Annotated in this window: 56 protein-coding genes and 3 tRNA genes (1 of these 59 only partly in view); 33 read left to right on the top strand and 26 right to left on the bottom strand. The window is 69.9% G+C overall.

Annotated features, from left to right (window positions below):
• The first annotated feature begins 85 nt into the window (after window positions 1-85).
• Window positions 86-170, top strand: a tRNA-Tyr gene (locus tag AW271_RS18500).
• Window positions 171-219: 49 nt separating this feature from the next.
• Here the strand turns inward: AW271_RS18500 and AW271_RS18495 are convergent.
• Together AW271_RS18495 and AW271_RS18490 are read right to left on the bottom strand one after the other, a co-directional pair.
• On the bottom strand, window positions 220-1,038 hold the full coding sequence (locus AW271_RS18495; protein ID WP_157554343.1) for a sigma-54-dependent transcriptional regulator family protein: 819 nt from the start codon (window positions 1,036-1,038) through the stop codon (window positions 220-222).
• A gap of 124 nt (window positions 1,039-1,162) precedes the next feature.
• Window positions 1,163-2,449, bottom strand: coding sequence for a sensor histidine kinase (locus tag AW271_RS18490; RefSeq protein WP_062338393.1), 1,287 nt, complete (start codon window positions 2,447-2,449; stop codon window positions 1,163-1,165).
• 218 nt (window positions 2,450-2,667) lie between these two features.
• Here AW271_RS18490 and AW271_RS18485 point away from each other — a divergent pair, with 218 nt between their 5' ends.
• Both AW271_RS18485 and AW271_RS18480 read left to right on the top strand, forming a co-directional pair.
• Window positions 2,668-3,030, top strand: a complete 363-nt coding sequence (locus tag AW271_RS18485) for an STAS domain-containing protein (RefSeq protein ID WP_157554341.1) — start codon at window positions 2,668-2,670, stop codon at window positions 3,028-3,030.
• A 21-nt stretch (window positions 3,031-3,051) separates the two neighbouring features.
• Window positions 3,052-3,930: a phosphoribosylaminoimidazolesuccinocarboxamide synthase gene (locus AW271_RS18480; RefSeq protein ID WP_218008085.1), complete on the top strand. Its 879-nt coding sequence runs from the start codon at window positions 3,052-3,054 to the stop codon at window positions 3,928-3,930.
• 4 nt (window positions 3,931-3,934) lie between these two features.
• Here AW271_RS18480 and AW271_RS18475 read toward each other — a convergent pair whose 3' ends face one another.
• A complete protein-coding gene (locus AW271_RS18475; RefSeq protein ID WP_062338388.1) occupies window positions 3,935-4,474 on the bottom strand; it encodes a DUF302 domain-containing protein in 540 nt (179 codons plus the stop codon).
• A 133-nt stretch (window positions 4,475-4,607) separates the two neighbouring features.
• Between AW271_RS18475 and AW271_RS18470 the strand changes: the two genes are divergently transcribed.
• The 3 genes from AW271_RS18470 (at window position 4,608) to AW271_RS18460 (ending at window position 8,792) form a co-directional block, all read left to right on the top strand.
• Window positions 4,608-4,946 (top strand): VOC family protein, encoded by a 339-nt coding sequence (locus AW271_RS18470; protein WP_157554339.1) that lies wholly within the window; start codon window positions 4,608-4,610, stop codon window positions 4,944-4,946.
• Between the two features lie 55 nt (window positions 4,947-5,001).
• Complete coding sequence (locus AW271_RS18465; protein WP_062338614.1) at window positions 5,002-7,359, top strand: ATP-binding cassette domain-containing protein; 2,358 nt, start codon at window positions 5,002-5,004, stop codon at window positions 7,357-7,359.
• Window positions 7,360-7,571: 212 nt separating this feature from the next.
• The gene (locus AW271_RS18460) at window positions 7,572-8,792 is read left to right on the top strand and encodes an FG-GAP repeat domain-containing protein (protein WP_062338385.1); all 1,221 of its coding nucleotides are present in this window, start codon (window positions 7,572-7,574) and stop codon (window positions 8,790-8,792) included.
• Window positions 8,793-8,794: 2 nt separating this feature from the next.
• On the opposite strand, the gene AW271_RS18455 is transcribed toward AW271_RS18460, so the two are convergent.
• Window positions 8,795-9,130 carry a hypothetical protein gene (locus tag AW271_RS18455; RefSeq protein WP_062338383.1) on the bottom strand — a complete coding sequence of 112 codons (336 nt, stop codon included), beginning with the start codon at window positions 9,128-9,130 and terminating at the stop codon, window positions 8,795-8,797.
• Between the two features lie 60 nt (window positions 9,131-9,190).
• Between AW271_RS18455 and AW271_RS18450 the strand changes: the two genes are divergently transcribed.
• On the top strand, window positions 9,191-9,376 hold the full coding sequence (locus tag AW271_RS18450) for a hypothetical protein (protein WP_062338381.1): 186 nt from the start codon (window positions 9,191-9,193) through the stop codon (window positions 9,374-9,376).
• Between the two features lie 7 nt (window positions 9,377-9,383).
• Window positions 9,384-12,623: an ATP-binding protein gene (locus AW271_RS18445; protein WP_062338379.1), complete on the top strand. Its 3,240-nt coding sequence runs from the start codon at window positions 9,384-9,386 to the stop codon at window positions 12,621-12,623.
• On the opposite strand, the gene AW271_RS18440 is transcribed toward AW271_RS18445, so the two are convergent.
• Window positions 12,610-13,224, bottom strand: a complete 615-nt coding sequence (locus AW271_RS18440; protein ID WP_062338377.1) for a hemerythrin domain-containing protein — start codon at window positions 13,222-13,224, stop codon at window positions 12,610-12,612. The genes AW271_RS18445 and AW271_RS18440 overlap by 14 nt on opposite strands.
• A 99-nt stretch (window positions 13,225-13,323) precedes the next feature.
• Between AW271_RS18440 and AW271_RS18435 the strand changes: the two genes are divergently transcribed.
• The 10 genes from AW271_RS18435 (at window position 13,324) to AW271_RS18395 (ending at window position 18,682) form a co-directional block, all read left to right on the top strand.
• The gene (locus tag AW271_RS18435; protein WP_062338375.1) at window positions 13,324-13,503 is read left to right on the top strand and encodes a hypothetical protein; all 180 of its coding nucleotides are present in this window, start codon (window positions 13,324-13,326) and stop codon (window positions 13,501-13,503) included.
• Between the two features lie 53 nt (window positions 13,504-13,556).
• Window positions 13,557-13,994 carry a hypothetical protein gene (locus tag AW271_RS18430; RefSeq protein ID WP_062338373.1) on the top strand — a complete coding sequence of 146 codons (438 nt, stop codon included), beginning with the start codon at window positions 13,557-13,559 and terminating at the stop codon, window positions 13,992-13,994.
• 81 nt (window positions 13,995-14,075) lie between these two features.
• Window positions 14,076-14,148, top strand: a tRNA-Thr gene (locus AW271_RS18425).
• Window positions 14,149-14,341: 193 nt separating this feature from the next.
• Window positions 14,342-14,415, top strand: a tRNA-Met gene (locus tag AW271_RS18420).
• Window positions 14,416-14,490: 75 nt separating this feature from the next.
• Window positions 14,491-14,655, top strand: a complete 165-nt coding sequence (rpmG, locus tag AW271_RS38575; RefSeq protein WP_030921771.1) for a 50S ribosomal protein L33 — start codon at window positions 14,491-14,493, stop codon at window positions 14,653-14,655.
• A gap of 242 nt (window positions 14,656-14,897) precedes the next feature.
• Window positions 14,898-15,347 carry a MaoC family dehydratase N-terminal domain-containing protein gene (locus tag AW271_RS18415; protein WP_062338371.1) on the top strand — a complete coding sequence of 150 codons (450 nt, stop codon included), beginning with the start codon at window positions 14,898-14,900 and terminating at the stop codon, window positions 15,345-15,347.
• 2 nt (window positions 15,348-15,349) lie between these two features.
• A complete protein-coding gene (locus tag AW271_RS18410; RefSeq protein ID WP_062338368.1) occupies window positions 15,350-15,778 on the top strand; it encodes a MaoC family dehydratase in 429 nt (142 codons plus the stop codon).
• A 20-nt stretch (window positions 15,779-15,798) separates the two neighbouring features.
• Window positions 15,799-16,869 (top strand): glycosyltransferase family 2 protein, encoded by a 1,071-nt coding sequence (locus AW271_RS18405; RefSeq protein WP_062338366.1) that lies wholly within the window; start codon window positions 15,799-15,801, stop codon window positions 16,867-16,869.
• A gap of 10 nt (window positions 16,870-16,879) precedes the next feature.
• Entirely contained in the window at window positions 16,880-17,908 is a 1,029-nt protein-coding gene (locus tag AW271_RS18400) for a UDP-N-acetylmuramate dehydrogenase (protein ID WP_062338364.1), read from the top strand.
• A 201-nt stretch (window positions 17,909-18,109) separates the two neighbouring features.
• Window positions 18,110-18,682 (top strand): TMEM165/GDT1 family protein, encoded by a 573-nt coding sequence (locus AW271_RS18395; protein WP_062338362.1) that lies wholly within the window; start codon window positions 18,110-18,112, stop codon window positions 18,680-18,682.
• Here the strand turns inward: AW271_RS18395 and AW271_RS18390 are convergent.
• Window positions 18,675-21,521 (bottom strand): ATP-binding protein, encoded by a 2,847-nt coding sequence (locus tag AW271_RS18390; RefSeq protein WP_245653089.1) that lies wholly within the window; start codon window positions 21,519-21,521, stop codon window positions 18,675-18,677. The genes AW271_RS18395 and AW271_RS18390 overlap by 8 nt on opposite strands.
• A gap of 102 nt (window positions 21,522-21,623) precedes the next feature.
• Window positions 21,624-21,782, bottom strand: a complete 159-nt coding sequence (locus tag AW271_RS39790; RefSeq protein ID WP_157520055.1) for a hypothetical protein — start codon at window positions 21,780-21,782, stop codon at window positions 21,624-21,626.
• 279 nt (window positions 21,783-22,061) lie between these two features.
• Between AW271_RS39790 and deoC the strand changes: the two genes are divergently transcribed.
• From deoC to AW271_RS18375, 3 genes are read left to right on the top strand one after another with little or no spacing between them, the layout of a single operon-like run.
• On the top strand, window positions 22,062-22,991 hold the full coding sequence (gene deoC / locus AW271_RS18385) for a deoxyribose-phosphate aldolase (RefSeq protein WP_062338358.1): 930 nt from the start codon (window positions 22,062-22,064) through the stop codon (window positions 22,989-22,991).
• Window position 22,992: 1 nt separating this feature from the next.
• Complete coding sequence (locus tag AW271_RS18380) at window positions 22,993-24,420, top strand: aldehyde dehydrogenase family protein (protein WP_218008084.1); 1,428 nt, start codon at window positions 22,993-22,995, stop codon at window positions 24,418-24,420.
• Complete coding sequence (locus tag AW271_RS18375; protein ID WP_062338357.1) at window positions 24,417-25,280, top strand: aldehyde dehydrogenase family protein; 864 nt, start codon at window positions 24,417-24,419, stop codon at window positions 25,278-25,280. The genes AW271_RS18380 and AW271_RS18375 overlap by 4 nt, the downstream gene beginning before the upstream one ends.
• On the opposite strand, the gene AW271_RS18370 is transcribed toward AW271_RS18375, so the two are convergent.
• The 13 genes from AW271_RS18370 to AW271_RS18310 form a co-directional block, all read right to left on the bottom strand.
• The gene (locus tag AW271_RS18370; protein WP_062338352.1) at window positions 25,277-25,816 is read right to left on the bottom strand and encodes a PIN domain-containing protein; all 540 of its coding nucleotides are present in this window, start codon (window positions 25,814-25,816) and stop codon (window positions 25,277-25,279) included. The two genes, AW271_RS18375 and AW271_RS18370, sit on opposite strands and share 4 nt — an antisense overlap.
• Complete coding sequence (locus AW271_RS18365) at window positions 25,813-26,937, bottom strand: helix-turn-helix domain-containing protein (RefSeq protein WP_062338350.1); 1,125 nt, start codon at window positions 26,935-26,937, stop codon at window positions 25,813-25,815. The genes AW271_RS18370 and AW271_RS18365 overlap by 4 nt, the downstream gene beginning before the upstream one ends.
• Before the next feature lie 30 nt (window positions 26,938-26,967).
• Window positions 26,968-28,257, bottom strand: coding sequence for an amidase (locus tag AW271_RS18360; RefSeq protein WP_062338611.1), 1,290 nt, complete (start codon window positions 28,255-28,257; stop codon window positions 26,968-26,970).
• Window positions 28,258-28,314: 57 nt separating this feature from the next.
• Window positions 28,315-28,497 carry a type II toxin-antitoxin system antitoxin gene (locus AW271_RS18355; protein WP_062338348.1) on the bottom strand — a complete coding sequence of 61 codons (183 nt, stop codon included), beginning with the start codon at window positions 28,495-28,497 and terminating at the stop codon, window positions 28,315-28,317.
• Complete coding sequence (locus AW271_RS18350; RefSeq protein WP_062338347.1) at window positions 28,490-29,341, bottom strand: SPFH domain-containing protein; 852 nt, start codon at window positions 29,339-29,341, stop codon at window positions 28,490-28,492. The genes AW271_RS18355 and AW271_RS18350 overlap by 8 nt, the downstream gene beginning before the upstream one ends.
• A 31-nt stretch (window positions 29,342-29,372) precedes the next feature.
• Window positions 29,373-29,666 (bottom strand): hypothetical protein, encoded by a 294-nt coding sequence (locus AW271_RS18345; protein WP_062338345.1) that lies wholly within the window; start codon window positions 29,664-29,666, stop codon window positions 29,373-29,375.
• 65 nt (window positions 29,667-29,731) lie between these two features.
• Entirely contained in the window at window positions 29,732-30,643 is a 912-nt protein-coding gene (locus AW271_RS18340) for an SCO4651 family lipoprotein (protein WP_157554337.1), read from the bottom strand.
• Window positions 30,644-30,779: 136 nt separating this feature from the next.
• Window positions 30,780-33,122 (bottom strand): ATP-dependent helicase HrpB, encoded by a 2,343-nt coding sequence (hrpB, locus tag AW271_RS18335; RefSeq protein WP_245653088.1) that lies wholly within the window; start codon window positions 33,120-33,122, stop codon window positions 30,780-30,782.
• 10 nt (window positions 33,123-33,132) lie between these two features.
• Entirely contained in the window at window positions 33,133-34,194 is a 1,062-nt protein-coding gene (gene rho / locus AW271_RS18330; protein WP_083976804.1) for a transcription termination factor Rho, read from the bottom strand.
• Window positions 34,195-34,357: 163 nt separating this feature from the next.
• Window positions 34,358-35,185 carry a helix-turn-helix domain-containing protein gene (locus AW271_RS18325; RefSeq protein WP_157554335.1) on the bottom strand — a complete coding sequence of 276 codons (828 nt, stop codon included), beginning with the start codon at window positions 35,183-35,185 and terminating at the stop codon, window positions 34,358-34,360.
• Between the two features lie 33 nt (window positions 35,186-35,218).
• Complete coding sequence (locus AW271_RS18320; RefSeq protein WP_062338335.1) at window positions 35,219-36,583, bottom strand: sensor histidine kinase; 1,365 nt, start codon at window positions 36,581-36,583, stop codon at window positions 35,219-35,221.
• Window positions 36,584-36,648: 65 nt separating this feature from the next.
• On the bottom strand, window positions 36,649-37,227 hold the full coding sequence (locus AW271_RS18315) for an LURP-one-related family protein (RefSeq protein WP_198169149.1): 579 nt from the start codon (window positions 37,225-37,227) through the stop codon (window positions 36,649-36,651).
• A gap of 34 nt (window positions 37,228-37,261) precedes the next feature.
• Entirely contained in the window at window positions 37,262-37,852 is a 591-nt protein-coding gene (locus AW271_RS18310; RefSeq protein WP_062338333.1) for a TetR/AcrR family transcriptional regulator, read from the bottom strand.
• Between the two features lie 72 nt (window positions 37,853-37,924).
• Here AW271_RS18310 and AW271_RS18305 point away from each other — a divergent pair, with 72 nt between their 5' ends.
• Together AW271_RS18305 and AW271_RS18300 are read left to right on the top strand one after the other, a co-directional pair.
• Window positions 37,925-38,833, top strand: coding sequence for a hypothetical protein (locus AW271_RS18305; RefSeq protein ID WP_062338332.1), 909 nt, complete (start codon window positions 37,925-37,927; stop codon window positions 38,831-38,833).
• A 2-nt stretch (window positions 38,834-38,835) separates the two neighbouring features.
• Window positions 38,836-39,813 carry a lysylphosphatidylglycerol synthase transmembrane domain-containing protein gene (locus tag AW271_RS18300; RefSeq protein ID WP_062338330.1) on the top strand — a complete coding sequence of 326 codons (978 nt, stop codon included), beginning with the start codon at window positions 38,836-38,838 and terminating at the stop codon, window positions 39,811-39,813.
• Here AW271_RS18300 and AW271_RS18295 read toward each other — a convergent pair.
• Complete coding sequence (locus tag AW271_RS18295; RefSeq protein WP_245653087.1) at window positions 39,810-40,352, bottom strand: TetR/AcrR family transcriptional regulator; 543 nt, start codon at window positions 40,350-40,352, stop codon at window positions 39,810-39,812. The two genes, AW271_RS18300 and AW271_RS18295, sit on opposite strands and share 4 nt — an antisense overlap.
• 80 nt (window positions 40,353-40,432) lie before the next feature.
• Here AW271_RS18295 and AW271_RS18290 point away from each other — a divergent pair, with 80 nt between their 5' ends.
• From AW271_RS18290 to lipB, 3 genes are all read left to right on the top strand, one after another.
• Window positions 40,433-40,846: a nuclear transport factor 2 family protein gene (locus AW271_RS18290; protein ID WP_157554331.1), complete on the top strand. Its 414-nt coding sequence runs from the start codon at window positions 40,433-40,435 to the stop codon at window positions 40,844-40,846.
• An 86-nt stretch (window positions 40,847-40,932) separates the two neighbouring features.
• The gene (locus AW271_RS38570; protein WP_083976802.1) at window positions 40,933-41,127 is read left to right on the top strand and encodes a PspC domain-containing protein; all 195 of its coding nucleotides are present in this window, start codon (window positions 40,933-40,935) and stop codon (window positions 41,125-41,127) included.
• A gap of 14 nt (window positions 41,128-41,141) precedes the next feature.
• Window positions 41,142-41,777 (top strand): lipoyl(octanoyl) transferase LipB, encoded by a 636-nt coding sequence (gene lipB, locus AW271_RS18285; RefSeq protein WP_062338326.1) that lies wholly within the window; start codon window positions 41,142-41,144, stop codon window positions 41,775-41,777.
• 4 nt (window positions 41,778-41,781) lie between these two features.
• On the opposite strand, the gene AW271_RS18280 is transcribed toward lipB, so the two are convergent.
• Entirely contained in the window at window positions 41,782-43,311 is a 1,530-nt protein-coding gene (locus tag AW271_RS18280) for an amino acid permease (RefSeq protein WP_062338324.1), read from the bottom strand.
• A gap of 30 nt (window positions 43,312-43,341) precedes the next feature.
• Entirely contained in the window at window positions 43,342-44,247 is a 906-nt protein-coding gene (locus AW271_RS18275; RefSeq protein ID WP_062338322.1) for a protein kinase family protein, read from the bottom strand.
• 75 nt (window positions 44,248-44,322) lie between these two features.
• Here AW271_RS18275 and AW271_RS18270 point away from each other — a divergent pair, with 75 nt between their 5' ends.
• The gene (locus AW271_RS18270) at window positions 44,323-46,659 is read left to right on the top strand and encodes a GcvT family protein (RefSeq protein WP_169806360.1); all 2,337 of its coding nucleotides are present in this window, start codon (window positions 44,323-44,325) and stop codon (window positions 46,657-46,659) included.
• Here AW271_RS18270 and AW271_RS18265 read toward each other — a convergent pair.
• From AW271_RS18265 to AW271_RS40760, 3 genes are all read right to left on the bottom strand, one after another.
• Window positions 46,642-47,517 (bottom strand): sugar kinase, encoded by an 876-nt coding sequence (locus AW271_RS18265; protein ID WP_062338317.1) that lies wholly within the window; start codon window positions 47,515-47,517, stop codon window positions 46,642-46,644. The genes AW271_RS18270 and AW271_RS18265 overlap by 18 nt on opposite strands.
• Window positions 47,518-47,629: 112 nt before the next feature.
• The gene (locus tag AW271_RS18260; RefSeq protein WP_062338315.1) at window positions 47,630-48,058 is read right to left on the bottom strand and encodes a hypothetical protein; all 429 of its coding nucleotides are present in this window, start codon (window positions 48,056-48,058) and stop codon (window positions 47,630-47,632) included.
• A gap of 52 nt (window positions 48,059-48,110) precedes the next feature.
• The gene (locus tag AW271_RS40760) at window positions 48,111-49,304 is read right to left on the bottom strand and encodes a BtrH N-terminal domain-containing protein (protein ID WP_062338313.1); all 1,194 of its coding nucleotides are present in this window, start codon (window positions 49,302-49,304) and stop codon (window positions 48,111-48,113) included.
• A 227-nt stretch (window positions 49,305-49,531) separates the two neighbouring features.
• Here AW271_RS40760 and AW271_RS18250 point away from each other — a divergent pair, with 227 nt between their 5' ends.
• The 6 genes from AW271_RS18250 to AW271_RS18225 all read left to right on the top strand — a co-directional run.
• Window positions 49,532-49,735 carry a hypothetical protein gene (locus AW271_RS18250; protein WP_062338312.1) on the top strand — a complete coding sequence of 68 codons (204 nt, stop codon included), beginning with the start codon at window positions 49,532-49,534 and terminating at the stop codon, window positions 49,733-49,735.
• Window positions 49,736-50,338: 603 nt separating this feature from the next.
• The gene (locus tag AW271_RS18245; protein ID WP_062338311.1) at window positions 50,339-51,646 is read left to right on the top strand and encodes an ABC transporter substrate-binding protein; all 1,308 of its coding nucleotides are present in this window, start codon (window positions 50,339-50,341) and stop codon (window positions 51,644-51,646) included.
• A gap of 56 nt (window positions 51,647-51,702) precedes the next feature.
• Window positions 51,703-52,668, top strand: a complete 966-nt coding sequence (locus AW271_RS18240) for a carbohydrate ABC transporter permease (RefSeq protein WP_083976800.1) — start codon at window positions 51,703-51,705, stop codon at window positions 52,666-52,668.
• Window positions 52,665-53,489, top strand: a complete 825-nt coding sequence (locus AW271_RS18235) for a carbohydrate ABC transporter permease (RefSeq protein ID WP_062338310.1) — start codon at window positions 52,665-52,667, stop codon at window positions 53,487-53,489. The genes AW271_RS18240 and AW271_RS18235 overlap by 4 nt, the downstream gene beginning before the upstream one ends.
• A complete protein-coding gene (locus AW271_RS18230) occupies window positions 53,486-54,859 on the top strand; it encodes a GH1 family beta-glucosidase (protein WP_062338309.1) in 1,374 nt (457 codons plus the stop codon). Before AW271_RS18235 ends, AW271_RS18230 begins: the two co-directional genes overlap by 4 nt.
• Window positions 54,860-54,870: 11 nt before the next feature.
• Window positions 54,871-55,287, top strand: partial view of a LacI family DNA-binding transcriptional regulator gene (locus tag AW271_RS18225; RefSeq protein ID WP_245653086.1) — the 5' portion only. 564 nt of this gene lie beyond the right edge of the window; 417 of the gene's 981 nt are visible here — the first part of the coding sequence; it begins with the start codon at window positions 54,871-54,873; the stop codon falls past the right edge of the window.

Genomic DNA, 55,287 nt, shown 5'->3' with positions numbered 1-55,287 from the left:
ACGGACGTCTGGGACAAACCGATGTCACGTGTACGGCGTGAGTCCGCTATTCTCTTACCTGTCGCCGCCGAGAGGCGGATGACACGGCAGGTTGCCCGAGTGGCCAAAGGGAGCGGACTGTAAATCCGTCGGCTAAGCCTACCCAGGTTCGAACCCTGGACCTGCCACCAGCAGGAAGAACGGCCCCCGATCAGCACGCTGATCGGGGGCCGTTCCCGTTTACGAAACCCACGCCTGCACGGCGATCCCCCTCAAATCAGCCGGGCCGGCGACCAGTTGCGCGACGACCGTCGCCGTACGCCCGTCCGACAGGCCGATCTCCACCGTCGCCTCCCGACCCTGCGCCACCAGCCGCACCGCGGCGTCCTCCAGCGCGAGCCGGTCGCGGAACGGCAGGTCCGAGGGCACGGAGGCCGGTACCGCAGCGGGGGACCGCGAGTTGAGGAACCGCGTGAACAGGGCCCGCTCACGGCTGGCACTCAGGTCGACCAGGTTCTGCTCGACCTCCTCGATCGCCCGCCGCATCATCGGCTTCACCTGCGCGTTCATGCGTTCGCTCACCGCGGCGATGCACAGGGCCCCTTCTATCCGCCCGGTCAGAGGGTTGCGCACGGGGCTTCCTACGGCGTCGAACTGCTGGAATTCGTCCCACAGGTGCTCGCTTCCCGACACCAGGGAGGTTCGCCGTTCCACCAGCGCGGAGGCGGCGGCGTTGGTGCCGATGTCCGACTCGGCGTAGCTGAAGCCGGGAAGGACGCCGAGGCCGTCCACCGTCCTCTGCATGGACGCCTCGCCCAGGAAGCGCCGGGTCAGCGCTCCGGAGGCGTCGGTCAGGAACAGGCCCGAGGGGGTGTCGGCGATCTCGATCTGGAGGCGGTCGAAGACGGGCCGCGCCGCGCGCACCAGGATGCTGTCGAGGTCCAGGTCGTCGAGCAGGCGGGCCCTGACGGCGCCAGGAATCAGACCGGCGTCCTGACAGCGCCGCCACGAATTCAGGATCGGTGCGCGTACCGCCTGCTCCGCGGAGGTTGTGCTCAAAATCAACTCCATGATCTCGCCTGTGGCTCACGGCGATGCCAAGAGCCGTCGCAACATTTCACGTTAAATCTGAATAGTGAGAACAATCGCCATGGGTTCGGTAATGGACGGGCAAAGAAACGTTTCACACGGCCGGCAGACGGAGGACGAAGCGGGCCCCGTGCGGGACCGCGTCCTCGACGTGGAGGGTGCCGTGGTGGGCGCGGGCGATGTCGCGGGCGATGGCCAGGCCGAGGCCGGTGCCGCCGACGTCGCGGCTGCGGGCGGTGTCCAGCCGGGTGAAGGGCTGGAAGATGTGCTCGCGGTCGGTCGCGTGCACGCCCGGGCCGTCGTCGGTGACGCTGAGTTCCGCGACGTCGCCGGTGCGGCGCACCCCGACCGTGACGCTCCGGGTGGCGTGCCGCTGCGCGTTGTTCAGCAGGTTGTTCAGCACCCGGCCGATCTGAATCGGGACGGCCTCGGCCAGCACCCCGGGAGCGAGGTCGAGCCGGGCCGGGTGCGGGTCGCCGATCCGGCGGGCCATCTCGTCTTCGACGAGTTCGGCCAGGTCGACCGGTTCCAGGGCGGTGAGCGGCGTGGCCTCGTTCCGGGCCAGCGAGAGCAGGTCGGTGAGGATGGCCTGCAACCGGTCGACGTCGGTCAGCGCGTGGCTGAGCAGGTCGGCGAGGTCGGTCTCGTCGGGGTGGAGCTGGGCCTCCTCCAGCTGGACTCGCAGTCCGGCCAGCGGGGTGCGCAGTTCGTGGGAGGCGTCGGCGGTGAAGCGCCGCTGGTGGTCGAGGGAGTGCCGCAGTGACGCGGTGGCGTCCTCCAGCTTCGCGGTGATCGCGCGTTCGTGGGTGTACCGGCGGGCGTTGTCGACGCACACCGCCGCCCGGTTGACCAGTTCCTCGGCCAGGGCGAGGTCGTCCTCCTCGAACACCCTCCGGGCCTGGGAGCGGAAGAAGCTCACCACCCCGAGGGTGCTGCCGCGGGCCCGCATCGGCACCGCGATCAGGCCCGCCACCGGTTCCAGCACGGACTGCTCGGCGGCGACACAGTAGGCCTGCGGCGTGGAGGGCGGCAGCTTGATCAGGGTGCCGACCGGGTCCAGACCCGCATGTTCCTGTACGCCCGCAAGAGCGACCCGGCGCAGTCCCTCGTCGGTCGATCGGGGCTCCTCTCCGCGCAGCACCCGGTCGGACAGGTCGACGCCGACGTGGTCGGCGAATCGCGGCACGGCGATCTCGGCCAGTTCCTCGGCGGTCCTGGTCACGTCCAAAGTGGTGCCGATGTGCTCACCGGCGGCGCACAGCAGGTTGAGTCGTTCCCGCGCCTGCAGGGCCAACCGGCCGATGCCCGGCTCGCTCACGGCGAGCAGCCACCTGCCGGTCACGGGAGCCGTCCCGTCTCCGTCGTACTTCGAACTCGCCACCTGCGCGATCTCCGTCCTCTGGGATCGACGCCTCGACGAGATCTGCCGTCCGGGTCGATGTGCATTGGTCAGTAGCGCCCTCGGCCGGGCCTACCGGCCGACAATTCACGCGAGGAGCGGCAGATCTAAAGATACCAGTCACTTCCTTTCCTTCTATTCGTATCTACTCAACCTTGACAAATGACCCGTAATTTTGCCAATTTAAAAGGAATTACTCATTGTCCAGACGGAGGTTGCGGATGATCCGGGGCGAGCGGCACGACGGGTGCGCCATCGTTCACGTGACCGGGGAGTTCGGCGGCGATCGCCTGCTGGGCCTCCGGCTCCGTGACACGATCGCCGATCTGGCCCTGCCCGATCCGCCGAACGTGGTCGTCGACCTGTCGGAAGTGGTCTCCTGGGACGCGCGGGGCCTCGGCGCGATCCTCGCGACCGCGAAGCGGGTGTTCGCCGCGGGCGGCGTACTGAAGATCGCGGCGGCTCCGGACGACTTCTCGGCGTACTGCGCGCACGCGAGAATGCCGTGGACCTTCCACGAGACCGTCGAGGCGGCCGTCGCGGATTTCCGATCGGCCCGCTGAGCCCCGTCCCCACCTCACCTGATGTACTGGTGGACCTTCGAAGGCGGGTCTGAAAGGGCGAGGAACGACGTGAAGCTGATCCACTCTGGAAAAGTCCGGGACGTCTACGAAGACCGGGGCGACATCGTCCTGGTCGCCTCCGACCGGGTTTCCGTGTACGACGCCATCCTGCCGACCCCCATCCCCGACAAGGGCAAGGTGCTGACGCAGTTGTCGTTGTGGTGGTTCGAGCAGCTCCAGGACATCGTGCCGAACCACGTGATCTCCGCCACCGACGTCCCGGCCGAGTTCGAGGGCCGGGCGGTGCGCTGCAAGGCGTTGAAGATGGTCCAGGTGGAGTGCATCGCGCGTGGTTACCTGGCCGGCTTGGGCCTCAAGGAGTACGAGCGCGACCAGGCCGTGTCCGGCATCGAGCTCCCCGAGGGCCTGCTCGAAGGCTCGCGGCTGCCCGAGCCGATCTTCACGCCCACCACGAAGGCCGCGCTCGGCGCCCACGACGAGTTCATCACCTTCGCCGACGTCGTCGAGCAGGAGGGCCGCGAGGTCGCCGAGAACCTCCGCGACGTCACGCTCAAGGTCTACGAGCGCGGCGCGGAGATCGCCCGCGAGCGCGGCGTCGTCATCGCCGACACGAAACTGGAGTTCGGCTGGGACGCCGACGGCGTGCTCACCCTCGGCGACGAGGTCCTGACCTCCGACTCCTCGCGGTTCTGGCCGCTGGACGAATGGCAGCCGGGCCGCCCGCAGTTCGCCTTCGACAAGCAGTTCGTCCGCGACTGGGCGACCGGCACGGGCTGGGACAGGCAGGCCCCCGCTCCCGAGGTGCCGCAGGAGGTCGTCGACGTGACCCGCGCGCGCTACATCGAGGCGTACGAGAAGATCACCGGCCGCAGCTGGTAGGCCGTCAGACGCTCTCGACCAGCTGAGCCGGCACGGGTACCGCCAGGAAGCCGAGCAGGTCGGCGACCTTGCGGTCGAGCTCGACCCCGACCTCGGCGATGGCGGGGTTGCCGAAGGCGGCGAGTTGCCGGCTGGGCTGGTCGATGGCGAAGCGGGCGACGCCGCTCTCGTCCTCGAAGATGGTCGTGCGGAGCGGCGCGTACTCCATGACGGCCGGGTCGTGGTGGAACATGCGCTGGGCGATGGTGTGGTTGCCCATCAGGTACTGCACGCTGCGCCACGTGTCGCCCGACGGGCTCATGATCTCGGTGTTGTCCAGCGACCAGAAGATGACGAAGCCGTGCGGGGCGTTGTGGTCGACGGCCACCTTGACGGTCGTCCAGTCGGCCGACTCCTGGATGAGCCGGTCGAACAGCTCCCGGTCGAAGGCCGGGACGGCCTCCTCGTAGCGCCGCCGGAACTCCTCGAACGGGACGCCGGTCTCGACGGTCAGCCGGTGGGCCTCGTAGACGACGTCGGACACACGATCCTGCTGAATGGTCATGTCTACCCCCCTCCCTGCACAACGCCGCGACGGGGGCGGGCAGTCCCGAACCGGTCAGGATCGGAGAAGCGGGATCAGCAGCGCCGCAGATAGCGTGAGCTGCGTGAACATCCCCTCCGTTAAGGATCTGACCATGAGCGTCCAGGGCGTCAAGACCGTTCTCCACCCCGTCACCGACCTCGCCGCCGCCAAGGCCGTCTACACCGCCCTCCTCGGCGTCGAGCCGACGAGCGACTCGCCCTACTACGTCGGTTACGAGAGCGAGGGCCAGCAGATCGGCCTCGTCCCCAACAGCGACATGACCTCGCCGCTCGCCCACTGGCACGTCTCGGACATCGAGGCCAAGATCGCCGAGGTCACCGCCGCCGGGGCCACCCTCAAGTCCTCTCCGAAGGACGTCGGCGGCGGCCGTCTCGTCGCCACCCTCGTCGACCCCGACGGGAACGTCCTCGGGCTCATCCAGGACCGGTGAGAAAACGTCGGTGGCGGCACGTACCCTCGAAGCGGTCGAGAGCCAGGGAGACAGCATGAGTCAGCACGCCGCCGACAGCCACGACCTGATCCGGGTCCACGGCGCGCGGGTGAACAACCTCAAAGACGTCAGCGTGGAGCTGCCGAAACGCCGGCTGACGGTGTTCACCGGCGTCTCCGGATCGGGGAAGAGCTCCCTGGTCTTCGGCACGGTCGCCGCGGAGTCGCAGCGGCTGATCAACGAGACCTACAGCGCCTTCGTGCAGGGCTTCATGCCCTCGCTGGCGCGGCCGGAGGTCGACGTCCTCGAAGGGCTGACGACCGCGATCATCGTCGACCAGCAGCGGATGGGGGCCGATCCCCGCTCGACCGTGGGCACGGCCACCGACGCCAACGCGATGTTGCGCATCCTGTTCAGCCGCCTCGGGCAGCCCCACGTCGGGTCGCCCAACGCCTTCTCCTTCAACGTCCCCTCGGTCACCTCGGCCGGGTCGATCACGGTGGCGCGCGGCTCGGGCAAGACCGAGAAGCGCACCTTCAACATGGTGGGCGGCATGTGCCCGCGCTGCGAAGGGCGCGGGTCGGTCTCCGACATCGATCTCAGGGAGATCTACGACGAGACCAAGTCGATCTCCGAGGGCGCGATCACCGTGCCGGGTTACAAGGTCGACAACATCTGGACGGTCAAGATCTTCGCCGAGTCGGGCTTCCTCGACCCCGACAAGCCGATCGGCAAGTACACCGAGAAGGAGCTCCACGACTTCCTCTACAAGGAGCCGACCAAGGTCAAGGTCGAGGGCATCAACCTCACCTACGAGGGCCTGATCCCCAAGATCCAGAAGTCGATGCTCTCAAAGGACAAGGAGGCGATGCAGCCGCACATCCGCGCCTTCGTGGAACGGGCGGTGACCTTCACCTCCTGTCCCGAGTGCGGGGGCACGCGGCTCGCCGAGCAGGCGCGGTCGTCCAGGATCAAGGGCGTCAACATCGCCGACGCGTGCGCGATGGAGATCCGCGACCTGGCCGCCTGGGTGAAGAGCCTCGACGAGCCGTCGGTCGCCCCGCTGCTCCAGAAGCTCTCCCACACGCTCGACTCGTTCGCCGAGATCGGCCTGGGCTACCTGTCCCTCGACCGGCCCTCGGGCACCCTGTCGGGCGGCGAGGCCCAGCGCGTCAAGATGGTCCGCCACCTCGGCTCCGCGCTCACCGACACCACCTATGTCTTCGACGAGCCGACCACCGGGCTCCACCCCCACGACATCCAGCGCATGAACGACCTGCTGCTGCGCCTGCGCGACAAGGGCAACACGGTCCTGGTCGTGGAGCACAAGCCCGAGACGATCGTGATCGCCGACCACGTCGTCGACCTCGGTCCGGGCGCGGGTTCGGCGGGCGGCACCGTCTGCTTCGAGGGCACCGTCGAGGGCCTGCGCGAAAGCGGCACGATCACCGGCCGCCACTTCGACGACCGGGCCTCCCTCAAGGCTTCCGTACGTCAGCCGACCGGCCGCCTGGAGATCCGGGGCGCCGACGCCCACAACCTGAAGAAGGTCGACGTCGACATCCCGCTCGGCGTGCTCGTCGTGGTGACCGGCGTGGCCGGGTCGGGCAAGAGTTCGCTCGTGCACGGCTCGATCCCCCGGGGCGCGGGCGTGGTCTCCATCGACCAGGGGGCGATCAAGGGCTCGCGGCGCAGCAACCCGGCGACCTACACCGGCCTGCTCGAACCCATCCGCAAGGTGTTCGCCAAGGCCAACGGCGTCAAGCCCGCCCTGTTCTCCGCCAACTCCGAGGGCGCCTGCCCCGCCTGCAACGGGGCCGGGGTCATCTACACCGACCTCGGCATGATGGCCGGGGTGGCCACCACCTGCGACGAGTGCGAGGGCCGGCGGTTCGACGCGTCGGTGCTCGACTACAAGTTCGGCGGCAAGGACATCAGCGAGGTCCTGGCGATGTCGGTCACCGAGGCCGAGGCGTTCTTCCGCGAGGGCGAGGGCAAGATCCCGGCCGCCCACGCCATCGTCAAGCGCCTGCTCGACGTGGGGCTCGGCTACCTGGGCATCGGCCAGACCCTCACCAGCCTCTCGGGCGGCGAGCGCCAGCGCCTCAAGCTGGCGACCCACATGGCCGAGAAGGGCGGCACCTACGTCCTCGACGAGCCCACGGCCGGGCTCCACCTGGCCGACGTCGAGCAACTGCTCGGCCTCCTCGACCGGCTGGTCGACTCGGGCAAGTCGGTCATCGTGGTCGAGCACCACCAGGCCGTCATGGCCCACGCCGACTGGATCATCGACCTCGGTCCGGGGGCCGGTCACGACGGCGGGCGCGTGGTGTTCGAAGGAACCCCGGCCGACCTGGTCGCGAAGCGCTCGACGCTCACCGGAGAACATCTGGCGGCTTACGTGGGCGCGTGAACAGGCGAATCGACGCGGCGGGCCCGCCGACGCTCGTGCGGCACGACTCGCGAATCGAGGCGCGGGCGGGCTGACCGTCGGCGCTCGCTGAGCACGACCCGTTCCTGCGCGCGAATGGCGGTCGGTGACGAATTCGCCGGCCGCCAAGTGTGCGCAAATGGCGTTTTATTAGTGTCGCCAACCATTCTCTCTAATCGCACGTCCTTCTCTATATGACGCTGTGGAGAAAAGGTCTGGCCGCCGGTGTCGCCGTCGCGGCCGGGATCGCCCTGGTGGCCGCTCCCGCCGGCGCCGCCCCCAAGAAGCGCCCCGCACTGGCCGGTGACGTCAACGGCGACGGCCGGGCCGACGTCATCGCGGGCGCTCACCTGCTCAAGGCCGGTGGGAAGTCCGACGCGGGCGCGGTCGTCGTCTGGTTCGGCGGGTCGAAGGTGGCGGCCAAGGCCCGCGTCGCGACCTCGTCCAAGCCGGTCGCGAAGGAGAATCTCGGCCGGGTGCTGGCGACCGCCGATTTCGACCGCGACGGCTATTCCGACGTGCTCGCGTCGGCCCGGAAGAAGATCGTCGTCTTCCGCGGCTCGGCCACGGGTCTCAAATACGACACGTCGTTCGCCTGGCCGATCACCAATGCCGCGATGAAGGCCGCCGATTTCAACGGCGACGGATACGGCGACGTGGCCGTCCGGGGAAACAGGGAAATCGTCGTCTTCAAAGGCGGCCGCAAGGGACTGACGAAGTCGGGCACGTTGAAGAACGGCGCGGCGGATTTCGGCGCGGTGCTGGCGGTCGGCGACGTCACCGGCGACCGGCGGCCGGATCTGGTCGCCGCGAACTTCCGGCCCGCCTACCCGGAGCCCGCCGGCCCGCAGCGCATCACCGTCGTCCCGGGGTCGGCGAGTGGTCTGTCGATGGCGCGGGCCTGGTCGTTCGAGCCGGCCCGGCGCGACGTCTTCGACCTCGCCGCGGGTGACCTGACCGGCGACGGCAAGGCCGACGTCGTGCTGGCGACCGGCGAACAGGTGCTCGTCCACCGGAGCCTGGGCGCCGGCGTGCGGCCGCCCCAGACCCTGTCCTTCTCCGATTTCCCGGGCAACCTCGCCATCGGCGACCTGGTCGGCGACGGCCGCGCCGATCTGGCCGTCCACGTCGCGGCCGACAACCACGACTGGGTCGAGATCTACAAGGGCACCGCCGGGGGAGTGACGACCAAGCCCGCCCGCACCCTCCAGAAGGAGAACTACGAGACCGGGTTCGGCACGGCGCTGACCATCGCCGATGTGGCCGGCGCCCGGAAGCCCGACCTGGTCGCCGGTGTCCCCGGCGTCTACGCGGTCGGCCAGGTCCACGTGCTCCCGAACGGGACCTACACCGGCCTCCAGCGGCTCAAGCTGAGCGTGTCGGGCGCCCACGGCCTGGGCTTCGCCCTCCCGTAGCCTCACCACGACTCGGCGAACTCCCTGAGCCGTTTTCGCAGCCGCTTGGCGTCCCGCGGCGGCAGGACGGCCAGGGCCGCATGGAGGATGGCGTTCACCTCCGACAGGTCCGGACAACACCCGATGTATCCGCAGCCGAAGGCGGGCTCGAACAACCGCCGGTAAGGGTCGTGGATGAGGTTCTGCCACCCCTGGTAGGCGTCGGAGACGGCTCCCGGCCAGAACCGGTCGTGTTCCAGGAGGGCGAGGGCGACGCGGCCGCGATACGACAGGCCGGGCAGGTGAGGCGTCGACTCGTCGAACGGGCGACGGCCGCGCGCGGGGCTCCTACGAGCCATGGGCCTTTCTGAAGATCGTCATACCGGGATTCTGTCAGTGCGGCTTCCTAGGGTCCAGGTATGCGTGACGGGCTCATCTGGTGGTCGACCGAGAAGGCCACGTTCGGCCTGATCGTCCGTGACGGCGTGGTCGTCGAGGCGGCCCCCTACGCCCGCTGCTGGGCCCGGGGCCGCTCGGCCGAGGAGCTGATCGACAAAGCGCGGAGAAGCGGGGGTGTATCCGTCGAGTGGATCCCGCGACAATGACGACATCATGGTGCGATTGCGGGTTTTGGGGCAGCTGGCGGCTTCCGTCGGAGACGCCCCGGTTGAGCTGGGAACGTTCCTTCAGCGGGCGGTCGTCGCCCGGCTGGTCGCCGAGGGCGGGCACATCGTGTCGGCCGATCGGTTCATCGACGACCTGTGGCGGGAGCAGCCGCCGCCGAAGGCCCTCGGCGCGCTGCAGGTCTACATCTCCAACCTGCGGCGCATCCTCGAACCGGGCAGGGCCCCACGCACCCCGGCCACCGTCATCGTCTCCGCGCCGCCGGGCTACCGGCTCCAGCTGACGCCCGAGGCCGTCGACGCGTGGCACTTCCCCCGGCTGGTCGACGAGGCGGTCGCCAGGAACGACCCGAACGAGCGCATCCGGCTGCTCGACGCCGCCCTGGCCCTCTGGACCGGCCCGGCCTACGCCGAGTTCGCCGACGAGGAGTGGGCCGTGGCCGAGGCCGCGCAGCTCGACGAGCTCCGGCTGGTCGCGGTCGAGTACCGCGTCGAGGCGGCCCTCGCGCTGGGGCGGCACGCCGAGGTCGTCGCCGAGCTCGACCGGCACGTCAGCGCCCACCCGCTCAGGGAGAACGCGGTCAGACTGCTCGCCCTGGCCTACTACCGGGCCGGGCGGCAGCCCGAGGCGCTGGCGGTTATCCGGCGTACCCGCGAGACCCTCGCCGAGGAACTCGGCGTCGATCCCGGGCCCGCGCTGCGCACGCTCGAGTCCGACATCCTCCACCAGACCGAGACCCTGCAGTTCACCCCGCCGCCCGAGCCGATCAGGGCCACCCCGGCGCGCGAGGCCGAGAAGGAGATCGTCGGCCGCCGGGCCGAGCTCGACCGGCTCACCCGCGCCGCCGAGCAGGCCATGAGCGGGTTCCGGGTGGCGTGGCTCGGGGGAGACGCCGGGTCGGGGAAGTCGACCGTCGCCGCCGCCCTCGACACGGCGCTCCAGGCGCGCGGCTGGGCGACCGCCGCGGGCCGCTGCCCGGAGACCGTCGGCGGCGTGCCGCCCGCCTGGGCCTGGTCGGAGGTGCTCCGGAGTCTCGTGCCGAACCGGCCGCCGGCGCCCGCCCTGCTGCCCAAACTGGCGCCGCTGCTGGCCGACGACGCCGAGCCGGTCGGGCAGTTCTGGCTGGCCCGCGCGGTCGGCGACTACCTGGCCGAGCTGACCGCGCCGCTGCTGGTCGTGCTGGAGGACGTGCACCGGGCCGACGACGAGACCCTCCACCTGCTGCGCCACCTGGCCACCCGGCTGGCCGGCACGCCGGTCATGGTGCTGCTCACCCACCGGCCCGACGAGTCCACCACCGACCTGATGGCCACCGGCGCGGCGCTGGCCGCGCAGACCGCCGAGCACCTCACCCTCGAAGGGCTGGGGCCCGACGACATCGCCCGGCTGGTGCTCGACCGTTCGGGCGTCTCCATCGGCCCGGCCACGCTGGCCGTGCTCGGCGAGCGGACCGGCGGGAACCCGCTGTTCGTCTCGGAGACCGCGCGGCTGCTCGCCGCCGAGGGCATGACGGCCGTCTACCGGCTGCCTCCGGGCGTGCGCGACGTCATCCGCCGCCGCATCGCCCGGCTGCCCGCCACCGCGCAGACCACGCTGAGAGACGCCGCCGTCGTCGGCCGCGACGCCGACGCCGACGTGCTGATCGCGATGCGCGACGCCGACGAGGACACCGTGCTCGACGGCCTGGAGGCCGGGGTGCTGTCGGGCCTGCTCACCGAGCCGCACCCGGGGCAGGTCAGGTTCGCCCACGTGCTGGTCAGGGAGACCCTCTACGAGGACATCCCGAGGCTGCGCCGCACCCGCCTGCACGGCAAGGTCGTCGACGCGCTGGAGGCGATCCGTCCGGGCGACACGGGCGCGCTGGCCCACCACGCGCTGGCCGCCGCCACCGCCGCGACCGCCGCCCGCGCCGTCTCCTACGCGGCCAGGGCCGCGGAGAAGGCCACTTCCCTGTACGCCCACCGCGAGGCCGTCACCCTCCTCAGCGGCGCCGTGGAGATCGCCCCCGAAGACGAGCGGCGGTTCGACCTCCAGTGCCGCCTGGTCTCGGCGCTCGCGCACGCCGGCGACGTCAACGCGGCCAAGAAGCTGCGGAGCCAGGCCCTCCCCCTGGCCCGCCGCCTCGGCGACCGGGCCGCCACGATCCGCCTGATCACCTCGATCGACGTGCCGCTGATCTGGAGCATCGTCACCGAGCACGTGCTCGACCTCGACATGATCGAGGCCATCCACGACGTCCTGCCCGGATCGGAGGGGGAGACGCGCTGCCGCCTGCTGGTGGCCCTGTGCAACGAGACCGAGCCCTACGGCGGCGAGCAGCTCGAACGCGACAGCGCGGAGGCGATCGAGATCGCCAAGGGCCTGGGCGATCCGCTGCTGCTCTGCATGGCGTACAACGCGCGTTACTGGGCCTGCGTCCACTCGGGCAAGAGCGCCAAGCTCGACCGGCTGGCCGACGACGTGATCGAGGTGGCCGAGGCCAACGGCCTCCAGGGATACCTGACGCTGGGCCGCTACATGAAGATCATGGTGGCGCTCTCCCGGGGCGACCGGCCCGGCGCCCGCAATTACGCCACGCTGGCCACCGGCAGCTCGACCAGCGGCCAGTTCGCCCACCTGCTCGGCGTCTTCGCCCTGCTCGACTCGCTCGACCTCTACATCGAGGGCCGCTTCGACGAGGCCGAGCAGGCCGTCGTCGCGCTGGCCGCGCAACTCGCCGCCATCGGCGACGGCAACGCGGTCGCGTTCGGCCTGATGGCCCGGCTGGCGATCGGCATCACCCGCGGCGACATCGGCACCCTGATGGACGACTACGAGGCCGTCTGGAAGGACCTGGACACCGTCCACGAGATCTACTCGCGGGCGCTGGTGGCCGCCGGGCGGATCGAGGAGGCCAGGGCCCGCTGGCAGCCCGGCGAGCTGCCCTTCCCGGGCGTCTACCAGTCGCTGGTGCTGACGATGCGGGCCCAGACCGCCATGGCCCTCGACCACATCGAGGGCTGCCGGCAGACGTACGCGCAGCTGACGCCGCTGGCCGGGGAGATGGCGGGGCTGGCCAGCGGCTCGGTCACCCACGGGCCGGTCGACCACTTCCTGGGCGACCTGGCCCGCTACCTGGGCGACGAGACGGCCGCGCGCGGCCACTACGCCGCCGCGGTCGAGGTGGCGGAGAAGGTCGGGTCGGCGTTCTGGGCCGGCCGGGCACGGGAGGCGCTCAGCCGAAGATGAGCCGCTGCCGCCGCCGGTGACCCGGGCGCAGCAGGGCCAGCATCAGGACGACCACCGGGCCCATCCTCCTGATGCGCGCCATCTCCTCGGGGGTGGCGTACTGGCCGATCCAGCACAGGTCGAAGCGGATGTCGCCGCCCTTGCGGATCCGGGTCTCGGCGTCGGCCCAGTCCTTCTCGGTGACGTACTGGAGGACCACCGGGAAGATCCGGCGTTCCTCCTCCTCGATGTGCTCGTCGAGGAGCTCCGAGAGGCGTTTGAGGGCCAGGTGGAGGGGTTTGGCGTCGCCGCCGGCGGCGAACGCGGCCGCGGCGGCGTCGGCCTCGTTCAGCAGCGGGTCGAGCAGCGAGTGGTCCTCGGTCAGGTCGGACAGGTCGGCGGCGGCGCCCGCCGACCGCTCGATCAGCGGCCACACGATCTCGTCTTCCCGCGTGTGGTGCTGGTGGATGGTGTGGGTGATCCGCCCCACGAAGTGGGCGATGGCCCGGGCCCGGGTGGGCGTGGTGGCCGCGAGGCGCTCGGTGAGGGCGACGAGACGGTGCAGGTCGCCGCGCATGGCCCGGTGGATGATCCGGATGCCGGTCAGATCGGGGGTCGTCATGCCCCGACGATGCGCCCCGGTGCTTAGCGGAGACCTGGGGTCTACTTGGTGTGGCGCATGAGGCGAAATTGACGGTGCGGGACGCTAGTTTGTCGGGCTATGAGGAGTCGATGGGTGGGGCCCGACGGCTACGCGATCGTGCCCGGGGTGTTCGGCGACCGTCAAGTCCTGCGTGTCGAACGACATGGCCGGCATCTGGCCGACTGCTTCTCCGTCGCGGAGGTCGCCCGGTTCGTCGACCTGGCCGACCTCTGCGAGGTCGTCTCCCTGCGGCCATAACAAACACCCCCAGGTAACGGTGATTTCCCGACCAGGCCGTTTACCGTCGAGACATGCGCCTGGTCACTGTGCTCGCCTTCTGCGTCGCGCTCGTCGCCTGCGGCTCCCCGGCCGACGGGATCCCGAGCCCGACGCCCCCTGCCGCGTCCACGTCGTCGGCACAGGACGTCTACGTGCTGAACTTCTTCGGCGACGAACAGGGCTCGCCCGCCCAGAAGCCGGCCGACCTGGTCATCTCCGAGTTCTCCACCATGAACAAGCTCGTGTGGGACAAGTGGGGCCCCGACACCGCCGAAGGCCGCGGCAAGCTGACCGGGAGCTGGTGCCTGCCCGACTGCCTCGAACGGCCCTATGAGGCGAAGATCACCCTCTCGACCCCCGTCGGGAAGGCCGGGCGCACCTACTTCACCGGCTTCACGATCGAGCCCGACGACCTGCAGTCGGCCCAGGAACAGGGCGCCGACCTCGTCGGGACACTCCAGACCCCATAGCCGTCCGATTGGATTTCGCATCCACTGCGGGGGACGTGTATGGTTTACCTGTCCGGGAACGCGAGAGCGAACACCGGGCCCGCCCCTATAGCTCAGTCGGCAGAGCGTCTCCATGGTAAGGAGAAGGTCAACGGTTCGATTCCGTTTGGGGGCTCTAAAGCCAACAGGTCCTATCCGATGAATTCGGGTGGGGCTTTTGGCTTGGCGGGTGAAAAGCAATCCCCGCGAAAGTGATTTGAGGATTCACCCGTGAATTCTCAAACCCGTTCCCCGGCGAAATACCGCGTGTGTGGCACTCGCATGGGTCGGGTATCCTTGCGTGGCCGGTCAGTTTTCGTCGGCCTCCAGGCGGAGTAGCTCAGTCAGGCAGAGCAAACGGCTCATAATCGTTGTGTCGCCGGTTCAAGTCCGGCCTCCGCTACTACCCTTCCGGGCTCCCTTCACAGGGACCGGTTCGGGTTGTCCAGTAGTCCCAGACGTAGAAAGGCACTCCCACGTGGCTGCCACCGACGTTAGGCCGAAGATCACGCTGGCCTGCCAGGAGTGCAAGCACCGCAACTACATCACGCGGAAGAACCGGCGCAACGACCCGGATCGGCTTGAGCTGAAGAAGTACTGCCCCAACTGCAAGACTCACCAGGCTCACCGCGAGACCCGCTAGTTCACGACGCCCGGCGGCCCCCCAGCCGCAGGCGCGGGTTGCTTGAGGCAGATTCCCAGCGCGAGCCACGGTCGGCCTTCGGCCGTCCGCATCTCGCTTGCACACGCGAAAACCGGCGACGCCACTCAGGGCCGCCGGTTAGTCGCGTTTTCATCGGCGTCACCTTCTCGGTTCTCGCTCTGTTCGGCCGTACGGTAGAACTGGTCGTCCAGCAGCACTGATCAACGACGAGGAGCGCCCCGATGGCGTTGAATCGCGACTTCATTGGGCGGGCGTACTCGTCGCCGGCGCCCTACGAGGTCAGCCGCCTGAAGATCAAGGAGTTCGCCGCCGCGATCGGCGACTCGAACCCGATCTACCGTGACTCCGAGGCCGCCAAGGCCGCCGGGCACCCCGACGTGGTCGCCCCGCCGACCTTCCCGATCGTCTTCGCCCTGGCGGGCGCGGGCGAGGGCCTCAACGACCCCGAGTTCGGGCTCGACTGGTCGATGGTCGTCCACGGCGAGCAGCGGTTCACCTACGAGCGGCCGATCTACGCCGGCGACCAGCTGCTGTGCACCTCGACGATCTCCGAGATCCGCTCGGTCGGCCGCAACGAGTTCGTGACCGTGCGCGGCGACGTCACCACGGTCGACGGCGAGCCCGTCTGCACCAGCTTCAACGTCATCGTCGAGCGCGGAGGTGCGAAGTAACCATGGGCGCCACCATCAAGTGGGACGAGGTCGAGCAGGGCCAGGAGCTGCCCGCCGCCGAATACCAGGTCCAGCGGGTCAACCTGGTCATGTACGCCGGCGCCTCCGGCGACTTCAACCCCATCCACTGGAACGAGCGGTTCGCCAAGTCCGTCGGCCTGCCCGACGTGATCGCCCATGGCATGTACACGATGGCCCAGGGCGGCCGCTACGTCACCGACTGGGCCGGCGACCCGGCCGCCGTCGTCGACTACGGCGTGCGGTTCTCGTCGATGGTGGTCGTGCCCGACGACGACAACGGCGCCACGATCAGCGTCTCCGGGATCATCGAGGAGAAGCTGCCCGACAAGCGGGTGATCGTCGTGCTGACCGCCCGGTCGGGCGACTCGCGCGTGCTCTCCAAGGCCAGGGCCGTAGTTCAGCTCGTCTGAGCCTGGGTAGCGCTCCACATGTGAGCAAACCACCGCTTGACGTCGTCGAAATCGCCGAACGCCGCGCCGCCGCCCGAGCCGACAACGACTTCGAGGCCGCCGAGCGGCTGCGCCACGAGCTCATGGACGCCGGCTGGGACGTCTACGACACGCCCGCCGGCGGCTTCGAGCTGACCGAACGCCCCCGCTACGAGATCTGGCCGAGCGTCCGGTCGATCCCGGTCTCGTCGATCATCGAGGGCCGCCCGCCCGGCGAGCCCGACGTGAAGTCGACCGTGCCCTACCCGGGCTCGATCACCGAGACCGCGCTCAACGACGCGGGCACCCCGTCGATGGCCGCCTCGCAGGCCCTCTGGGACGGCGCGCTGGCCACCTCGCGGGTCGACCGGCAGATCGACATCCCGAAGCTGACCGCGTCGGTGGCGCTGCTGGTCGACGGGTGGCCCGACGACGTGCGGGCCTGCGTCGCGGCGCTGCTGGCGCACAGCGACGCCGGGATCATCGCGCTCGACCTCGGCAACGTCGACGGCGCCGGAGACGCCCTGCACGAACTGGCCGAGGCCAACCCCGACCGGATCCGGGTCTGGCACGTCGCCGAGAAGCCCCACTGGCGCGGCGGCACCGCCGAGTGGGGCCCGGCGCGCACCAAGCTGCTCCAGCTCGACACCGCCGACGTCCACGTGCTCATGGAGACCTCGACGATCCTCGAAGGCGACGCGATCAGGCCGCTGCTGCGGGCGCTGGAGGTGCCCGACGTGGTGGGGGCCGGGTGGAAGGGCGTCGAGCCCGAGCCGGGCGGCGCCGAGTGGCGCGACGCGGGGGCCGGAGAGGTCACCGCGCTGCTCGGCTACCTGTTCGCCGTCAACCGGGCCAAGGCCCTGCGGATCGGCGGATTCCCGGAGCACGCGCGCTTCTACCGCAACGCCGACCTGGAGTTCTCCCTCATGCTCCCGGGACGTCTGGTCGTACCGGAGAAGGACCTGCCGGTGCGTCAGGCCCGCCACCGGGGCTATTTCGACACCGAGGCCGCCTACCGCGACGAGGAGTCGACGCGGACCTACGACAGAGTGCTCGCTCTGCTGCGCCGTTAGGCTGGCGGCCATGGAAGAGGGGGTGCGGCTGGCGCCGTACACGACGTTGCGGCTGGGCGGGAACGCGCGGGCCTTTGTCACGGCCGAGACCGAGGAGCGGCTCGTCGAGCTGGTCTCCGCGGCCGACCGGCGGGGCGAGCCGGTGCTGATCCTCGGGGGCGGGAGCAATCTGGTGCTCTCCGACGCCGGGTTCGACGGCCTGGTGGTCAGGGTCGGCACCCGCGGCGTGGTGACCTACGGCGGCCTGGTGACGGCCGCCGCCGGGGAAGACTGGGATCCGCTCGTCGAGCGCTGCGTGGCCGAGGGGCTGTCGGGGGTCGAGTGCCTGTCGGGCATCCCCGGCCTGGTCGGGTCGACCCCGATCCAGAACGTGGGCGCCTACGGCCAGGACGTCTCCCAGACGATCGTCGCGGTCCGCGTCTACGACCGCCGCCACCGGGAGATCCTCGACCTGGAGGCCGCGCAGTGCGGGTTCGCCTACCGCGACAGCGCCTTCAAGGGCGCCCTCGACCGGTTCGTGGTGCTGTCGGTGACGTACAACCTCGAGAACGACGAGCTCTCGCAGCCGCTGGCCTACGCCGAGCTGGCCAGGAGCCTGGGCGTCGCGCCCGGCGAGCGGGTGCCGCTGGCGAGGGCTCGCGCGCGGGTGCTGGAGCTGCGCCGGGGCAAGGGCATGGTGCTCGACCCCGACGACCCCGACACCATCAGCGCCGGGTCGTTCTTCACCAACCCGATCCTGGGCCGGGCGCAGGCCGACGAGCTCGAGAAGCTGGCCCCCGGCTATCCGCGCTGGCCGGCCGGCGACGACGCCGTGAAGGTCCCGGCGGCGTGGCTGATCGAGAACGCCGGCTTTCCCAAGGGCTACGCCAAGGGCCCGGTCAGGGTGTCGACCAAGCACACCCTCGCCCTCACCAACCCCACCGGTGAGGCCACGGCGGAGGAGCTCCTGGAGCTTGCCCGAGAAGTCCGAGATGGGGTCAAAGCGAAGTTCGGGGTGACCCTGGTGAATGAACCCGTGATGATAGGCGTTAGTCTGTAAGACAGCCCGAAGGGGAGTAGTCCACAACACCGCCGGTCGACACACTGACGCACGCGTTTGATGAAGAGCGTGCGTCCGGCCGCGGAGGCCCGTGTGGCGGACGAGACCTTCGGCCCGACAGTGTTTTTTACGCTGCCGGGCCGAAGTGATGCTCCCCGGCAGAACTCGGCCCGGTCGCGCTGATGCGAAAGGCGACCCCGAGTGGAAGCGTTCTGGATCTCCCTCGCCGTGATCTTCGTGGCGGAGCTGGGCGACAAGAGCCAGCTGATGGCCATGACCTTCGCCACCAGGTTCCGGCCCCTTCCGGTCCTGGCCGGCATCACGATCGCGACGACCGTCGTCCACCTGTTCTCCGTCGCGCTCGGCGGTCTCATCGGTGACAACCTCCCGACCACCGCGATCTCCATCGTGGCCGGCCTCGCCTTCCTCGGCTTCGCGGCCTGGACGCTGCGCGGCGACGCCCTGAGCGACGAGGAGGCCGCGAAGGCCAAGCGGGCCACCAAGTCGGTGCTGCTGGCCGTGACGGTCGCGTTCTTCCTGAGCGAGCTCGGCGACAAGACCATGCTCGCCACCATCACCCTGGCCACCCAGTACGGCTGGGTCGGCACCTGGATCGGCTCCACGGTCGGCATGGTGGCCGCCGACGCCCTGGCCATCGTGGTCGGCGGGCTGCTGGGCAAGCACCTGCCGGAGAAGTGGATCAAGTACGGCGCAGCCGCCGCGTTCGCGATCTTCGGGGTGCTCCTGCTGCTGGAGCCGGTGTGGGCTAGTTGAGCAGGGACATCCGGTGGGCCGCCGCGGCGGCCTCGCCCCGGGTCGAGACGCTCAGCTTGGCCAGGATGTTCGAGACGTGGACGCTCGCGGTCTTCGCCGAGATCGTCAGCGTCTGGGCGATGTCGCGGTTCGACCGGCCCTCGGTGAGCAGCCGCAGCACCTCGACCTCGCGCGGGGTCAGCAGGGCGGCCGTCTCGGCCGGGGTGTCGGTCAGCGCGATGCCCGACCTCCGGGTCAGCGCCTCGATCTGCTCCTTCATCGGGGCGGCGCACAGGTCGGTCGCGATGGCGTGGGCCTCCCGCAGCCGGACGGCGACGGCGTCGCGGTCGAGGCCGTGGGCGGCCATGATCAGGTTGCGGGCCCGCTGGTAGGGCCGCCTCAGCACGGCCCAGCAGGTCGCGGCGCCGTCGAAGTCGCGCCGGCACTCCCGCTCGTAGGCCTCGCTGACCGGGCCCTTGAAGACCATGGCGATCCGGAACTCCTCGGCCCGCTCGCGCAGCGCCCTGGCCCGGTTGGGGCTGATCGGCAGCGCGGCGTCGCTCACCCGGTAGATCATCGCCAGCAGGCGCCAGCCCAGCATCGGCTTGCGCGACAGCAGGGTCGCGCCGAGCGCGATCTCGGCCCTGGTCAGGGCCGCCTCCGGGTCGCCGTTCAGCAGGTGCCACTGCAGGGCCAGCCGGGTGTTGAGGGTGCGCTCCTGCGTCCAGTCTTCCGGACGGTCGGACAGCGCGCCCACCTCGGTCAGGTCGGCGAGGGTCTGCTCCAGCTCGCCCCTGGCCATGCCGATCTGCGAGCGGACCCGCAGCAGGTGCCAGCGGTTGAGCGGGGAGGGGTCGAACATCAGCGACCGGGTGATGACGTCGAGGGCCTCGTTCCAGCGGCCCAGCGATTCGAGCGCCTCGGTCCGGTTGTTGGCGATGAAGACGCCCTGGTTGCGGTAACGGCCGTACTTCCTGGCCAGTTTCTCGCCCTCGACGGCCAGCGCGACGGCCTCTTCGGAGCGGCCCAGGTTCTCGAGCGCGTCGACGTTGTTGGCCAGCGCCCGCAGCACCACCTGGCCTGATTTGACGCGGGTGCCGATGACCTGGGCGCGCGAGTTGGTCGCCAGCGCCGCCTCCAGGTCGTCGCTGATGGAGTGGCCGAGCGCCAGGTTCATCAGGAGGTCGGCCTCCCGGCGCTCGTCGCCCATCTCGCGGGCGTTCCTGAGCGCCTCCTGGGTCAGCGCGGTGCCCTCGACGATCTCGTCGGCCATGATCAGCAGGGTGCCGAGCCGGGTCAGGACGAGGGTCCGGGTCTCACTGGGCAGCGGGACCAGCCGTTCGGCCCGGCGCAGGTCGTCGATCGCGCCGGGGCGGCCCCGGTGCTTCTTGCAGTTGGCCATCCGGACCAGCAGCTCGGCGACGCGCTCGGGCGCGGTGTGGTCGTCGAGTTCGGCCAGCGCGGCCTTCACGTACTTCATCGCCCGGTCGATGTCGCCGGCCGCCAGGGCCCCCTCGGAGGCCCGCTCCAGCACGGTGGCGTGGTCGGCCGCGATGCGCTGCCCGGCGTCGGGCACCTTGTCCCAGAGCATGAGCACCCGTTCGAGCAGCTGCACCTTCTCGGTGTACGCGAACGCCATGTGCGCCTTCGCCGACGCCTCCCAGGCTGAGATGAGGGCCCACAGGTCGTTCCTGGCCGAGTGCCAGTGGTGGGCGATCTCGATGGCCGCCCGTCCCTGCGGAACCAGGGTGCGGTCGCGGTCGATCTCCTCGGCGAAGCGGGAGTGCAGCCGGGTGTGCTCGCCGGGCAGCAGTTCGTCGTGGACGGCCTCGCGGATCAGCGCGTGCCGGAAGGTATAGGCGCGGCCGTCGCTGATCTGGATGACGTTGCCCGCCACGGCGGGCCTGATCGCGTCCTCCAGGTCGGCTTCCGACAGGCCGCTGACCGCGCACAACAGGTCGTGGCCGACCCGGTTGCCCCCGGCGGCGGCGATCCGCAACACCCGCTGGGTCTCCTCGGGCAGCCGCTCCACCTGGCCGATGATCAGGTCGTGCAGCGACTCGGGGAGGGTCTCGCCGCCCAGGCAGTCGAGCAGCGCCTCGACGAACAGCGGGATGCCCGCGCTGCGGTCGAAGACCGTCGAGACCCGGCTGTAGGTGGGCGTGGTGCCGAGGATGCCGGCCATCTGGCGGGCCACCTCGTCTTCGGTGAAGCGGGGCACCTCGATCTTGGTGATCCCGCCGACCCGGGTGAGCTCGGCGAGCACCGGCCGGAGCGGATGGGTGCGGTGAAGTTCGTCCGACCGGTACGTCAGCACCATGAGCATCGGGATCGCCGAGACGTTCCGGCTCAGGAAGGCGATGAGGTCACGGCTCGACCGGTCGGCCCAGTGGATGTCCTCGATGACGAGGACCATCGGGCGGCGCTCGGCGAGCCGTTCCAGCAACGTCAGTATCTGTTCGAACAGGCGGGCCCTGGCCGTGTCGGTCTCGATGTCGCCGCTCGGCTCACCGAACTCCGGCAGCAGCCGGGCCAGATCCCGGGCCGCGCCCTCGGGCAGCAGCGCCGCGACGTCCGCGGCCCCCATGTCGCGGACGAGCTGGCGCAGCACCGCCGTGAAGGGCGCGTACGCGAGACCTTCTGTGGACAACTCGACACAACCGCCGGCGAAGACCTGCGCTCCGTCGGCGGCGGCCTGCTCGGCGAACCGCGTGACCAGCCGGGTCTTGCCGACCCCCGCCTCACCGCCCACCAGGACGGCGGCGGCGGCCTGCTCACGGGCCTGGTCGAAGATCTCGCCGAGCGACTTCAGCTCGGTCTCCCGTCCGACGAAGACGGGGCTAACGGCCCGACCCATCATGTCGTCCAGCATGTCACGCCTACTCGGTGGGATTCGCGTCTATTTACGGGGGTTGAGATGCCAGGCCGGGAGGGAGGTTCCGGCCTGGCATCTGGACGCGCGTCACTGGGAACGGAACTTGCCGAGGCTCGCCCGGAGCCGGTGATGCCCGCCCCGCTCGCGCGCCTTCTCCGCCTCACGGACGCGGCGGTAGGTGGTCGCCTCGTTCTGGAGCTCGGCGACCCGGTTGATGATGATCTGGTAGTGAAGCTCGGGAGCCATGGTGGCTTCTCCTTATTTCTGTACGTGTCGATTAGGCAGACTCAGTAGCGCGAGCCACGGTCGGCCTTCGGCCGCCCGCATCTCGCTTCCTTACACACTCAAGATTCGTCCTAAGACCCCCTCTGCCACATCGGGCGGATGCCTTATCTCCCGTGGGCGGGGTGTGGATTCGTACCTAAGACCCCGCTTAGGACGGTTGTGAGATGTGCCAAAAACGGACCGGCAGTGTCGTGAGCACCCGGTTTGGCATCGTTCCGCCAGGTCGGCGATGCTGGGGAGGTGTCAATTCCGACTGCCTCGTCCAACGCCTCGCTCCGGGCGTTCCTGCACGGACTGCCCGGTGTCGACCGGGTCGGCGCCGACGCCAGGGCCGCCGGGCTGGGCACCCGATCGATCAAGACCACGGCCAAACGCCAGGCCATCGACCTGGCCATCTCCATGGTCGACCTCACGACCCTGGAAGGGGCCGACACCCGGGGCAAGGTCCGGGCGATGTGCGCCAAGGCCGTCCACCCCGACCCGACCGACCCCACGGTGCCGAAGGTCGCGGCGGTCTGCGTCTACCCCGACCTGGTGGCCGAGGCCCGCGACGTGGTCGGCTCGTCGGGGGTGAAGGTGGCCTCGGTGGCCACCGCGTTCCCCAGCGGGCGCTCCTCCCTTGAGGTGAAGGTCGCCGACACGGCCATGGCGGTCGCCGCCGGGGCCGACGAGATCGACATGGTCATCGACCGGGGCGCGTTCCTGTCGGGCGACTACGTGAAGGTCTTCGAGGAGATCCAGGCGATCAAGGCGGCCTGCGGCGAGGCCCACCTGAAGGTCATCCTGGAGACCGGCGAACTGGCCACCTACGACAACGTGCGCCGCGCGTCATGGCTGGCCATGCTGGCCGGGGGAGACTTCATCAAGACGTCCACCGGAAAGGTGCAGCCGGCCGCCACGCTGCCGGTGACGCTGGTCATGCTGGAGGCGGTGCGCGACTTCCGCGACCGTGAGGGCCGCATGGTGGGGGTGAAGCCGGCCGGCGGGATCCGTACCACCAAGGACGCGATCAAGATGCTCGTGCTGGTCAACGAGACCGCCGGGCCCGACTGGCTCGACCCCGACTGGTTCCGGCTCGGCGCGTCGTCGGTCCTCAACGACCTGCTGATGCAGCGCCAGAAGCTCACCACCGGCCGTTACGCCGGCCCCGACTACTTCACCCTGGACTGAGATGATCTTCGAGTACGCACCGGCGCCCGAGTCGCGCGAGGTCGTCGACATCAGACCGTCGTACGGGCTCTTCATCAACGGCGAGTTCGTCGACGGGTCCGGCACTCCCTTCAAGACCGTCAACCCCGCCTCCGAGGAGACCCTCGCCGAGGTCGCCACGGCCACCGAGGCCGACGTCGACCGGGCCGTGCAGGCTGCCCGCAAGGCGTTCGGCGTCTGGTCGGCGCTGCCCGGCTCCGAGCGGGCCAAGTACCTGTTCCGGATCGCCCGGATCATCCAGGAACGCGCCCGCGAGCTGGCCGTGCTGGAGTCGCTCGACAACGGCAAGCCGATCAAGGAGTCACGCGACGTCGACCTGCCCCTGGTCGCCGCCCACTTCTTCTACTACGCCGGCTGGGCCGACAAGCTCCAGTACGCCGGCTACGGCACCACCCCGCTCGGCGTCGCCGGCCAGGTCATCCCGTGGAACTTCCCGCTGCTGATGCTGGCCTGGAAGATCGCGCCCGCGCTGGCCTGCGGCAACACCGTCGTGCTCAAGCCCGCCGAGACCACGCCGCTGACCGCGTTGTTGTTCGCCGAGATCTGCCAGCAGGCCGACCTGCCGCCGGGCGTGGTCAACATCGTCACCGGCGCGGGCGACACCGGCGCGGCCGTCGTCGGCCACCCCGACGTCGACAAGGTCGCCTTCACCGGCTCCACCGAGGTCGGCCGCCTGATCGCTCGCGCGGTCGCCGGCACGACCAAGAAGGTGACCCTCGAACTCGGCGGCAAGGCCGCCAACATCGTCTTCGACGACGCCGCGATCGACCAGGCCGTCGAGGGCATCGTCACCGGCATCTTCTTCAACCAGGGCCACGTCTGCTGCGCCGGGTCGCGCCTGCTGGTGCAGGAGTCGGTCGCGGAAGAGCTGCTGTCGTCGTTGAAGCGCCGCCTGTCGACGCTGCGGCTCGGCGACCCGCTCGACAAGAACACCGACATCGGCGCCATCAACTCGGCCGCCCAGCTCGCCAAGATCCGCGAACTGTCGGAGGCGGGCGAGGCCGAGGGCGCTTCTCGGTGGTCACCGGCGTGCGCGCTGCCGGAGAAGGGTTTCTGGTTCCCCCCGACCGTCTTCACCGGCGTCTCCCAGTCCCACCGGATCGCCCGCGAGGAGATCTTCGGCCCGGTCCTGTCCGTCCTCACCTTCCGCACCCCCGCCGAGGCCGTGGAGAAGGCGAACAACACCCCCTACGGCCTGTCGGCCGGCGTCTGGACGGAGAAGGCGTCGCGGATGTTGTGGATGGCCAACCGGCTGCGTGCCGGGGTCGTCTGGTCGAACACCTTCAACAAGTTCGACCCCACCTCGCCGTTCGGCGGTTACAAGGAGTCCGGCTACGGGCGTGAGGGCGGTCGCCACGGTCTCGAGGCGTACCTGAAGGAGATCTCGTGAGCGAGCGGCTGTCGGTGCGGAAGACGTACAAGCTGTACATCGGCGGTGCGTTCCCACGGTCGGAGAGCGGGAGGTCCTACGTCGTGACCGGCGCCAAGGGCGAGTTCCTCGCCAACGCGTCCAAGGCGTCCCGCAAGGACGTCCGCGACGCCGTGTCGGCGGCGCGGAAAGCCTTCCCGGGCTGGTCGTCCGCGACCGCCTACAACCGGGGCCAGATCCTCTACCGGATCGCCGAGATGCTCGAAGGCCGCCGGGCCCAGTTCGTCTCGGAGGTCGCCGAGGCCGACGGCGTGTCGGGGAAGAAGGCGGGCGAACTCGTCGACGCGGCGGTCGACCGGCTGGTCTGGTACGCCGGGTGGTCCGACAAGATCTCCTCCCTTCGCGGTTCCGCCAACCCCGTCGCCGGGCCCTACTTCAACCTGTCGACCCCCGAGCCGACCGGGGTGGTCGGGATCGTGGCCCCGCCGATGGGCCCGCTGTTCGGGCTGGTGTCGGTGATCGCGCCGGTGATCGTGACGGGGAACACGTGCGTGGTGATCGCCTCGGAGCGGGCGCCGCTGCCGTCGATCACGCTCGCCGAGGTGCTGGCCACCTCTGACCTGCCGGGCGGGGTGGTGAACATCCTGACGGGGTCCTCTGCGGAGATGGCGCCGTGGCTGGCCGGGCACATGGACGTCAACGGGCTCGACCTCACCGGAGCCGACGCCGAGCTGGCGCAGAAGTGCGAGGAGCTGGCGGCGGAGAACCTGAAGCGGGTGCTGCGGCCCAACGGGAAGACTGACTGGGCGGCTGATCCGGGGACGGGGCGCATGACGGCGTTCCTGGAGACGAAGACGGTCTGGCACCCGATCGGGATCTAGGGGTCGAGCAGGCCTTCCGCCTGAGCCCAGGCGATGAACGTGTCGCCGTCGCACGGGAGGAAGGCCTCATGCTCAGCGAGCAGGTCGATCACCTCACATGCGTTTTCCGTCGAAATCATGCTTTTCCGGATGTTCTGACAGAGCAGCTCCAGGGTGCCGGTCATTTTGACACCCCGGCTCTTCCCATACTTGCGAGCCGACCGATCGTCGATCATGGCGGTTATGCCATGCACCTCGGCATAGGCGAGGGTCATGGCTTCACCGATGTCTCTTTTCCCTCCACCGAGCCGGAGATGGTACATCGTCAACAGGGCGTAGAAATCCCGTGTGAACTCTTCCGCTACGGTGATCCAGGGCTGGATGGAGACCTGATAGAGCTTCGGGTGCTTGGACGCGCCGACGAGAAGCTCCTCCTCCACTGCCTTGGTGATCAGGCAGGAACGTCCGCTGAGCAGCTTCTCCAGAACCGGTAACTGATTGGAGCGGGCGAAGTAGTTGAGGGGCGAGCTGTCGATGACGAGCCGCTCGCTGCTCACTCCAGTTCACCGCGAAGCTCGGCACGCAGTGCCTCAAGCGGAATCTCATTCGGCGGGGGCAGCTCCTCAACGGTGACCTGGTCTCGGAGTATTTCGATCGCACGGCTGGCTGAGATGTCATAAGTGCGATATGCGCGGATCGCCGCTGCGGATAGGCCGGTGGCGATGTAGGTAGGGGCGAGTTCCTCCACAACGCGCACGTTACATTCCAGGTAGTCGGCCTTGGTGGGAGAACGTGAATCCAAGGTCTTGTATTCATCGCCGGAAATCAATTCGAATCTACGCAATTGCCGTAGGGCGGCCGTCCAGCTGACTCGATATTCGGCGCTGATGATGATGGCCGACCGCCGCAGGCCGCCTTCTTCGCGCAGTGTCTTCCATCGGCGGGCGACTCCCGGCCGCGGGAAGAGCAGATTGACGGCGAAACTGTCGATGGCCTGTTCGGTCGTACTGGTGCTGGCGCTCCAGTCGAGAGAATGCGCGTCACCGAACAGGTGGTGGCCGAGTTCGTGAGCGAGCGTCGACCGCCTGCGGCCGGCCGGCAGATCGCCGTTCACCACGGCCATGCCGACACCCTCGATCAGGCTGTAGGCGCCGTCGGCCGCCGAATCGCCCAGCGGGAACGAGAAGGCGAGCAGACCGGCGCGCTCGACCACCTCGGCCAGTTCGTGAACCGGCTCGTAGGGGTCAAGGGAGATCAGGGACCGCGCGTCGGCGGCAGCCGCCTCTGCGGCCCAATCTGACTCGCCGGGCTTGATCGCCCGTAGGTATTCGTCGTTCTTGGGCTTCAGGGCCTTCGCGTCGATGAGGACGGAAAGATCGCGGGTCAGGTCTTCGATGACTCGCTCGATCTTGTCCTCCACGCCGTCACCGAGAGACGCGCGGCGGCTCACGATGGCCGGATGGGGCGGCAGGATGAACCAGTCCATGGGGCGCGAGAGAAGGTCGGCCAGGCGGACCAGCTCCATCGCCCTGAGCTGTCGTCGACCTGCCTCCAGCTTGGTGACCGCGGTTCGGTCCAGCTCCAGCGCGTCGGCGAGTTGCTGCTGGGTGAGCTGCTTCGCCACCCTCGCCGTTGCGATGCGCTGGCCGATCTCCACCCATTCGGGCTCAATCTCCATGGTGCCATTTTCGCACATGTACTTGATGCGTCACGGGTGATATACGGATCGTTTCCAAGGTCGTGCTCGCTCCAGATAGCCCGCCAGGCTCAGCAGCAGCCCCTCCCCGTCCGGCGGCGCGATCAGCTGGACCCCCATCGGCAGCCCCGAGCTGTGCCGTCCGAACGGGATCGTCATCGCCGGCCAGCCCGCCATGTTCCACGCCCCCGTCAGCGGCGCGAACCTGATGTCCGCGTAGGCGCTGCGGCGTTCGGGGGACGGGGGCAGGTGGGCGATGGTCGGGGTGATCAGCACGTCGATGTCGCCGAACCACTGGTCGGCGCCGTAGGCGCGCCAGTCGTCTCTGCGGCGGGAGCCGTCGCGGCGGGTGCGCTGGAGGAAGCGGCCCACGCGGGCCATCGTGCGGGTGCGGGGTTCGAGGGTGCTCTCGTCGAGGTCGTGGGAGTCGGCGGCGGCGCAGGCGTACCAGGCGGCGATCGTCGACCAGCCCAGGGACATCGGGAAGCGGCGGCCGTGGTCGACCACGGTGTGGCCCGCTTCGCGCAGGGTCGCCCCGGCGGCTCTGGCCGCCTCCTGGAACTCGGCGTCCACCGAGAAGCCCGGGGGGAGGGGGTTGGCCGCTACGGCGATGCGGAGGTCTTCGGCTTCCGGGAGGATCGGGGTGCCGGTCATCACGGTCAGGGCGAGGATCGTGTCGTTCACGGTCGTGGTCAGCGGGCCGTTCTCGGACATCGCGAACCAGTCGTGGGGCGGGGGTTCCAGGAGGCCGTGACCGGGTTTGAGGGCGATGACGCCGCAGGCGGCGCCGGGGATGCGTAAGGAGCCCAGGCCGTCGTTGCCCAGGGCCAGGGGCACCATTCCGGCGGCCACGGCGGCCGCGCTGCCGCCGGACGATCCGCCCGCCGTGCGGTCGGGGTCCCAGGGGTTGCGGGTGTCGCTGATGGCGTACAGGCAGAGTTCGGGGCAGTTCGTCTGGCCGAGCACGATCGCGCCGGCCGCGCGGAGGCGGGCCACCACGGGGTGGTCTTCCGGGGACGGTTGCGAAGACGCGGCCCGGATGCCGTTCGTCATGGTCTGGCCGGCCACGGCCACGTTGTCCTTGATCGCGACGGGCACGCCCGCCAGGGGCAGGTCGGGGCGGTGCCCGAGGGCCTTGGCCTCGGCCATGGCCGAGTCGGCCAGGACGGTCCGGAAGGCGCCGATCGCGCCGTCACGTGCGGCGACGGCCTCCAGGTGGTCGGCCACGACCTGTTCCGCGGTCGCCTCGCCGGCGCGCACGGCGTCGGCTATCTCCACGGCGGTTCGTCCGGCCCACGACATGTCCAGAGTGTGGACCGGACGCACCTGCCATTTGAAGGCTCGTAACCAAGACGATGCCTAGTCGGACCTTTTCGGCGCCCGTCCCGCCTGAGTCAGCGCCATGCGGAGCGCGTATTCGATCTGCGCGTTGACGCTGCGGAGATCGTCGGCCGCCCACTTGGCGATCGCCTCGTGGACGGCCGGATCGAGCCGCAGCAGGAGCTTCTTGGGCTCCTTCTTGGCGGGACGTTCGTCAGGCATACAGACTGCCGGTGTTGACCACCGGCTGGGTCGCCCGGTCGCCGCACAGGACGACCAGGAGGTTGGAGACCATCGCGGCGCGGCGCTCCTCGTCGAGTTCGACGACGTGCTCGGCGCTCAGCCGGTCGAGGGCGAGCTGGACCATGCCGACCGCGCCCTCCACGATCTGCCGCCGGGCGGCGACGACCTGGGCGGCCTGCTGGCGGACCAGCATGGCCTGGGCGATCTCGGGGGCGTAGGCGAGGTGGGTGATGCGGGCCTCCAGCAGCTCGATGCCGGCCAGGTCGGTGCGCTCACGGAGCTCGGTGGTGAGCTCCTCGGCGACCGTGGCGCCGTCGCGGAGGCTGGTGCGGTCCTCGATGTGGCTGTCGTACGGGTGGGAGGTCGCCAGGTGCCGCACGGCGGCCTCCGACTGGATGGCGACGAAGTTCTCGTAGTCGTCCACGGAGAACGACGCCTTGGCGGTGTCGACGACCCGGTAGACGACGACGGCCGCTATCTCGACGGGGTTGCCGTCGGCGTCGTTGACCTTGAGCTTGGTGGTCTCGAAGTTGCGCACCCGGAGGCTGATGCGGTTCTTGTCGGTGAACGGCACCGTCCAGGTGAAGCCGGCGGTCTTGATGGTGCCGATGTAGCGGCCGAAGAACTGCACGACCTTGGCCTCGTTGGGGTTGATCACGGCGAAGCCGGACGCCGGCAGGAACACGATCACCGCCGCCACGACCACGCACACGATGAAGAACGCCTCGTCCTGGGTCATGCCGAACAGCACCAGCGCCGCCGCCACGACGAGCAGCGCGATCAGGATGACAAAACCGTTCATCCGGAAGGCCTCTCGTTCCATGCCCTTCCTCCTGACTATCGAAGTGATATCACTAAGATAGCTCCTCGCTAGCATCCAGCGTCAAGAGTTCGGCCACGACGACTCTGTAGTGATATTTCTTCGTCATCCCTTTGACGGTGGTCAGGTACTCGTCTTCGCTGATGCGGTAGACGCTGCGGGTTCGCGGGTTCATCGGATGTTCCGGTTGGTGCCGCACGGCCAGCTCATAGGCGATCGACCGCGCCTCGGCGCGCTCGCCCTTGACCTCGTAGATGTCGGAGACGCGCCACTCCTGGCGGGTGGTGTTGCCGACGTTCTCCTCGATGAGGACTCTCCAGTGGCTCATGACCGGCGATCATGCCAAAACGCGCCCTCCCCGTAGGGAGGGCGCGTCTAGATTGGGCCGCCGGGCTACTCGCCCAGGAGGTTCTTCAGGGTCTGCTGGTCGACCTGCTTGACCTGGCCGGCGGGCGGCGTCTGCACGGTGACCGGCTTGTCGTACTCCTTGACCGTCAGGTTCAGGTTGAACGGCTGGCCGCCTTCCTCGTTGCGGAACTGCTGCCGCTTGACCATGCCCGAGGAGTCGACCCAGGTGTCCACCCGCAGGGTCTTGGGCCAGTTGGTCGGCGACGGCGTCGGCGCGGGCAGGCCGGCGGCCTCCGCCGCCTCCTGCGTGTCGAGGGTGGAGCTGTAGTGGGTGACGGTCTGGCCGCCGACCTCCTCCTCGCCCTCGTTCTGGACGTCCTTGTGCGCGCCGGCGATCTGCTTGATCGTCGCGGGGTCCTGGAGGCGGCCGCTGGTGAGCAGGTCGGAGATCATCTTTCCGCGCTCGCCGGGCAGGTTGTTCAGCGGCACCTGCCACCAGGTGTTGCCCTGGTTCGGGATCAGGCCGTCGCCGTTCACGTAGGCGGTCTCGCCGTTGACGATGATCTGCGGCTGCGCCGAGTTGGGCTTGCCGTTGAGCGTGAGCTGGTTGACCTTCGCGGTCAGGAGGTTGGGTTTGTTCTGGCGCGCCCAGGTGCCGCGCGCGTCAATCTTGCCTTGACTGCTGAAGTGCATCGTGCCCGACGCGGTGTTGGCCTCGGCGCTCTTCGTGAGAGCGTCCTGCAGGGCCGTCGCCGGTTCGGCGGTCGTCGTGGGGCTGGCAGACGGGCTCTCTGAGCCTGTTGGGCTCTGGGTCGGCTCGGGACTCCCCGCGGGTGCGGATGAGGGGACGTCCGGGACGGGTGTTGCCCATGCCGCCGTCGTCCCGGCCCAGGCGGCGGCGGTGACCACTGCCGAGGCCGTGCCGAGAGCGGCGAGCCGAAGACGAGCGTGTCGCATTTGTCCCCCTGGTATGCGATTTGTGCTGTCCCAAGCACCGTAAGTGGACAAATGGGGCGAAAAGTAGAGGTATGTCCTTTTGGGTGATAACGCGGATGATCGCTTGACCGAAAAGGACATGATCTTGACTGATCGTCTAGCGACGCCGGGGATTGGTCCGGGACGTCGGCGCCGCGGCGAGCGGATCCTCCGGCCAGGGATGCTTCGGATAACGCCCCCGCAGCTCGGCCCGGACCTGCCGATAACCTTCCCGCCAGAACGACGCCAGATCCCCGGTGACCGCGACCGGCCGTCCCGCCGGGGAAAGCAGGTGGATGGTGACCGGGACGCCCGCGACGACCGGGGTGGCCGTCCACCCGAAGAGTTCCTGCAACTTGGCCGCCAGCACCGGGCGTTCGCCGCTGTAGTCGAGGCGCGCCTGCGAACCGCTGGGGATCTCCAGCCGTTCCGGCACGACCTCGTCGAGCCGCACCTGCCACGGCACCAGCCCCCGGAGCGCGGCGGCGACGTCGAGCGCGGCCAGATCGGCCCGTCTGCGGACCCGCGACAGGTCGAGCCCGTCGACCAGCGCCTTCTCCACGTCGGGCCACGGATCGCCGAGCGCCCGGCGGGCGAACTCCATCCGCTCCCTGAGCGCCCGCGCGGCCGGCGTCCAGGTGAGCAACTCCACCCCTTCCTGCCGCAGCCCCTCTTTGACCGCCGAGGAGACATCGGTCTTCAGGGCTCTGGACGACAACTCGATCGCCCCCAGCCGCCGAACCCGCCGCGCCACGACGTCGCCGTCGCGCCAGGCGATCTCGTCCTCCTCGACGACGGGCGCCGACATGAGCGCGACGCCCTCGTCGATGACGGCGGCCTGCCGGACCCGCGCCGCGGCCCTCCCGGTGGCCCGGTCGGCGACCGCCACGGCCAGCCACTCGGCCTCGCCCAGCCGCGACCCCTGCGCGACCTCGGCCCCCGTCCCCGACGCCATGACGAACCCGCCCCCGGCCCGCCGCCGGGCGACCCGCTCGGGGTAGGCGAAAGCGACGACGATCCCGGCGACCTGGTCGTCGGAGAGACCGCGCTCCTTCGGAGAAGGCGCTTCGCGGGCGAGGCGGTCGGCCTCGCGCCGCAACTCCGGGGTCCGGGCGGCCCGCCAGGCCGTCACGAGGTCGTCGGAGGCGTCGCGGGGAAGTCGGTCACCCAGGAGGGCCACCACCTCGGCGGCCTGCTGAGCACCGGTCAGTGGCGCCGCGTCGAGCAGCGCCCGCGCCAGCCGGGGGTGCACGCCTATCCGGGCGATCCGGCGGCCCTTCGCGGTCACCTTGCCGTCGTCGAGGGCGCCCAGCAGCGTGAGGGTCTCGCGGGCCGCCTTCAACGGCCCGGCGGGCGGCTGGTCGAGCAGTGACAGCTGGTCGGAGCCCCAGCAGGCGGCCTGGAGGGCGAACGAGGTGAGGTCGGCCAGCACGATCTCCGGCTGCGGGTGGTCGGCCCGGCGTTCGGCCTCCGGCCAGCACCAGTAGACGGCCCCCGGGCCCTCTCGCCCCGCCCGCCCGGCCCGCTGGGTCGCCGCCGCCCTCGACGCCGGGACCGTCACCAGGGACCCCAGCCCTCGGGCGTGGTCCATGCGGGGCTCCCGCGCCAGCCCGGAGTCGACCACGATCCGCACGCCGGGCACGGTCAGGCTCGACTCGGCCACCGACGTCGCCAGGATGACGCGCCGCCCGTCGCCGGGCGAGAGCACCGCGTCCTGGACGTGGGACGGCGACCCGCCGTGCACCTGGAGCACGTCGAGGTCGGCGAGTTGCCGTCCGACCGCCCCGAGTTCGGCCACGCCGGGCAGGAAGCAGAGCACGTCGCCGTCGCGCTCCCGCCAGGCGCGGCGGACCGTGGCGGCGACGTGGGAGAGGAAGGCGGCGTCGACCCGGGGCCAGATCACCGCGGGTCTGGGCGGCGGCGCCCACACGACGTCGACGGGATGCACCGCGCCCGGGGCCTCGACCACGGGCCCCTCGATCAGGGACGCCCACCGGGGCGCGTCGGCGGTGGCCGACATGGCCAGGATGCGCAGGTCGGGGCGGAGCGCGGCGCGTACGTCCAGAAGAAAGGCCAGGGTGGTGTCGGCGTCGAGATGGCGCTCGTGGCACTCGTCGACGATGACCACGTCGACCCCGCTGAGTTCGGGGTCACGCTGGAGGCGCTGGAGCAGCACGCCGGTCGTCACGACCTCGATCTGGGTCGCCGCCGAGACCCGGCGTTCGCCGCGGATGGTGTAGCCGACCCGCTCGCCCGTCTTCTCGCCCAGCGACCAGGCCATCCGCCGCGCGGCGGCCCTGACGGCGATCCGCCGGGGCTCGGCCACCACGACTCTGCGGGGGGCCAGCGCGAGCGGCACGAGCGTGGTCTTGCCGCTGCCCGGAGGGGAGGTCAGCACGGCCGCGCCGTCGGATTCGAGGGCGGCCAGCAGCCGCGGCAGGGCGTGGGTGACCGGGAGCACGCCCGTCAGCTTAGGCGGCGCGGGTGAGACCGAGGAGAAGCTCGGCGTTGGAGCCGGTGTCCTTCAGCTTGGACAGGAACGGCTCGAAGCTCTCGTGTGTGTGGAGAGCCTTGCGGAGCTGCCACACGAGCGGCAGTTCGGCGGGGTCGAGGAGGAGCTCCTCACGGCGGGTGCTCGACCCGGTGACGTCGACGGCCGGGAACACCCGCCGCTCCGACAGGGCGCGGCTGAGCCGCAGCTCCATGTTGCCGGTGCTCTTGAACTCCTCGAAGAGGTTGTCGTCCATCTTCGACCCGGTCTCCACCAGGGCCGTCGCGATGATCGTGAGGGACCCGCCCTCACGCAGCTTGCGCGCCGCGCCGAGGATCCGCTTCGGTGGATGCACGGCCCGCACGTCGATCCCGCCGCTGAGCGTCTTCCCGCCGCCGGGCAGGGTCATGTTGTACGCCCGCCCGACCCGGGTGATCGAGTCGATGAGCAGCACGACGTCCTTCTGCTGCTCGACGAGGCGCTTGGCCCGCTCGACCGCGAGCTCGACGACGGCGATGTGGTCGGCCGGCGGCCGGTCGAAGGTCGAGGCGATGACCTCGCCCTGCACCGACGCCTTCATGTCGGTGACCTCCTCGGGCCGCTCGTCGACGAGCACGACCATGAGGTGGACGTCGGGATGGTTGGTGCTGACGGCGTCGGCGATGGCCTTGAGGATCAGCGTCTTGCCGGCCTTGGGCGGGGCCACGATGAGCCCCCGCTGCCCCTTGCCGACGGGCGTGAGCAGGTCGATGACCCTGGTGGAGAGCACGCCCTTGCTGGTCTCCAGCCGGAGCCGCTCCTCCGGGTGGACGGGTGTGAGATCGGCGAAGTGCGGCCGATGCTCGGGCGGCCCGGCCTCGACGGAGACGAGCCTGCCGCCCTGGGCGGTGCCATGGACGACGTCGCCCTGCCGGAGCCCTTTCAGCAGCTCAGGCGGGACGAGGACGTCGTTCGGCGATTTGAGGTAGCCGTCGACCCGCAGGTGACGGCCGTCGAGGATGCCGCGCACGTTCCGGGCACGGCGAACGAGGGGGGTTGCCATGGTGGGCTCCTTGGGAGCACGGGAAGGCAGGCCACGGAAGGCCCGTTGGAATGCCTTCGGTGAATCAGAGAGTGAAGTGGGGAGCGGGTGCCTTAGAAGAGGCCAGAAACTCGCAATCCCAACGACACGGTAACACGGGGAGAGCCGCCGGTGTTCCCCCCGATCAACCGGCCTCGGCGCGGGCGAGCGTGCGCAGGACGCCCAGCGCCACCTCGGTGGGGCTGCCGGGCTCCGCCTGCGCGGTCCAGAGTCGCCGGCCCGGGGCGCTGTCGATGGCGAACGACTCGTGCCAGAGGGTGAGGTCGCCGACCAGGTGATGACGCAGGAGGACCGGATCGCGGCGCTTGAGCCGTACGTCGTGGCGCGCCCACATGCGCCGGAAATCCTCGCTGGCCTCCGAGAGCTCCGCGACCAGCGCGTGCCCGGACGGGTCGTCGCGGTTCGTGCCCAGGCCGGCGCGAAGGTGGGCCACCATGGCCCCCGCCTCCGTGTCCCACTCGATCCAGCGATCACGTGCCCGGGGATCGAGGAAGAGGATGCGCAGCAGGTTGCCGGTGCGCCCGAAGTCGCCGCCGGTGATGGCGCCCCAGAGCACGTTGCAGGCCAGCACGTCGGTCCGGTGGTTCACCACCGCGGCCGCCACGTCGTGCCACTGGTCCATCAGCCGCAGCACCTGGGGGTTGACCTCCTGGTCCGGATCGGCGGCTTCGGATCGGCTCCGCGGAGGCCGGGCGAGCGCGCGAAGGTGGCCGGCGGCGTCACCGTCCAGCCGGAACACCCGCGCCAGGGCGTCGAGCACCTGGTCGGACGGACGGCGTTCGATGCCCTGTTCCAGTTTCGTGTAGTAGTCGGTGCTGACCTTGGCCAGGAACGCCACCTCCTCCCGGCGCAGCCCGGGTGTGCGGCGGTGGTCGCCGCACGGCAGCCCCACCTGGCCGGGCGACACGGTCTGCCGCCGGGCGCGGAGGAAGTCGCCGAGTGGGGTACGCATACGTGACAGCGTAGGAAACCGCAGGTAAACGGCCTAACGAGGCAGGCGCAGGACGAATCGGGCCCCGCGGTCGCTGTCGCGGATGGTGAGGGTGCCCCCGTGGGCTTCGGCGATCTCCCGGGCGATCGCCAGACCGAGGCCGGTTCCGCCGGCGTCCCGGTTGCGGGCGGCGTCCAGCCGGGCGAAGCGGGTGAAGACCACCTCCCGGTCCTCGGCCGCGATCCCGGCGCCGTCGTCGAGCACCTCCAGCGTCACGGCCGACTCGTCGGCTCGCACGCTGACGGTGACCCGGGAGGCGGCGTGGCGTTCGGCGTTGTCGACCAGGTTGATCAGCAGGCGCGCGATTCGCAGCGGGTCGCAGTCGGCGACGACGTCCGGCTGGAGGTCCTTCACGACGGCCACCCGGCGAGGGCGCCGGTCGAGTTCGGTGTCGACGAGCCGGGTCAGGTCGGTCCGTTCGGGGGTGAGGGGGGCACGGGCGTCCAGCCGGGCCAGGGTGAGCAGGTCGGTCACGATCGCCTGCAGCCGGTCCACCCCGGCCAGCACCGCCGCCGTCATCTCCGGCCAGTCGGTGTCCTGCGGATACGCGAGCGCGTCCTCGAGTCGGGTCCGCACGGCGGTGAGAGGGCTGCGCAGGTCGTGGGAGGCGTCCGCGGTGAAGCGCCGCAACTGGTTGTACGCCTGCTCCAGGCGGTCGAGGGTGTCGTTGACCGTCACGGCCAGCAGGCTGATCTCCTCCTGATTGGGGGCGGCGAGGGGGACCCGGCGGTCGAGGTCCGCCGCGTTGATCTCCGCCAGTTCCTCGCGGATCGCGTCGATCGCGGTCATGTCCCTGTTGACCAGACGGAACGTGCCCGCCGCCACCGCCGCCGTCACCAGCAGGGACGCGCCGGCCACGAAGGCCAGCACGGTGGTGCTGCCGTACCAGGGGCTCTGGGGGACGGCCACGTGCAGCAGCCAGACCCCGTCCGGTCGGTCGACCTTGTAGGAGTCGACGATCATGCAGCCCCTGAGCCCGGCCGGAGGACACAGCACCTGTTCGGCGTGTACGGGGTGGCCGGTCGCGGGGAAGGCGGCCATCGGCGGGTGGCCGAGGAGCCGGGGGGAGGCCCCGACGGTCCGGCCGCGGGGGTCGAGGACCTGTATCGCCAGGTCGTCTCCGCCCGGCAGCACGGCGGGGACCGGCCCCTCTCTGATGACGGGCAGCAGGCCCTCCACCGCATGGGTGATGCGGGCCCGGGTGGCCTGGGCGTCCTTGTTGCCGGTGAACATGAGGAAGAGCACCCCGGCGCCGATGAAGACCAGGGCCGCGACCACGCAGAACTGCAGTGACCGGCGGGACCTGATGGAGTTCGGGAACGGGCCCGCCCGCGAGTACCTTCTCGGAACATTGTCCACATTTGGACGTTATGTTCTGTTTTCCTGGCCAGGGAGTGTGTGGCGCACCCTGTCTCGGCGACGCCCTATCTCGACTGGAGCGCGTCCAGGGCCACCGCCATCGCGATGACCAGCCGGCGGTCGAGCCGCGGGTCGTTGATCTCGATGGCGTACCTGTCGCGCAGGCCCCACTTGCGGTCGACCGAGAAGGCGATCGAGGCGCCCACGCTGAAGTCGAAGTGGTAGGGCAGCCACTCCAGCGAGTCGGCGAAACGCCTTAACAACGCCACCGACAACCGGCGTTCGGTGCCCGTGTAGGTCGGCAGGCCGGGCTGCTGGACGTGCCACGTCGAGCGCAGCAGCGACTTCCCGAAGTCCTTGCGGAACATGCCGATCGAGGTGCCCGACGCGTCGACCACGTCGTAGCCGCTCGCCAGGTCGATGACCTTGCGGGCCTTGAAGGCGGCCAGGGCCTCGGCGCGGCTCTCGTCGGTGTAGAAGGTCACCTGCTCCTTCAGGGCCAGGCGTTTCTGCTCGGCGAACGCGACCACCGGGCCCTCGGAACCGTCGGGTGAGACCGTGCTCACCACGTAACGGTTGACCATCGGGGTGATCTTCTGGCGAAGGATCAGCTTCGACTGGGTCTGGAGGGCCGCCGCGTCCACAAGAACCTCCGTTTTCAGGGCCTTTCCCACCCTATTACCCAAGATCCCCGGTGAGATAGCGCTGGACCGACGGGCCTACGGAGATCACCAGTTCGTCGGTGGTCATCGACGCCATCGGCTCGACGGCGAGCAGGTAGCGGGCGAAGGCCATGCCCATGAGCTGGGCGGCGGCCAGGATCGCCCGGCGTTCGGGCCGGTCTCCGGGCAGGCTCTTGGCCAGCGGGCCGGCCAGTTCGCCGGTCATGAAGTCGCGCATGATCTGGGCGGCGGTCGGGGTCGAGGCGATGGAGCCCACGATGGCGCGGATCCTCGGCCCGGTGTCGGGGCTCTCCCAGACCTCCAGGTAGCGGCGCGTCAGGCGGGCGCCCAGCGAGGAGACGTCGCCCTCCAGGACGACCGCGAGTTCCTGGACGGGCATGGCGGCGCGCAGCGCGGCGTCGAAGAGGCCGTCCTTCGAGCCGAAGAAGTGCATGACCAGGGCCGGGTCGACATCGGCCGCGCGGGCGACGCCGCGGATGGTCGTGGCGGCGTAGCCCGACTCGACGAACGACGCGACGGCGGCCTCCAGGATCGCCTCTCTCGTCTGCGGGGTGCCCGGCCGGCGGCCGGTCTTGCTGGTTTCCATGGGGGCTATTCAACCACGTTGAATTCATCTATGTTGAACTCAACAGCGTTGAAGTCATCAAGGAGAGAAATCATGAAGAGGCTGATCCCGGCGGTGGTCCTGGCCACCCTCATCGGGATGTTCTTCGTCGGCTCGTTCGTGGGCGCCCTGCACGCGCCCGAGCCGCACGACGTGCCGGTCGCCGTCGTCGGGCCCCCTCAGGCCGCCGCGCAGATGGGCGAGAAGCTGGCGGGCAAGTTCGAGATCACCGCCTACGCCGACGAGGCCGCGGCGCGAGCCGCGCTGGCCGACCGCGAGGTCGAGGCGGTCGTGCTGCCGCAGCAGCAGAAGCTGGTCGTGGCCAGCGCCGCCGGGAGGTCGGCGTCCACGGTCATCACCTCGGTGTTCACCCACGCCGCGCCGCTGACGGTGGAGGACGCCCACCCGCTGCCGCCCGGGGACCAGGGCGGCATCGCCGGCATGTTCTTCGTGCTCGGGCTGGTCATCCCCGGCATCGCCATCGGGGTCGCGGCCGCGAGGGAGAAGCCGCTGGCCGGCATCGGGGCCGTGGTGCTCGCGGGCGTCACCGTCGGGCTGGCCAACGCCTGGCTCGGCGACGTCGTGTTCGGGGCGCTGCCCGGTGCGTTCCTCGGGCTCGCGGGGATCTCGGCGGCCATCGTGATCACGCTCGGGCTGGTCGTCGCGGGGCTGGTGCGGCTCATCGGCACGCCCGGCGCGGGGCTGGCCGGTCTGCTCTTCGTGCTGATCGGGGTGCCGGCCAGCGGCGGGCCGCTCGGGGCGCGGTTCATCCCGGAGTGGTATGCGGCCGTCGGCCACGTGCTCCCGGTCGGGCAGGGGTCGGTCGCCATCAGGAACGTCGTCTTCTTCGACGGGGCCGCGCTCGGGCTCCCTCTGCTGGTCCTCGCCGGGTGGGCGGTCGTGGGCTTGACCCTGACCCTCTCAGCGGCGTCTCAGGTCAAACGTGCATCATTTGCGGAGTGAGGATGATTCGCCGGTTGAAGTGGCCGGCCATGGCGGGACTGGCCGTGCTGGCGTACCTCACCTTGAGGAACGCGCTCCCCACACCCTCCGAGGTGTGGGATGTGATCACCGCCGCCGACGTCGACTGGCTGCTGGTCGCGGCCGGGTTCCAGATCCTCGCGATGGTGGTGTTCGCCCGGTTCCTCCGCCGGTTGCTGGCGCTGGGCGGGGTCCGGGTCTCCCGGCCCCGCATCCTGGCGGTGACCTTCGCCCGCAACGCCGTGGCGGGGTCGCTGCCGGCCGGGCCGGTGGTGTCGGTGGCGTACACGACGCAGGTCTTCGCCAAGCTCGGGGCCGGGAAGCGGCTGATCGCGGCGGTGCTGGTGCTGGCGGCGGCCTACTCGGGCGGCACGTTCGGGGTGCTGGCGCTGGTGGCGCTGGTCATCTCGCCGGAGACCCGGCTGGTGACGCTGATCGCGCTCGGCTGCCTGGTCGTGGCGGGCGTCCTGCTCTTCAAGGCCGGTCACCTGCTCGACCGGCTGCCCAAGGTGTCCGGGCAGCTGAAGGCCACGTTCAAAACGGTCGGCGGCACCCGGCGCGACCATCTGCGGCTGGCCAACCTGGCGCTGCTCAACTGGGTGCTCGACGTGATCAGCCTGGGCGCGGTCTGCTGCGCGATCGAGGCGACCGCCACCCCCCACACCGTGCTGCTCGGCTTCGTCGCGGCCAAGACGGCCGCCGCGCTGGCGGTGGTGCCCGGCGGGCTCGGCGTGGCCGAGGTCGGGATGGCGGCGACGTACATCGCGGCCGGGATGTCGGCGGAGCAGGCGGCGGCGGTCGTGCTGCTCTACCGGCTGGTGTCGTACTGGATGAACCTGGTCCTCGGGTGGTTCGCGTGGCTGCTGCTGCAGGACCCCTTCCGCCGGGCGACGATCGGGGCGCTCAGCCGCCTGGGGGCCTCGCTCAGTCCTTTCGTGTACGACCGGCACCCGGCCCCTTAGGGACGCAGGCCGTCGAGCAGCCGGGCCACGGTGCGATGCCGCAGGTCGGGCGTCCACCCGGCGGCCAGCGCGCCGTGACAGGCCGCGGCGAGCAGGGCGGTGACCTCGTCGGCCCGCACGCCGGCCCTGACCGTGCCCGCCTCCCCGGCCCGCGCGAGCAGGACCTCGACGGCCGTGCCGAGGGCCGCCACCTGGCGGTCCACCCCGACGTCGACGGCGAGTAGGTGGACCACCGTGCGGGCGCCGGCCGCGTACTCGACGACCTCGGCGAAGAAGGTGAACAGCGCCGTCCCGTCGCCCTCCTCCGCGAGTGCGGCCGCCCGTGCGGCCAGCCGTCCTTGCAGGTCTTTCATGAGCGCGGTGAGCAGGTCGGCCTTGGTCGGGAAGTGCCGGAAGACCGTGCCGATCGCGACCCCCGCCGTACGCGCGACCTCCTCGGTCGACGCGGACGTGCCGTGGGCGTCGAAGACCTCGGCGGCGGCGGCCAGGATGCGGGCCCGGTTGCGGCGGGCGTCGGCACGCAGGGGCGGATCGGACACGGCGCTCCGTTGACAAGATGAGTGGTGACTCATAATTTAGCCGGGACATAGTGAGTCGCCACTCATGTTAGGGGTGCGCCGTGCTGCTGACCGGACCGCTGGACGCCTTCGAGCGTTTCCGCGACCACCTCCTGACCGGCACGTCCGCCGGTCTGGAAGAGTTCCTGGCCGACGACGGGGTGGTGGAGAGCCCGTTCGCCCCGCCGGGCGCGCCCCGGCGCATCGAGGGCCGGGCGGCGTTCGCGGCCAGGGCCGTGCCGCAGCGGGAGGCGCTGCGGTCCCGTGTCACCTTCACCGAGGTCAGGGATGTGGTCGTGCACGAGACGGCCGACCCCCGGGTCGCCGTCGTCGAATACGAGATCGAAGGGGTGCGCACGACCGACGGCCTGCGGGCGGCCGCGCCGTTCGCGGTGGTCGTGCGTGTGGACGACGGGCGGATCACCCTGTGGCGGGAGTACCAGGACCCGGCGGCGATGGCCTTGCTCATCACCTAGGGGTTTTCTCAGGGTTCGTGGTGGAACGGGGGTTGGTTACCGGTTCGTTGAACCGGTAACCGAACCACACGATGGAGGAACTCCTGATGCACCGATCCCGTCACCACAAGATGATCGCCGGGGTCTGCGGCGGTATCGCCGAGCGGTTCAACATGTCCCCGACGGTCGTCCGGCTCCTGTTCCTCGCGTCCTGCCTCATCCCCGGTCCGCAGTTCATCGCGTACCTGATCATGTGGGTGGTCTTCCCCAAGGCTCCGGCGCAGAAGTACGCGCACCGCTGACCTATCCTCGGTCCATGGACGCACGGCCGCTGACCCTGATCCACGACGAGCTGGTCGACTACGAGAAGGCCATGGCCACCATGGACGAACTCATCGCCGACCGGCAGGAGGATCGCCGCCCCGACACCCTGTGGCTGCTCAGCCACCCGAAGGTGTTCACGGTCGGCCGGCGGACGCTGACGGAACACCTGCCCGACCCCTCCCACGGCATCCCCGTGGTGACGACCACCCGGGGCGGGCAGCTGACCTACCACGGCCCCGGGCAGCTGGTCGGCTATCTGATCGTCAAGCTGCGCACCGGCGAGGGGGTCGTCGACTACATCCGCGAGGTGGAACTCCGGCTGGTCGAGGCCCTCGCCGCGGTGGGCGTCGCGGCCGAGCGGCGGGACACGCCGCCCGGCTCCGAGCTGCTCACCGGGGTCTGGACCCGCGACACCGGCCGGAAGGTCGTCTCGATCGGCATGCGCGCCTCCAAGGGTGTGACCAGCCACGGGTTCGCCGTCAACGTCGACGGCGACCTGTCCCCGTGGGATCTGGCGGTGCCCTGCGGCATGCCCGACGTCGACATGACGTCGGTGTCGCGCGAGACGCGCGCGGGAGACATGGCCACGGTGGCCGCCGCCGTGGCGGCGGCCTTCGAGGCTCGCTAGATCCTCAGGGCTTGTAGTAGGCCCCCTGTTCCGGCTCGTCCACGGTCCGGCGCGGGCCGGTGAACCAGCGGCGGGCCGAGAGCCGCCACCACAGGCCGACGCCGAGCACCATCACGCCCACTACGATCGGCGCGTAGTTCACGGCCGTCCAGGTGAAGTCGGCGGTGAACGGCACCCCGGCGGGGGCCAGCGGCATGATGAAGTAGATCGACACGACCGCGATCTCGACGATCGCGATCCAGCCCATCACCTTGTACTTGCGCCCGAGCGTCCATGGTCCGGGCTGGAACCGGTCACCCATGCGCAGCCGCAGGTAGATCGGGATGGCGAAGGCGATGTAGAGGCCGATGACGGCGACCGAGACGACCGCGTAGAACGCGAGCGGGGTGCCCGTCGGGGCCTCCCAGAGCGCCGGCAGGGTCAGCACCAGCGCGGCCACGCAGCCCAGGATGATCGCGTTCACCGGTGTCCGGTTCTTGTCCACCTTGGACCAGAGCCGCCACCCGGGGACGGCGCCGTCCCGGGAGAACGCGTAGGTCATCCGCGACATCGAGGTCACGCAGCTCATGCCGCAGAAGAACTGCCCGATCGTGGAGATCGCGAAGATCGCGTTGGCCAGGTTGCCCGGCACGGCCGTGTCGAAGATGGCCCCGACGAAGCCGAACTGGTTGTTGATCTCGTCGACGTTGGTCGCCGCGAACAGGAACGCCAGCAGCAGGACCCAGCCGCCGATCGCCGAGTAGAAGATCGACTGCCACAGTCCGCGCGCCGCCGCCGTGGACGCGCCCTGGGTCTCCTCCGACACGTGCGCGCAGGCGTCGAACCCGGTGATCGTGTACTGGGTGAGCAGGAAGCCCAGCGGCAGCACGAAGAACCAGAAGCTGTTGTCGCCGAAGCCCGAGTTGTTGATCGTCTCGGTGAAGACGAACGACATCGACTGGTGCGAGTCGGGCCCGAAGATCAGGATCAGCACGACCACCGCCGCGCCGAAGACGTGCCACCACACCGAGACGTTCTGCAACAGGGAGATCAGCCGGTGGCTGTAGATGTTGATCAGCGCGTGCAGCGCCAGGATGATCGCGAACAGGATGAAGGTGTTGGTGAGTGACACCTCGAAGCCGAAGAACCGGTCGAGGGTGATGTTCATGAACGTCGCGCAGCCGTAGTCGACCGACGCGGTCACCGCCACCAGGCCGATCAGGTTGAACCACCCGGTGAACCAGCCGTGGATCGGCTTGCCCATCTTGGCGGCCCACCAGTAGATGCCGCCCGCCGTGGGATAGGCCGACACCAGCTCCGACATGCACAGGCCGATGATCAGGATGAAGATCGAGATGATCGGCCAGCCCCAGGAGATCGCGATGGGGCCGCCGTTGTTCCAGGCCTGGCCGAACGTGGTGAAACACCCGGCCAGGATCGAGATGATGGAGAAGGAGATCGCGAAGTTGGAGAAGCCGCTCCACGTTCGCGACAACTCCTGTTTGTAGCCGAGTTCCGCGAGTCGCTTGGCGTCGTCGTCGAGGGATTGAGCCATCGAGGCCTCCTCATGCCGTGCAGTGGGGGGTTACCGGCCAGCGGCGTCCATGAGGGAACCGAAGCCGGGGTCCGTGAGATCGCCCGTCGCCTTGGCGTACTTCGTGGCGGCTTCGGCGTTGTAGTCGAAGTCGCGCTGCTGGGCCACCAGGCCGTGGTGTACGACGAACCAGAGCGTCCAGGTCAGGTTGGACATGATCGCGTTCAGTCGTACGCGGGCGATCAGCGCCTCGTCATGGGTGCCGAAGTAGGCTCGCGTGAGCCGTTCGACGTCGTCGGGGTCGAAGGAGGCCTCGGCGGCGATGTCGCCCAGTTCGAAGCAGGGGTCGTTGTTGCCGGAAAGCTGGTAGTCGACGATTCTGACCCGGCCGTGCGCCTCGATGAAGTTCTCGGGGAGCAGGTCGTTGTGGCAGGGTACGTCCGTTATGTGACGTTTCGCCAGGGTTTCTTGGATGGCCCGGACGGTGCCCGTCCACTCGGTGAAGCCCTCGGGCATCGGCAGGTCGTGGTCCCGGCAGAGGGCGACGAAGCCGTCGTACTTGCGGAAGATCGAGAAGTCGTTGGCGAAGCGCGGGCCCGCGTGCAGCGCGCGGGCGGCCTGCGCGACCCGGGGGATTCGGGCCCGCACGGCCGGCGCGTCGAGGGTCAGGCCGTCGATGTACTCCAGGATCAGCGCGCCCGGCAGCTCGTGCAGCACCCGCGCGCCCACGCCGGCCTCGGCGGCGACCACCGTGTTGGCGATCTCCTGGTCGAGGGGGAGGCCGAGGCCGGTCGCGGCGATCTTCGGGTCGAGCACCCGCAGCAGCCAGCGGTCGCCGTCGTCGGTCTCCACGCGGGCGATGTAGTGGCTCAGCCCGCCCTTGATCCTCGTGTGGGTGACCGGGCGGCCGGCCCAGGACGCGACCAGACCCAGCGCGGACGCGACGGGATCTGGCATGCGCTGCTCCTTTTGGTCTACGTTTAGACCATTGATCGCATTTTGGGCGTCAGTTGTTACAGGACGGTACCGATGGTGCAACTTCCCGCAGACGCCCGAGCGGTCGTCATCGGGGGCGGGGTGGCCGGCTGTTCGGTCGCCTACCACCTGGCGCGACTCGGCTGGCAGGACGTCGTCCTCGTCGAACGGCACGACCTGACCGAGGGCACGACCTGGCACTCGGCGGGCTTCGTCGGGCAGTTGCGCTCGACGGTCACCCAGACCCGCATGATCATGTACTCGGCCGGTCTCTACCCCGAACTCCGCGACCTCACCGGTCTCGACCCGGGCTGGCACGGCGTCGGCGGGCTCCGGCTCGCCACCACGCCCGAACGCCACGAGGAGCTGGTCCGGCAGGCCGGCGCGGCCGAGACCTACGGCCTTGACCTCGAACTCCTGACGGGCGGGCAGACCGGCGACCGCCTGCCGCTGCTGGAGACCCGCGACGTCGTCTCGTCGCTCTGGTTGCCCGGCGACGGCTGGCTCGACCCGGCGCGGCTGGCCAAGGCGCTGGCCGAGGGGGCGCGCAAGCTCGGCGTGCGGATCTTCACCGGTGCCGCCGTGACCGGGCTGGAGACGGCGCACGGCGCGATCACCGGCGTCCGGTTCGGCGACCACGTGATCAGGACCGAGACGGTCGTCAACGCGGCCGGGGCGGCGTCGGGCGTGATCGGGCGCATGGCCGGGGTCGACCTGCCGATCGTGCCGATCAAGCACCAATACGTCGTGACCGAATCGACCGGTGTTTCGGTCGACATGCCGACCGTCCGCGACCCCGACAACATCGTCTACTTCCGCGAGGAGGGCGGCGGCATCCTGGTCGGCGGCTACGTCCGCACGCCGCAGGTGTGGGACGAGCCCGACCCGCTGACCACGCCGCGCCACCTGTTCGAGCCCGACATGCCGAAGTTCGAGGAGTCGTGGACGTCGGCCGTCCACCGCCTGCCCCACCTGCGCGAACGGGGCGAGATCGGCAAGGTCGTCCACGGGCCTGAGGCGTTCACCCCCGACGGGGAGTTCCTGCTGGGGGAGACGACGGTACGCGGCCTCTGGGTCGCCGCCGGGTTCTGCGTGCACGGCCTGGCCGCCGCCGGGGGCGTGGGCAAGGTGACCGCCGAGTGGATCGTCGACGGCGCCCCCGAATACGACATGTTCGCCATGGACGTCGCCCGCTTCGGACCGCACGCCCGGTCTTCTTCTTGGGCGCGGGCGAAGGTGCTGGACGCGTACAGCGCCTACTACGACATCGTCTACCCCGGCCAGGAGCGCACCGCGGCCCGGCCGCTGCGCCGCTCGCCCGCCTACGCCCGGCACGCCGAACTCGGCGCGGAGTTCGGCGAGAAGGCCGGGTGGGAGCGGGTCAACTGGTATCGGGCCCGCTCTGACGACTCCCCCCGGCCGAAGGGCTGGGCCGGGCGGATCTGGTCGCCCGCCGTCCGCGAGGAGTGCCTGGCCACCCGCGACGCGGCCGGGTTGTTCGACCAGACCTCGTTCGCCAAGTTCGACCTGCGCGGCCTCGACCGGCTCCAGGCCCTGGCCGGGGCCGACCTCGACCGCCCGGTCGGCACGGTCGTCTACACCCAGCTGCTGAACGCGCGCGGCGGCATCGAGGCCGACGTCACCGTCGCCCGCCTCGGCGACGACCGGTTCCGGCTGGTCACCGGCACCGCCTTCGGCGGGCACGACGCCGCCCTGCTGCGCCGCCACGGCGTCGACGTCACCGACGTGACCTCGGCCTACGCCTGCTACTGCCTGTGGGGGCCCGACTCCCACGACATCCTGAGCAGCCTGACCGACGACGACCTGAGCTTCGGCTACATGCGGTCGCGGGAGATCAGCGTCGGCTTCGTGCCGGTGCGGGCCCAGCGGGTCACCTTCGTCGGCGAGTACGGCTGGGAGCTCTACACGCCCGTCGAGTTCGGGCTCACCCTGTGGGACCTGCTGGCCGGGACCGGCGTGCGGCCCGGCGGCTACAAGGCCATCGACTCCATGCGCCTGGAGAAGGGCTACCGGGTCTGGGGGGCCGACATCACCCCCGAGACGACCCCGTTCGAGGCCGGCCTGGGCTTCGCGGTGCGCAAGTCGGTGCCGCGCACCGAGTCGGCGGTGGAGCTCGCCTGCCTGGTCGTCGACGACCCGTCGGAGGTCTGTCTCGGCGGCGAACCGGTCCGGGTCGACGGCGTGCCGACGTCGCGGGTCACCTCGGGCGGCTACGGCCACCGGGTCGACAAGTCGATCGCCTACGCCTACCTGCCCACGGGCGCCACCCGGGCCGAGGTCGGCGTGAACGGCGGCTGGGTGGGCGCCGAGGTCGTCAAGGGTCCCGTGTACGACCCCGCGAACACCCGCGTCAGATCACGGGGGAAGCTCTGACCTGGTGGGCAGCCCCTGCCAGGTCGAGTGGGCGGCCACCGCGAAGGCCGCCACCGAGATGCCCCGCTTGAGCCGGTCGGAGGGATGCACCCCGTCGAGCAGCGCGCTCAGGTATCCGGCCACGAACGCGCCGCCGACCTCGGTCGCGTCGACAACGGTCACGGGGGCGGCCTGGGTGTCGTACCGGAAACCCTCGACCGTGGCGCTGGCGCCCTTGGAGCCGCGCATCACGACGAGTTCGGGCACCTGGGCGATGGCGCTCTCGACCAGGCCCAGTTCGTCCTGGTTGGCGAACAGGACGTCGGCCGAGGCGGCGAGCTCGCGCAGCCCGTCGCGGGCCTCCTGCACGCTCTCCCACAGGTTCGCGCGGTGGTTCACGTCGACCGAGACGAGCACCCCGGCGTCCCTGGCCAGCTTCACCGCGTGGTGCACGGCGCTCCACGCGTAGCCGCTCAGCGCGGGGGTGATGCCGGTGACGTGCAGGATGCGGGCGTCCTGGAGCTCCGCCGGCACGTCGCCGGTCGACACCCGCGACCCGGCCGAACCGCCCCGGTAGAAGACCGCGTGCGCGACCCGGCCGATCCGGCGCTGGCGCAGCGCCAGGCCGCTGGCGGCGGTCTCGTCGACCCGCACGTGGGAGACGTCCACGCCCTCGCCCCGCAGCACCGTGGTGGTGCGCACCCCGATCTCGTCGTCGCTGACCCGGCCGACGAAGGCCACCGAGTGCCCGAGCCGGGCCAGGCCGACCGCCACGGTCAGTTCCGGGCCCTCCAGGTCGAGCCGGGCGGACATGTCATGCCGGATTCGGTCGGCGGTCACGACGCCCAGCACCTCGCCGAGCGTGAACAGATCGGTCATCGCACTCTTCTCCGCAGCTGATCGGGAAAAGCATGGCAGAACCGTTCCAACGGGGGAACGCCGATCGGCCCCCGCCTTGTCCCGAGGCGGGGGCCGATCGAGGGATGCGCGGTCAGAAGGCGTCGTCGCGGCGCGAGTGGCGTCCGCCGGCCACGAGCCGGTCGCCGTCTTCGACCCGGTCGGCGGGACGGGTCTCGTCGCGGTCGTCGACGCCGTTGTGGTTCTGGTCGACGAGCTGCTGCTCGAGATCCCGCTTCTCGCTCTCCAGCCGCGAGACCCGGTCGCGCTCGGCCAGCCGCTCCTCACGGATCCGGCGGCGCTTGGCGACCCCGCGGCGCATGCCGCCGCTGACCATCGCCAGCCCGATGAGGACGCCCGCGGCGGTGGCCGCGCCGAGCAGGAACATCTCGAAGGAGGTCAGCGTGAAGTTCCAGTCGAGCACGGTGATGGGGGTGGTGGCCGTCGCGGTCGTGTCCTGAATGGAGATCTCGATCAAGACTGCACCCGCGACCACGATCAGGAGAAGGCCCAGAAGAACCATGTGTTCTCACCTCGAATGCAGATGTGGCGTGGACCTCCGCTCTGCCCCGGAATCAGCGGTTCATGTGCGCGAGGGCCCGCTCCTCCAGCGTGGCCGCCGCCTCCGCCAGCCCGGCCAGGGTGGTGAGCAGCTCCCGCCGATCCGATTCGCCCAGCTCAGTCCGCAGGGTGTACGTCTCCGCCGCGAGCGCGGCCATCCGCCCGACCGGCCCGCCGGTGACCTGAAGGGTCATGAACTCCTCCAGCAGTTCGCCGAACCGGTCCAGGCCGGGGAGCGTGAGGGGGTGGCAGGCCAGGGCGCTCCAGGCCGCGCCGGCCTCCCGATAGGCGGTCGCGGCCTCGGGGCGGCCGATCTCGTCCAGGAAGTCGGCGTAGACCGGGCGGGTGGCGCCGGGAGCGCCGTACTCCATCTCCAGGCAGACGTGCAGCCGGGCCAGCGGCGGGAACAGGTCGCCGGGGAAGCGCCGGTGCCAGCCCTTGCGGGTGGTGAGGTCGCCGAGCTGGGCGGCGAGTCTCCGCATGCCCGACAGGCCGAAGTTGACGTCGAAGGCGTGGCCCAAAACCGGGCCGGTGAGATGGGCCGCCGTGGTGGTGAGCGCGTCCTGGACGTCCGGGGCGCCCTCCGGCGGCCCGGCGACGGTCAGGATCTGGCAGGGGCGCCGGCCGCCGGGCCCCCAGGCGGCTGCGAAGTCCGTCATGGGCAGGCGCAGCGGGGTCACGCACTCGTCGTCGATGAGGAGGTCGTCGCCGTCCCTGCCGATCACCGCGACCGGGTAGGGGTCGCCGAACGGGATGCCCGGATGCCAGGGCAGCCGATGGCGGTCGACCCAGCAGATGGCGGGCGTTCCGGTTCTCAGCCGCTCGGACAGGTAGCCCATGGCGCGCCGGGGGGAGCGGATCTCCATGTGGTGATGGGGGACGCGGGCCCGCTTCAGCGCCGCCGGGATGAAGGGGTCGGGGTGGTGCTGCGTCACGATGGTCACGGTCGTGGCGGCGGGGTACTCGAAGATCGCGTACATGAAGCCGATGCCGCCGCCCAGACCGGCGCACATCGCCTCGGAGTAGTCGATCCCGGCGCGTTTCAGCACCCTGCTGAGCAGCGCCGAGGGGTGGTGGACGCCGCCTCCGGAGGCCGATCGCGGGGGAGCGCCGGCGGAGAGCACGTGCCGCCGGGCGGTCGTGTAGGACTCGCCGGTCCGGGCCATGCGGTCGCGCACGCGCTTCTTGAAGGTCTTGTGGTCGGTCATCGCCGCCTGTCCTCAACGGCCGCGTCACCGCAGGGTTCCACGCCCCTCGGGTGACGCCGGCCGGATCAGGCACGCCGATGTCGATGCCCCGAGGACAGCGGTCCCCTTTGCCTCCGCGACGCCGGCGGGCGTGGACCGCCGGTCAGGAGGTGGGGCGCGAGACGGCGCCGTCCCCAGTTTTGCACGGGGTGGCCTATTAACTCCATTTGCCCGGGTAGGGGATTTCCATGAGTGAGCTGCAGCAGGTGGAAGAGGAGATCGCCCGCATCCGCGCGGAGGCCCGTTCCCTGCGGGAGCAGATCGGCGACCGGGCGGGTGACGGCCCGGCCGACTCGGCGGAGCTGTCCACCCTCATCGCCAACGCCGATCAGCTCGACACCCTCGCCGAGGAACTGGAAGGCCGCCGCGAAAGGTTGAAGTCCCAGGGCTGACACCCGAGCGCGATCGCCGGTGGATGACGCCCGGTCGACGGCCGGGGCTCGATGCCACCCGGGATTCGGACCCGGAGGCCGACGGCCTTCGGTGCCGTTCGGGTCCGGCGCGACCCTCCCGGCACCGTCGGCCTGCACCTTCTTGCCACGCACCCGGCGGTGCGCCCGGAGGGCGTCCCGCCTCGGGCCCTGCCTTTTGCCCTGCATCGGGCCCTGTCGCGCGTTCCGTTCCGGGTTCGCGCGCCCCTCACCTGGGTCGATCCCCACATGGAAACCTCCTGGGCGGAGACGGTCGTCGAACCGTACCTGAGAGAACAGAAAGCGCTCTCGCGATCGGATCGTCCTGCCACTTCTGGACTTTTGTCAAGACTAGGTTTAACTTGCAGGAAACCCGTGAGACTTTTGAGAAAGCGCTCTACCTGATTCAGGAGATCCTTGGATCAAGTCTTTGAGCTGCTGAAACGTGTGAAAACTCCAGGGAACGTTCCCTGGAGGTCACGACGATCGTTATCTCTCAGCCCATTGACAACCCCCCGGGCCCAGCTCGACCCTCACTCCAGGGAACGTTCTCTTCATGATCAAAAATAGGAAGGTTCCATCGGCATGTCTCACCCCCCTCGCCGCCGTGCCGCGCGGCTGCTGGCACCCCTGATCGCCGCTTCCCTCCTGGCCGCCGCCTGTGGTGGCGGGGAGAGCACGCCGGCCCCCGGAGCCGCCAGCGGCGGCGCCGCCGCCCCCGCCGAACCGGTCAAGCTGACCGTGGCCCTCTTCAGCGACTTCCACTACGGGCCGCTGTACGAGGAGTTCAAGAAGACCCACCCGAACGTCGAGATCACCGAGCGCCGGGCGCAGTTCAACGACCACCACAACAACCTGGTCACCCAGGTCGCCACCGGCGCGGGCGCCGCCGACATCGTGGCCGTCGAGGGCGGCTTCATCGCCACCTTCCGCGAGGTCGCCGACAAGTTCCACAACCTGAACGACTACGGCCTGAACTCGCGCCAGTCGGAGTACCTCGACTGGAAGTGGCAGCTGGGCCTGTCGAAGGACGGCTCCCAGCTCATCGGCCTCGGCACCGACGTCGGCGGCCTGGCCATGTGTTACCGGCCCGACCTCTTCAAGGAGGCCGGCCTGCCCACCAACCGCGACGAGGTCAGCGCCCTGTGGCCGACCTGGGAGCAGTACGTCGAGACCGGCAAGAAGTTCGTCGCCGCCGGCGGCAAGGCCGCCTTCACCGACGGCCCCGGTGAGCACTTCCGCGCCATGGTCGAGCAGGCCCCGGTCGGCTTCTACGACACCAGCGACAAGGTCGTCGTCGGCAGCAACCCCGACGTGCGCAAGGCCTGGGACGTCGCGGTCTCGATGATCCAGAACAAGCTGTCGGGCAAGCTCACCGCGTTCACCCCCGAGTGGACCACCGGCATCGCCAAGGGCACCTTCGCCACGATGGTCTGCCCCGCCTGGAAGACCGGCGTGATCAAGGACCAGAAGCCCGGCGAGGGCACCTGGGACATCGCGGCCGTGCCCGGCGGCGGCGGCAACCAGGGCGGCACCCACCTGCTCGCCCCCAAGCAGGGCAAGCACCCGAAGGAGGCCGCCGAGCTGATCAACTTCCTGACCAGCAAGGAGAGCCAGCTCACCCTGTGGAAGGACGCCTCGGCCCTGCCGTCGCTGCCCGCCCTCTACGAGGACCCGGCCGTCGCCACCTTCGTGAACCCCTACTTCGGCGACGCCCCCATCGGCAAGATCTTCACCGACGCCGCCAAGGCGCTGAAGCCGCAGTACACCGGCCCCAAGTCGGGTGACGTGAACGTCGCCATGGGCAACGGCCTCGGCCGCATCGAGCTCCAGGGCCAGGACCCCGAAGAAGCCTGGAAGCAGGCCGTCGCGGACTCCGAGAAGATCAAGTAGCCGTACGCCGCGGGGTGGCCGGACCGGCCACCCCGCCTTCCCTTGAGAGGAGCGCCATGGCCACGCGTGCCCCGGAACGTGCAGCGCCGCCACGGCGACCGGGAGGCAAGCGCCGGCTGACCGCCCGCCACTGGCGGCACGCGGTCGACGTCAAAGCCTCCCCGTACGCGTACGTCGCCCCGTTCTTCCTGCTGTTCTGCGCCTTCGGGCTGTTCCCCATCGGCTACACGCTCTGGGTGAGCCTGCACGAGTGGACGCTGCTGGACGACGAGCACACCTTCGTGGGCCTGGAGAACTTCCGGGTCCTGCTGGCGGACTCGTACTTCTGGAACGCCACGTTCAACACGTTGTCGATCGGCCTGTTGTCGATGCTGCCGCAGCTGCTGCTCGCGTTGTGGCTGGCCCATCTGCTGAACCGGCCGCTGCGGGCCCAGAACTTCTTCCGGATCACCCTGCTGCTGCCCAACGTGACCAGTGTGGTGGCGGTCGTGGTGATCTTCTCGCAGATCTTCGGCCGCGACTTCGGCCTGATCAACTGGGTCATCACCAGCTTCGGGTTCGACGGCATCGCCTGGCGTGACGGCACCCTGAGCTCCCATGTGGCCATCTCGACGATGATCATGTGGCGGTGGACGGGCTACAACGCGCTCATCCTGCTGGCCGCGATGCAGGCCGTACCGAGAGAGCTCTATGAAGCCGCGACCATCGACGGCGCGTCGAGCTTCACCCAGCTCCGCAAGGTCACGGTGCCGATGATCCGGCCCACCATCGCCTTCGTGGTGATCACCTCGACCATCGGCTCGATGCAGATCTTCGCCGAGCCGCTGCTGTTCGGCGCCTACACCCTCACCGGCGGCCAGGACCGGCAGTACCAGACGCTCTCGTTGTTCTTCTACGAGAACTACATGCGCCTCGACTTCGGCTTCTCGTCGGCCATCTCCTGGATGATCTTCGTCTTCATTCTGATCATCGCCGGGATCAACTACCTGCTCACCAACCGGATGAAGGGAAGCATCCGATGACCGGCCGTCGGGTCAACAACCGGCTGACCTATCTCACCCTGACCGCGGTCGCGTTCTTCTTCACGATCCCGCTCTACTACTCGATCGTGGTGGCCTCGCGCGACAACGCCTCACTGGCGTCGGTGCCGCCGCCGCTCTTCCCCGGCGGCAACTTCTTCGAGAACGTCTCGCGCGTCTTCGACACGGTGCCCTTCGGCCTCGCCATGGTCAACTCGGTCCTGGTGGCGGGCTCGATCTCGATCTCGGTCATGTTCTTCTCGACCCTGGCCGGCTTCGCCTTCGCCAAACTGCGCTTCCGCGGCCGCAACATCCTGCTGCTCATGACCGTCGGCACGATGATGGTGCCGACCCTGGCCGGCATCATCCCGCTCTACATCCTCATGGTGAAGCTGGAATGGGTCGGTTCCCTGTACGCCGTCGTCGTGCCCGCCCTGGTCAACGCGTTCGGCGTGTTCTTCATGACGCAGTTCCTGTCCCGCGCGCTGCCGACCGAACTGCTCGAAGCGGGCCGCGTCGACGGCTGCACGACCTGGGGCCTGGTGTGGCACGTCGTCTTCCCGGCGGCCCGCCCGGCGGCGGCCGTGCTCGGCATGCTGACCTTCATGACGGCCTGGAACGACTACATGTGGCCGCTCATGGTGCTCACCCCGGAGAACCCGACGGTCCAGGTGGCGCTGTCGACCCTGGCCGCCGGCTACGTCAACGACTACGTGATGGGCCTCGCCGGGACCGCGCTCGGCACGCTCCCGCTCGTCATCGTGTTCGCACTTCTCGGCAAGCACATCATCGGAGGAATCATGCAGGGGGCGGTCAAGGGATGACGCCGGAAATCCAGTTTCCCGAGAGGTTCATCTGGGGTGCCGCCACGGCGTCGTACCAGGTGGAGGGGGCCGCCCGGGAAGACGGCCGCGGCGTGTCGATCTGGGACACCTTCGCGCGCACCCCCGGCAAGGTCGCCGACGGCCACACCGGCGACATCGCCTGCGACCACTACCACCGCTACCCGGAGGACGTGCGCCTGATGGCCGATCTCGGCCTGCGCGTCTACCGCTTCTCCACCGCCTGGCCCCGGGTCGTGCCCGACGGCTCGGGCCCGGCCAACCCGCGCGGCCTCGACTTCTACGAGCGCCTGGTCGACGAGCTGCTGGGCGCCGGGATCACGCCGTACGTGACCCTCTACCACTGGGACCTGCCGCAGAACCTCGAAGACCGCGGCGGCTGGGCCAACCGCGACACGGCCTACTACTTCGCCGACTACGCGGCGGCCGTGCACGCCCGGCTCGCCGACCGCGTCTCCACCTGGACGACCCTGAACGAGCCGTGGGTCTCGGCGTTCCTCGGCTACGGCAGCGGCGTGCACGCCCCCGGCGTCACCGACCCCTCGGCCGCCTTCAAGGCGGCCCACCACCTGCTGCTCGCCCACGGCCTGGCCGCCCAGAACCTCACCGGCACCCTGGCGCTGACGCTGAACATGGCCCCGGTGGTCACCCCGGCGCAGATCCTCGACGCGGGCATCGCCCTGTCGCAGGGAGACTCCGACGCCGTCAGGCTGGTCGACGCCCTGCTCAACCGGCAGTTCCTCGACCCGGCGCTGAAGGGCACCTACCCGGCCGAGGTCCTGGAGATCGTGGAGCGGCACGGCGGCCTCGACCACATCCGCGACGGCGACCTGGAGATCATCAACCAGCCGCTCGACCTGCTCGGCATCAACTACTACAACCCGTGCGTGATCCAGGCGTCTCCCGGCGCGGCGGCGCCGCCGGCCTGGCCCGGCGCCGACGGCGTCGACTTCGTCTCCATCGAGGGACCGCAGACCGCCATGGGCTGGCCGATCATCCCCTCGGGCCTGTCGCGGCTGCTGGTGCGGCTGTCGCGCGACTACCCGGACGTCGGCCTGCTGGTCACCGAGAACGGCGCGGCCTTCCACGACAAGGTCGTCGGCGACCGCGTCCCCGACGACGACCGGGTCGCCTACCTCGACGGACACCTGCGCGCCTGCCACGAGGCCATCGCCGAGGGGGCCGACCTGCGCGGCTATCTGGTGTGGTCGCTCTTCGACAACTTCGAGTGGGCGGAGGGATACCACCAGAGATTCGGTATCGTGCGGATCGACTACGCCACGCAGCGCCGCCTCCCCAAGGACAGCGCTCTGTGGTACCGGGACGTCATCCAGCGGAACGGCATCGAGTGAAACGTCCAACCTTGGAAGCGGTCGCCGCCCGCGCCGGCGTGTCCAAGTCGACCGTCTCAAGGGTGGTCAACGGCGACACGACCGTGACGCCGAACTTCCGCGAGCTGGTGCTGCGGGCGGTGAACGAGCTCGGCTACGTGCCCAACTCGGTCGCCCGCAGCCTGGTGACCCAGCGGACCAACTCGATCGCGCTGGTGGTCTCCGACCCGCCCGCCGGGTTGTTCTCCGACGACCCCATGTTCTCGGCCGTGGTGCGCTCGGCGTCGCGGGCGCTGGAAGCGGCGTCCAAGCAAGTGGTCCTGATGCTCGCCGGGTCCGACGAGAGCCGGGTGCGGGTTCAGGAGTACGTCGCGGCCGGGCACGTCGACGGCGTGATGCTGGTGTCCTTCTACGGGGCCGACCCGCTGCCCGCCGCCCTGATGCGGATG

This window comes from Herbidospora sakaeratensis (assembly GCF_001570525.1).
GTDB lineage: Bacteria > Actinomycetota > Actinomycetes > Streptosporangiales > Streptosporangiaceae > Herbidospora > Herbidospora sakaeratensis.
The sequence above is the reverse complement of the archived record's forward strand: the minus strand, read 5'-3'. Positions and strand labels throughout refer to the sequence as shown.

Bases quoted from the DNA above. Each gene is read 5' to 3' on its own strand.
- AW271_RS18430 (WP_062338373.1), top strand. From the start codon at position 13,557: ATGCGCCTGGTCACTGTGCTCGCCTTCTGCGTCGCGCTCGTCGCCTGC.
- AW271_RS18410 (WP_062338368.1), top strand. From the start codon at position 15,350: ATGGGCGCCACCATCAAGTGGGACGAGGTCGAGCAGGGCCAGGAGCTG.
- AW271_RS18480 (WP_218008085.1), top strand. From the start codon at position 3,052: ATGTACTGGTGGACCTTCGAAGGCGGGTCTGAAAGGGCGAGGAACGAC.
- AW271_RS18310 (WP_062338333.1), bottom strand. From the start codon at position 37,852: ATGGAAACCAGCAAGACCGGCCGCCGGCCGGGCACCCCGCAGACGAGA.
- AW271_RS18245 (WP_062338311.1), top strand. From the start codon at position 50,339: ATGTCTCACCCCCCTCGCCGCCGTGCCGCGCGGCTGCTGGCACCCCTG.
- AW271_RS18240 (WP_083976800.1), top strand. From the start codon at position 51,703: ATGGCCACGCGTGCCCCGGAACGTGCAGCGCCGCCACGGCGACCGGGA.
- AW271_RS18465 (WP_062338614.1), top strand. From the start codon at position 5,002: ATGAGTCAGCACGCCGCCGACAGCCACGACCTGATCCGGGTCCACGGC.
- AW271_RS18355 (WP_062338348.1), bottom strand. From the start codon at position 28,497: ATGCCTGACGAACGTCCCGCCAAGAAGGAGCCCAAGAAGCTCCTGCTG.
- rho (WP_083976804.1), bottom strand. From the start codon at position 34,194: ATGGCAACCCCCCTCGTTCGCCGTGCCCGGAACGTGCGCGGCATCCTC.
- AW271_RS18450 (WP_062338381.1), top strand. From the start codon at position 9,191: ATGCGTGACGGGCTCATCTGGTGGTCGACCGAGAAGGCCACGTTCGGC.
- AW271_RS18305 (WP_062338332.1), top strand. From the start codon at position 37,925: ATGAAGAGGCTGATCCCGGCGGTGGTCCTGGCCACCCTCATCGGGATG.
- AW271_RS18470 (WP_157554339.1), top strand. From the start codon at position 4,608: ATGAGCGTCCAGGGCGTCAAGACCGTTCTCCACCCCGTCACCGACCTC.
- AW271_RS18475 (WP_062338388.1), bottom strand. From the start codon at position 4,474: ATGACCATTCAGCAGGATCGTGTGTCCGACGTCGTCTACGAGGCCCAC.
- AW271_RS18380 (WP_218008084.1), top strand. From the start codon at position 22,993: ATGATCTTCGAGTACGCACCGGCGCCCGAGTCGCGCGAGGTCGTCGAC.
- AW271_RS18235 (WP_062338310.1), top strand. From the start codon at position 52,665: ATGACCGGCCGTCGGGTCAACAACCGGCTGACCTATCTCACCCTGACC.
- AW271_RS18365 (WP_062338350.1), bottom strand. From the start codon at position 26,937: ATGGAGATTGAGCCCGAATGGGTGGAGATCGGCCAGCGCATCGCAACG.
- AW271_RS18445 (WP_062338379.1), top strand. From the start codon at position 9,384: ATGGTGCGATTGCGGGTTTTGGGGCAGCTGGCGGCTTCCGTCGGAGAC.
- AW271_RS39790 (WP_157520055.1), bottom strand. From the start codon at position 21,782: ATGGCTCCCGAGCTTCACTACCAGATCATCATCAACCGGGTCGCCGAG.
- AW271_RS18325 (WP_157554335.1), bottom strand. From the start codon at position 35,185: ATGCGTACCCCACTCGGCGACTTCCTCCGCGCCCGGCGGCAGACCGTG.
- AW271_RS18340 (WP_157554337.1), bottom strand. From the start codon at position 30,643: ATGCGACACGCTCGTCTTCGGCTCGCCGCTCTCGGCACGGCCTCGGCA.
- AW271_RS18260 (WP_062338315.1), bottom strand. From the start codon at position 48,058: ATGGTTCTTCTGGGCCTTCTCCTGATCGTGGTCGCGGGTGCAGTCTTG.
- AW271_RS18415 (WP_062338371.1), top strand. From the start codon at position 14,898: ATGGCGTTGAATCGCGACTTCATTGGGCGGGCGTACTCGTCGCCGGCG.
- AW271_RS18460 (WP_062338385.1), top strand. From the start codon at position 7,572: ATGACGCTGTGGAGAAAAGGTCTGGCCGCCGGTGTCGCCGTCGCGGCC.
- AW271_RS40760 (WP_062338313.1), bottom strand. From the start codon at position 49,304: ATGACCGACCACAAGACCTTCAAGAAGCGCGTGCGCGACCGCATGGCC.
- AW271_RS18345 (WP_062338345.1), bottom strand. From the start codon at position 29,666: ATGAGCCACTGGAGAGTCCTCATCGAGGAGAACGTCGGCAACACCACC.
- AW271_RS18360 (WP_062338611.1), bottom strand. From the start codon at position 28,257: ATGTCGTGGGCCGGACGAACCGCCGTGGAGATAGCCGACGCCGTGCGC.
- AW271_RS38570 (WP_083976802.1), top strand. From the start codon at position 40,933: ATGCACCGATCCCGTCACCACAAGATGATCGCCGGGGTCTGCGGCGGT.
- AW271_RS18435 (WP_062338375.1), top strand. From the start codon at position 13,324: ATGAGGAGTCGATGGGTGGGGCCCGACGGCTACGCGATCGTGCCCGGG.
- AW271_RS18390 (WP_245653089.1), bottom strand. From the start codon at position 21,521: ATGATGGGTCGGGCCGTTAGCCCCGTCTTCGTCGGACGGGAGACCGAG.
- AW271_RS18350 (WP_062338347.1), bottom strand. From the start codon at position 29,341: ATGGAACGAGAGGCCTTCCGGATGAACGGTTTTGTCATCCTGATCGCG.
- AW271_RS18265 (WP_062338317.1), bottom strand. From the start codon at position 47,517: ATGACCGATCTGTTCACGCTCGGCGAGGTGCTGGGCGTCGTGACCGCC.
- AW271_RS18300 (WP_062338330.1), top strand. From the start codon at position 38,836: ATGATTCGCCGGTTGAAGTGGCCGGCCATGGCGGGACTGGCCGTGCTG.
- AW271_RS18400 (WP_062338364.1), top strand. From the start codon at position 16,880: ATGGAAGAGGGGGTGCGGCTGGCGCCGTACACGACGTTGCGGCTGGGC.
- AW271_RS18455 (WP_062338383.1), bottom strand. From the start codon at position 9,130: ATGGCTCGTAGGAGCCCCGCGCGCGGCCGTCGCCCGTTCGACGAGTCG.
- AW271_RS18250 (WP_062338312.1), top strand. From the start codon at position 49,532: ATGAGTGAGCTGCAGCAGGTGGAAGAGGAGATCGCCCGCATCCGCGCG.
- lipB (WP_062338326.1), top strand. From the start codon at position 41,142: ATGGACGCACGGCCGCTGACCCTGATCCACGACGAGCTGGTCGACTAC.
- AW271_RS18440 (WP_062338377.1), bottom strand. From the start codon at position 13,224: ATGACGACCCCCGATCTGACCGGCATCCGGATCATCCACCGGGCCATG.
- AW271_RS18230 (WP_062338309.1), top strand. From the start codon at position 53,486: ATGACGCCGGAAATCCAGTTTCCCGAGAGGTTCATCTGGGGTGCCGCC.
- AW271_RS18275 (WP_062338322.1), bottom strand. From the start codon at position 44,247: ATGCCAGATCCCGTCGCGTCCGCGCTGGGTCTGGTCGCGTCCTGGGCC.
- AW271_RS18280 (WP_062338324.1), bottom strand. From the start codon at position 43,311: ATGGCTCAATCCCTCGACGACGACGCCAAGCGACTCGCGGAACTCGGC.